Annotated in this window: 51 protein-coding genes, 1 pseudogene and 1 riboswitch (2 of these 53 running past the window's edge); of the genes and pseudogenes, 34 read left to right on the top strand and 18 right to left on the bottom strand. The window is 65.9% G+C overall.

Features of this window, described 5'->3' with window-relative positions; all coding sequences use genetic code 11:
* Positions 1-461 carry the end of a serine hydrolase domain-containing protein gene (locus AC1Q64_RS13115; protein WP_492251616.1) on the top strand. 862 nt of this gene lie to the left of the window's left edge, so 461 of the gene's 1,323 nt are visible here — the last part of the coding sequence; its start codon lies beyond the left edge, outside the window; it ends in the stop codon at positions 459-461.
* 47 nt (positions 462-508) lie between these two features.
* Positions 509-2,148: pseudogene (locus AC1Q64_RS13120) on the top strand (AMP-binding protein).
* A 70-nt stretch (positions 2,149-2,218) separates the two neighbouring features.
* On the opposite strand, the gene AC1Q64_RS13125 reads toward AC1Q64_RS13120, so the two are convergent.
* The 5 genes from AC1Q64_RS13125 to dnaA all read right to left on the bottom strand — a co-directional run bounded on the left by AC1Q64_RS13125 (position 2,219) and on the right by dnaA (position 9,005).
* Entirely contained in the window at positions 2,219-2,632 is a 414-nt protein-coding gene (locus AC1Q64_RS13125) for a YkgJ family cysteine cluster protein (RefSeq protein WP_015011832.1), read from the bottom strand.
* A 36-nt stretch (positions 2,633-2,668) separates the two neighbouring features.
* The gene (locus AC1Q64_RS13130) at positions 2,669-3,502 is read right to left on the bottom strand and encodes a protein NO VEIN domain-containing protein (protein ID WP_492251617.1); all 834 of its coding nucleotides are present in this window, start codon (positions 3,500-3,502) and stop codon (positions 2,669-2,671) included.
* A gap of 29 nt (positions 3,503-3,531) precedes the next feature.
* On the bottom strand, positions 3,532-6,150 hold the full coding sequence (gene gyrB / locus AC1Q64_RS13135) for a DNA topoisomerase (ATP-hydrolyzing) subunit B (RefSeq protein WP_492251618.1): 2,619 nt from the start codon (positions 6,148-6,150) through the stop codon (positions 3,532-3,534).
* A 155-nt stretch (positions 6,151-6,305) separates the two neighbouring features.
* Positions 6,306-7,424, bottom strand: a complete 1,119-nt coding sequence (gene dnaN / locus AC1Q64_RS13140) for a DNA polymerase III subunit beta (RefSeq protein WP_056642086.1) — start codon at positions 7,422-7,424, stop codon at positions 6,306-6,308.
* Positions 7,425-7,580: 156 nt separating this feature from the next.
* On the bottom strand, positions 7,581-9,005 hold the full coding sequence (gene dnaA / locus AC1Q64_RS13145) for a chromosomal replication initiator protein DnaA (RefSeq protein WP_492251619.1): 1,425 nt from the start codon (positions 9,003-9,005) through the stop codon (positions 7,581-7,583).
* Positions 9,006-9,392: 387 nt separating this feature from the next.
* On the opposite strand from dnaA, the gene rpmH reads away from it, so the two are divergent.
* The 7 genes from rpmH to AC1Q64_RS13180 all read left to right on the top strand — a co-directional run bounded on the left by rpmH (position 9,393) and on the right by AC1Q64_RS13180 (position 15,283).
* Positions 9,393-9,527: a 50S ribosomal protein L34 gene (gene rpmH / locus AC1Q64_RS13150; RefSeq protein WP_005798102.1), complete on the top strand. Its 135-nt coding sequence runs from the start codon at positions 9,393-9,395 to the stop codon at positions 9,525-9,527.
* Positions 9,528-9,600: 73 nt separating this feature from the next.
* Complete coding sequence (locus tag AC1Q64_RS13155) at positions 9,601-10,104, top strand: ribonuclease P protein component (protein ID WP_492251620.1); 504 nt, start codon at positions 9,601-9,603, stop codon at positions 10,102-10,104.
* Positions 10,101-10,394 (top strand): membrane protein insertion efficiency factor YidD, encoded by a 294-nt coding sequence (yidD, locus tag AC1Q64_RS13160; protein ID WP_492251621.1) that lies wholly within the window; start codon positions 10,101-10,103, stop codon positions 10,392-10,394. Before AC1Q64_RS13155 ends, yidD begins: the two co-directional genes overlap by 4 nt.
* Positions 10,391-12,118, top strand: a complete 1,728-nt coding sequence (gene yidC / locus AC1Q64_RS13165; protein ID WP_492251622.1) for a membrane protein insertase YidC — start codon at positions 10,391-10,393, stop codon at positions 12,116-12,118. The genes yidD and yidC overlap by 4 nt, the downstream gene beginning before the upstream one ends.
* Before the next feature lie 93 nt (positions 12,119-12,211).
* On the top strand, positions 12,212-13,633 hold the full coding sequence (gene mnmE / locus AC1Q64_RS13170; RefSeq protein ID WP_492251623.1) for a tRNA uridine-5-carboxymethylaminomethyl(34) synthesis GTPase MnmE: 1,422 nt from the start codon (positions 12,212-12,214) through the stop codon (positions 13,631-13,633).
* Positions 13,634-13,714: 81 nt separating this feature from the next.
* On the top strand, positions 13,715-14,206 hold the full coding sequence (locus AC1Q64_RS13175; protein WP_291437309.1) for a Crp/Fnr family transcriptional regulator: 492 nt from the start codon (positions 13,715-13,717) through the stop codon (positions 14,204-14,206).
* Between the two features lie 111 nt (positions 14,207-14,317).
* Positions 14,318-15,283, top strand: a complete 966-nt coding sequence (locus AC1Q64_RS13180) for a hypothetical protein (RefSeq protein WP_492251624.1) — start codon at positions 14,318-14,320, stop codon at positions 15,281-15,283.
* Between the two features lie 63 nt (positions 15,284-15,346).
* On the opposite strand, the gene AC1Q64_RS13185 is transcribed toward AC1Q64_RS13180, so the two are convergent.
* Entirely contained in the window at positions 15,347-15,901 is a 555-nt protein-coding gene (locus tag AC1Q64_RS13185; protein WP_492251625.1) for an adenine phosphoribosyltransferase, read from the bottom strand.
* Positions 15,902-16,125: 224 nt separating this feature from the next.
* Here AC1Q64_RS13185 and AC1Q64_RS13190 point away from each other — a divergent pair, with 224 nt between their 5' ends.
* Positions 16,126-19,179 carry a bifunctional diguanylate cyclase/phosphodiesterase gene (locus tag AC1Q64_RS13190; protein WP_492251626.1) on the top strand — a complete coding sequence of 1,018 codons (3,054 nt, stop codon included), beginning with the start codon at positions 16,126-16,128 and terminating at the stop codon, positions 19,177-19,179.
* 142 nt (positions 19,180-19,321) lie between these two features.
* On the opposite strand, the gene AC1Q64_RS13195 is transcribed toward AC1Q64_RS13190, so the two are convergent.
* Positions 19,322-21,307, bottom strand: coding sequence for a monovalent cation:proton antiporter family protein (locus AC1Q64_RS13195; RefSeq protein ID WP_492251627.1), 1,986 nt, complete (start codon positions 21,305-21,307; stop codon positions 19,322-19,324).
* Positions 21,308-21,432: 125 nt separating this feature from the next.
* On the opposite strand from AC1Q64_RS13195, the gene AC1Q64_RS13200 reads away from it, so the two are divergent.
* From AC1Q64_RS13200 to AC1Q64_RS13215, 4 genes are read left to right on the top strand one after another with little or no spacing between them, the layout of a single operon-like run.
* A complete protein-coding gene (locus tag AC1Q64_RS13200) occupies positions 21,433-22,434 on the top strand; it encodes a KpsF/GutQ family sugar-phosphate isomerase (protein WP_291437300.1) in 1,002 nt (333 codons plus the stop codon).
* A 2-nt stretch (positions 22,435-22,436) separates the two neighbouring features.
* Positions 22,437-23,006, top strand: a complete 570-nt coding sequence (locus AC1Q64_RS13205; protein ID WP_099731688.1) for a KdsC family phosphatase — start codon at positions 22,437-22,439, stop codon at positions 23,004-23,006.
* On the top strand, positions 23,003-23,623 hold the full coding sequence (gene lptC / locus AC1Q64_RS13210) for an LPS export ABC transporter periplasmic protein LptC (protein WP_056056794.1): 621 nt from the start codon (positions 23,003-23,005) through the stop codon (positions 23,621-23,623). The genes AC1Q64_RS13205 and lptC overlap by 4 nt, the downstream gene beginning before the upstream one ends.
* Positions 23,624-23,664: 41 nt before the next feature.
* Positions 23,665-24,447 (top strand): SDR family oxidoreductase, encoded by a 783-nt coding sequence (locus AC1Q64_RS13215; protein ID WP_492251628.1) that lies wholly within the window; start codon positions 23,665-23,667, stop codon positions 24,445-24,447.
* Positions 24,448-24,565: 118 nt separating this feature from the next.
* On the opposite strand, the gene rbp (AC1Q64_RS13220) is transcribed toward AC1Q64_RS13215, so the two are convergent.
* Both rbp (AC1Q64_RS13220) and rbp (AC1Q64_RS13225) read right to left on the bottom strand, forming a co-directional pair.
* A complete protein-coding gene (gene rbp, locus AC1Q64_RS13220) occupies positions 24,566-25,117 on the bottom strand; it encodes an RNA-binding regulator (RefSeq protein ID WP_260665691.1) in 552 nt (183 codons plus the stop codon).
* A gap of 271 nt (positions 25,118-25,388) precedes the next feature.
* Entirely contained in the window at positions 25,389-25,772 is a 384-nt protein-coding gene (rbp, locus tag AC1Q64_RS13225; RefSeq protein ID WP_056056787.1) for an RNA-binding regulator, read from the bottom strand.
* Between the two features lie 245 nt (positions 25,773-26,017).
* Positions 26,018-26,210: riboswitch (yybP-ykoY riboswitch) on the top strand.
* 9 nt (positions 26,211-26,219) lie between these two features.
* Between rbp (AC1Q64_RS13225) and AC1Q64_RS13230 the strand changes: the two genes are divergently transcribed.
* The 4 genes from AC1Q64_RS13230 to AC1Q64_RS13245 all read left to right on the top strand — a co-directional run bounded on the left by AC1Q64_RS13230 (position 26,220) and on the right by AC1Q64_RS13245 (position 29,970).
* Entirely contained in the window at positions 26,220-26,786 is a 567-nt protein-coding gene (locus AC1Q64_RS13230) for a TMEM165/GDT1 family protein (protein WP_492251629.1), read from the top strand.
* 246 nt (positions 26,787-27,032) lie between these two features.
* Positions 27,033-28,163, top strand: coding sequence for a homoserine O-succinyltransferase MetX (gene metX, locus AC1Q64_RS13235; RefSeq protein WP_492251630.1), 1,131 nt, complete (start codon positions 27,033-27,035; stop codon positions 28,161-28,163).
* Positions 28,160-28,744 (top strand): methionine biosynthesis protein MetW, encoded by a 585-nt coding sequence (gene metW / locus AC1Q64_RS13240; RefSeq protein ID WP_108498592.1) that lies wholly within the window; start codon positions 28,160-28,162, stop codon positions 28,742-28,744. Before metX ends, metW begins: the two co-directional genes overlap by 4 nt.
* A gap of 80 nt (positions 28,745-28,824) precedes the next feature.
* On the top strand, positions 28,825-29,970 hold the full coding sequence (locus AC1Q64_RS13245) for a glycerophosphodiester phosphodiesterase (RefSeq protein ID WP_492251631.1): 1,146 nt from the start codon (positions 28,825-28,827) through the stop codon (positions 29,968-29,970).
* Here the strand turns inward: AC1Q64_RS13245 and AC1Q64_RS13250 are convergent.
* On the bottom strand, positions 29,939-30,589 hold the full coding sequence (locus AC1Q64_RS13250) for an NAD(P)H-dependent oxidoreductase (protein ID WP_492251632.1): 651 nt from the start codon (positions 30,587-30,589) through the stop codon (positions 29,939-29,941). The genes AC1Q64_RS13245 and AC1Q64_RS13250 overlap by 32 nt on opposite strands.
* 72 nt (positions 30,590-30,661) lie before the next feature.
* Positions 30,662-31,066: a MerR family transcriptional regulator gene (locus tag AC1Q64_RS13255; RefSeq protein ID WP_492251633.1), complete on the bottom strand. Its 405-nt coding sequence runs from the start codon at positions 31,064-31,066 to the stop codon at positions 30,662-30,664.
* A 169-nt stretch (positions 31,067-31,235) separates the two neighbouring features.
* Between AC1Q64_RS13255 and AC1Q64_RS13260 the strand changes: the two genes are divergently transcribed.
* From AC1Q64_RS13260 to AC1Q64_RS13280, 5 genes are all read left to right on the top strand, one after another.
* The gene (locus tag AC1Q64_RS13260; protein ID WP_492251634.1) at positions 31,236-32,057 is read left to right on the top strand and encodes a hydroxypyruvate isomerase family protein; all 822 of its coding nucleotides are present in this window, start codon (positions 31,236-31,238) and stop codon (positions 32,055-32,057) included.
* 170 nt (positions 32,058-32,227) lie between these two features.
* Positions 32,228-34,291: a methyl-accepting chemotaxis protein gene (locus tag AC1Q64_RS13265; RefSeq protein ID WP_492251635.1), complete on the top strand. Its 2,064-nt coding sequence runs from the start codon at positions 32,228-32,230 to the stop codon at positions 34,289-34,291.
* 98 nt (positions 34,292-34,389) lie between these two features.
* Positions 34,390-35,616 (top strand): GGDEF domain-containing protein, encoded by a 1,227-nt coding sequence (locus AC1Q64_RS13270; protein ID WP_492251636.1) that lies wholly within the window; start codon positions 34,390-34,392, stop codon positions 35,614-35,616.
* Positions 35,617-35,686: 70 nt separating this feature from the next.
* Positions 35,687-37,171, top strand: coding sequence for a M20 family metallopeptidase (locus tag AC1Q64_RS13275; protein ID WP_492251637.1), 1,485 nt, complete (start codon positions 35,687-35,689; stop codon positions 37,169-37,171).
* A 149-nt stretch (positions 37,172-37,320) separates the two neighbouring features.
* The gene (locus AC1Q64_RS13280; protein WP_492251638.1) at positions 37,321-38,193 is read left to right on the top strand and encodes an alpha/beta hydrolase; all 873 of its coding nucleotides are present in this window, start codon (positions 37,321-37,323) and stop codon (positions 38,191-38,193) included.
* A 49-nt stretch (positions 38,194-38,242) separates the two neighbouring features.
* Here AC1Q64_RS13280 and AC1Q64_RS13285 read toward each other — a convergent pair whose 3' ends face one another.
* Together AC1Q64_RS13285 and AC1Q64_RS13290 are read right to left on the bottom strand one after the other, a co-directional pair.
* Positions 38,243-38,725, bottom strand: a complete 483-nt coding sequence (locus AC1Q64_RS13285; RefSeq protein WP_291437873.1) for a YidB family protein — start codon at positions 38,723-38,725, stop codon at positions 38,243-38,245.
* Positions 38,726-38,842: 117 nt separating this feature from the next.
* Positions 38,843-40,036 carry an MFS transporter gene (locus AC1Q64_RS13290; RefSeq protein ID WP_492251659.1) on the bottom strand — a complete coding sequence of 398 codons (1,194 nt, stop codon included), beginning with the start codon at positions 40,034-40,036 and terminating at the stop codon, positions 38,843-38,845.
* Positions 40,037-40,291: 255 nt separating this feature from the next.
* Here AC1Q64_RS13290 and ubiU point away from each other — a divergent pair, with 255 nt between their 5' ends.
* The 7 genes from ubiU (at position 40,292) to ubiD (ending at position 46,055) form a co-directional block, all read left to right on the top strand.
* Positions 40,292-41,335: a ubiquinone anaerobic biosynthesis protein UbiU gene (gene ubiU, locus AC1Q64_RS13295; protein ID WP_291437884.1), complete on the top strand. Its 1,044-nt coding sequence runs from the start codon at positions 40,292-40,294 to the stop codon at positions 41,333-41,335.
* Between the two features lie 37 nt (positions 41,336-41,372).
* Positions 41,373-42,335 (top strand): U32 family peptidase, encoded by a 963-nt coding sequence (locus AC1Q64_RS13300; protein ID WP_291437874.1) that lies wholly within the window; start codon positions 41,373-41,375, stop codon positions 42,333-42,335.
* Positions 42,336-42,353: 18 nt separating this feature from the next.
* Positions 42,354-42,974 carry a PAQR family membrane homeostasis protein TrhA gene (trhA, locus tag AC1Q64_RS13305; RefSeq protein ID WP_291437875.1) on the top strand — a complete coding sequence of 207 codons (621 nt, stop codon included), beginning with the start codon at positions 42,354-42,356 and terminating at the stop codon, positions 42,972-42,974.
* A 15-nt stretch (positions 42,975-42,989) separates the two neighbouring features.
* Entirely contained in the window at positions 42,990-43,484 is a 495-nt protein-coding gene (gene ubiT / locus AC1Q64_RS13310; protein ID WP_492251639.1) for a ubiquinone anaerobic biosynthesis accessory factor UbiT, read from the top strand.
* 2 nt (positions 43,485-43,486) lie between these two features.
* Entirely contained in the window at positions 43,487-43,912 is a 426-nt protein-coding gene (locus tag AC1Q64_RS13315) for a putative zinc-binding protein (RefSeq protein WP_492251640.1), read from the top strand.
* Entirely contained in the window at positions 43,905-44,501 is a 597-nt protein-coding gene (locus AC1Q64_RS13320; protein WP_492251641.1) for a UbiX family flavin prenyltransferase, read from the top strand. The genes AC1Q64_RS13315 and AC1Q64_RS13320 overlap by 8 nt, the downstream gene beginning before the upstream one ends.
* A 66-nt stretch (positions 44,502-44,567) precedes the next feature.
* Positions 44,568-46,055 (top strand): 4-hydroxy-3-polyprenylbenzoate decarboxylase, encoded by a 1,488-nt coding sequence (gene ubiD, locus AC1Q64_RS13325; RefSeq protein WP_492251642.1) that lies wholly within the window; start codon positions 44,568-44,570, stop codon positions 46,053-46,055.
* A 220-nt stretch (positions 46,056-46,275) separates the two neighbouring features.
* Here ubiD and AC1Q64_RS13330 read toward each other — a convergent pair whose 3' ends face one another.
* Positions 46,276-47,115, bottom strand: a complete 840-nt coding sequence (locus tag AC1Q64_RS13330; protein ID WP_492251643.1) for an AbiJ-NTD4 domain-containing protein — start codon at positions 47,113-47,115, stop codon at positions 46,276-46,278.
* Between the two features lie 602 nt (positions 47,116-47,717).
* On the opposite strand from AC1Q64_RS13330, the gene AC1Q64_RS13335 reads away from it, so the two are divergent.
* Together AC1Q64_RS13335 and AC1Q64_RS13340 are read left to right on the top strand one after the other, a co-directional pair.
* Complete coding sequence (locus AC1Q64_RS13335) at positions 47,718-49,358, top strand: long-chain-fatty-acid--CoA ligase (RefSeq protein WP_492251644.1); 1,641 nt, start codon at positions 47,718-47,720, stop codon at positions 49,356-49,358.
* 61 nt (positions 49,359-49,419) lie between these two features.
* On the top strand, positions 49,420-50,679 hold the full coding sequence (locus AC1Q64_RS13340) for a branched-chain amino acid ABC transporter substrate-binding protein (RefSeq protein WP_082564848.1): 1,260 nt from the start codon (positions 49,420-49,422) through the stop codon (positions 50,677-50,679).
* Positions 50,680-50,709: 30 nt separating this feature from the next.
* Here the strand turns inward: AC1Q64_RS13340 and AC1Q64_RS13345 are convergent, their stop codons facing one another.
* A complete protein-coding gene (locus tag AC1Q64_RS13345) occupies positions 50,710-51,477 on the bottom strand; it encodes an SOS response-associated peptidase (protein ID WP_492251645.1) in 768 nt (255 codons plus the stop codon).
* 208 nt (positions 51,478-51,685) lie between these two features.
* Between AC1Q64_RS13345 and AC1Q64_RS13350 the strand changes: the two genes are divergently transcribed.
* A complete protein-coding gene (locus AC1Q64_RS13350) occupies positions 51,686-52,984 on the top strand; it encodes an acyl-CoA dehydrogenase family protein (RefSeq protein WP_492251646.1) in 1,299 nt (432 codons plus the stop codon).
* Between the two features lie 130 nt (positions 52,985-53,114).
* Positions 53,115-53,684: a DUF3617 domain-containing protein gene (locus AC1Q64_RS13355; protein WP_492251647.1), complete on the top strand. Its 570-nt coding sequence runs from the start codon at positions 53,115-53,117 to the stop codon at positions 53,682-53,684.
* Here AC1Q64_RS13355 and AC1Q64_RS13360 read toward each other — a convergent pair.
* The 3 genes from AC1Q64_RS13360 to AC1Q64_RS13370 all read right to left on the bottom strand — a co-directional run.
* On the bottom strand, positions 53,668-54,825 hold the full coding sequence (locus tag AC1Q64_RS13360; RefSeq protein ID WP_291439547.1) for a diguanylate cyclase: 1,158 nt from the start codon (positions 54,823-54,825) through the stop codon (positions 53,668-53,670). The two genes, AC1Q64_RS13355 and AC1Q64_RS13360, sit on opposite strands and share 17 nt — an antisense overlap.
* A 189-nt stretch (positions 54,826-55,014) precedes the next feature.
* A complete protein-coding gene (locus AC1Q64_RS13365) occupies positions 55,015-55,791 on the bottom strand; it encodes a 16S rRNA (uracil(1498)-N(3))-methyltransferase (RefSeq protein WP_492251648.1) in 777 nt (258 codons plus the stop codon).
* Positions 55,792-55,892: 101 nt separating this feature from the next.
* Positions 55,893-56,412: the end of an aminoglycoside phosphotransferase family protein gene (locus AC1Q64_RS13370; RefSeq protein WP_492251649.1), read on the bottom strand. Its footprint extends 635 nt past the window's final position; only the last 520 of its 1,155 coding nucleotides appear in the window; the start codon falls outside the window, past its right edge; it ends in the stop codon at positions 55,893-55,895.

Raw genomic sequence — 56,412 nt, forward strand, 5'->3', positions numbered from 1 at the left:
TGCTGTCCGAGCGCATCTGGTCCAAGCTGGGCACGCAGGAGGACGCGTATGTGTTTGCAGATGCCAACGGCGGCCAGTCCACCAGCGTGGGCGTGAACGCCACTTTGCGTGACCTGGGCCGTCTGGGCGAGATGCTGCGATCCAACGGCCGCTTCAACGGCCAACAGATCGTCTCGCCCGCCACCATTGCCGAGCTGCGCAAAGGGGCCGACCCCGCCCAGTTCAGCAAGGCCCCCGGCACGGCCATGCGCGCGGGCTACTCGTACCACAACCAGTGGTGGATACCCCACGATGCCGATGGCACCTTTGAAGCCAAGGGCCTGATGGGCCAACACATCCACATCAACCCGGCGGCCGAGCTGGTGGTGGTGAAGTTCTCCACGCACCCCGTGCCCAACACCGCCTTCACCCACGCGCTGGACCGGCAAGCCTTTGCCGCACTGGCCAAGGCCGTGCGCTGAGCCTGCCCGCACGTTGCTGCTCCCCCCCCCACGAGGACCGATTCACCATGTCCCCCCAACCCTGGCTGGCCAGCTATGGCGCCATCCCTGCCCACATCGATCCCGACAGCCATCCCAGCATCGTGCACCTGCTGTGTGCCGCCATGCAGCGGTATGCGCACCGGCCCGCATTCACCTGCCTGGGCCAGACGCTGACCTATGCACATGTGGACCAGCAATCCCGCGCGTTTGCGGCCTACCTGCAAAACGTGCTGCGCGTGCGCAAGGGCGACCGCATCGCCGTGATGTGCCCGAACCTGATGGCGTTTCCCATCGCCATGCTCGGCATTGCGCGCGCGGGCTGTGTGCAGGTGAACGTGAATCCGCTGTACACCCCGCGGGAGCTGGAGCACCAGCTACAGGACGCAGGAGCGAGGGTGATGGTGATCTATGCAGGGTCTACTGCGACCCTGGCTGCCATCCAAGACCGGGTGGAACTGCACAGCATCATCACCGTGGCGCCCGGCGACGGCACCGCAGCCGACCTGCCTGGGCCGCCCGTGGATGCCCACCTGCACACCACCACCTCGTTTGCGCGCGCCCTGGCCGAGGGCGCCACCCTGCCTTTTGCGCCACCTGTGCTGGAGGGGGGCGACCTGCTGTTCCTGCAGTACACCGGGGGAACTACCGGCCTGTCGAAGGGCGCCATGCTCACGCACCGCAACCTGGTGGCCAACGTGGAGCAGTTCAAGGCCTTCGTGCCCGATGCCCTGCGCCCCGCACAGGAGGTCGTCGTCACGGCCATTCCGCTGTATCACATCTTCGCGCTCATGGTGAACCTGATCAGCTACTTTGCGGTGGGTGCGCGCAACTGGCTGGTGCCCAACCCGCGTGACCTGGACGGGTTGATCGACGTGCTGAACGCCGCGCGCCCCAGCGTTTTCATGGGGGTCAACACGCTGTACGCCGGGCTGGCGGCGCACCCCGGCACGCAGGGCGTGGACTTCTCCAACCTGCGGCTGGCGGGCGGCGGTGGTGCCGCCATCCTGCCCTCGGTCTCCGCCCGCTGGCAGGCCATCACCGGCCAGTTCATCCGCGAAGGCTACGGCCTGAGCGAGACCAGCCTGTGGTGGCCTTCAACCCCGCATCGGTCACTGCTTTCAGCGGCAGTACTGGCCTGCCCCTGCCTTCCACCGACGTGCTGTTGCTGGACGACCAGGGCCACCCCGCGCCCCTGGGCCAGCCCGGCGAGGTCTGCGTGAAAGGCCCCCAGGTCATGGGCGGCTACTGGCAGCAGCCCGAGGCCAACGCAGCCGCCTTCACCCCCGACGGCTACTTCCGCACCGGCGACATCGGCCAGCTGGACGAGAGCGGCTTCCTCAAGATCGTGGACCGCAAGAAGGACATGGTCATCGTCTCAGGCTTCAACGTCTTTCCCAACGAAGTCGAAGCCGTGGCCACCGCCTGCCCCGGCGTACTGGAATGCGCCTGCATCGGCGTGCCGGACGACAAAACGGGCGAGGCGCTGCGGCTGTATGTGGTGCGCGTGGCGGGCACTGCGCCACCGGTGGATGCAGACCACATCGCAGCCCATTGCCGCGCAGCGCTCACCGCCTACAAGGTGCCCCGGCAGATCGTGTTTGTAGAGGCCCTGCCCAAGTCCAGCGTTGGCAAGATCCTGCGCCGCGAGCTGCGCGACATGGCGTGAGTGTGCGGGGTGGCGGTTTCAGAAGACGGCGGGCTTGCGCAGACATGGCGCGCAGACGCCTCTGCGCTTTTCAGCCCCGTCGCTGCAGATCCCGCGCCCCGTAAGCGCAGTAACCCGGCTTGGGGCTCTTCTTCTGCGGGTGCAGGCGGCAGGTCTCGGGCCGCTTGTCATACACCGTACACAGCCGCGTCTTGGGGTCGAGAAAATTGCAGTCCCCACTCGCCCGCCGCGCCATCGTGAAGATCGCGTTCTTGTGGTTGAAGTGGTCGATCAGCCGCGCCTTTTGCAGCCGCTTGGCAATGTGGCGGATTTCCTCATGCTCGGCCTCGAACGGGTCCACCAGTTCAAGCCGCACCAGGTCCGAGAGCTGCACTTCCAGCGGCATGGTGCAGCAGTTGGCCGCGCAGGTGTCGCACAGGCCTGCGCGGTAGCGGGTCCAGGTGTCCAGGCGGTCTACGTCGACGATGGCGATGGGGGAGCGCATGGGGGTGAAGGCAGAAGGCAACGACTTGCGGTAGAGCTAAGAAAAGCTAGCTCGATATGTGACAGGGGCCAGGTCACAGTGCTGATCCAGTGCGCCACTCAAAGAGAACAACTTGGGAGTCTGTCGAAACTCAAACAGCCGACACAGCGTGAAGTCAGGACCTGCGTCTCTGGAGAAATGCAATTCGTTCTTGGATACGAAAAACGGTGTGTCTTTGCCAAACGCCGTAGTTTTCACTTCGATGAATCGCTCGCGACCATTCGTATCGAAAGACAGGATGTCGTAGCCAAGGCCATCCCCCTTTGTTTGCGAAACATGCTCCACACGTTCAGCCAGATCGAGCTTGCCGATATGAGCCAGTCTCCATTGCTCGTAACGAAAAACGAACTCTTCACCGGCATGACCTAACGAGCGATTGCGAGACTCGATCGCAAGGTAGTCACGCTTGATGGGTAGATTGCCGTAGCCTGGGCTTGATTCGCCGACACGGTGGCGCTTTTGCGGTGCTTCGGTTTCAACTTTCGAGAAATCCACAATTTCATGGGATATCGCAGGCTGGTGCACCGCCGCAAGTGCAAGTGAATCTAGTGCGGAGAAACGGTCAACTTGCAACTCCACTACTTCGCGCAGTAGACGTTGGTAGTTAGCCCGTGGTTGATATCCGCGCAGGTAGGGGCAGCCCAGATGGATGAGCACTGCGCTGATGTTGCAGTGCTTGAATTCGACAGAACCTGCGGATCGACCATTGAGCTTTTCTAGCAAGGCGCGACGGTGTGCCGCCTTGCTATAGGTCTGACCAGCCAGTTCAAGACTGAGCATCCTGAGGTAGTCGGCAACAACTGCTTCTACCTCGGCCTGAGACCAGTCCATGGTCGGTTCAACCGATTCGGCTGACTGTGTCAAACGTCGATATTCCCCGCCCGCAGCGCATTCGTCTCAATGAAGTCTCGGCGCGGCTCGACCTCATCGCCCATCAGCATCGTGAACACGCGGTCCGCCTCAATCGCGTCGTCGATCTGCACGCGCAGCAGGCGGCGCACGTTCGGGTCCATCGTCGTTTCCCAAAGCTGCTCTGGGTTCATTTCGCCCAGGCCCTTGTAGCGCTGGCGACTGGTGGTGCGTTCGGCTTCGGCAATCAGCCACTTCATGGCCTGGCGGAAGTCGCTGACCTTTTCTTCCTTTTGCTTCTCACCCTCGCCGCGCATCGCTTTGGCGCCTTCGGCCAGCAGGCCGCGGAAGGTTTCGGCGGCTTCGGCCAGGGCGGCGTAGTCGGCGCCGTGCACAAAGTCTTGCGTGATGACGCTGCTCTTGATGTTGCCGTGGTGGCGGCGGCTGATGCGCAGCAGGGGCTTGTCGGTGCGGGCGTCGAATTCGCCGGCCACTTCGGCGGGGGCGCCGGTGGTGTTCAGTTCGCGCAGCTTGGCTTGCAGGGCCACGGCGCTGGCTTCGGCTTCGGCCACGGTGTCCAGCTTCAGGCTCACGCCATCGGCAATGGCGCGCAGGGCTTCGGCGTCCATGAAGTTGCCCAGGCGGGCGATCACGCTTTCAGCGATCTGGTGCTTGCGCGCCAGTTCGGCCAGGGTCTCGCCCGTCAGGGTTTGCGGGTTGGCGCCGCCGGTGGTCACGCTGGCGTGGTTCAGCGCAATGCGCAGCAGGAAGCCGTCGAGCGCGGGGGCGTCCTTCAGGTACAGCTCTTCCTTGCCGGCCTTGACCTTGTACAGCGGCGGCTGCGCGATGTAGATGTGGCCGCGCTCCACCAGTTCGGGCATCTGGCGGTAGAAGAAGGTGAGCAGCAGGGTGCGGATGTGGGCGCCGTCCACGTCGGCGTCGGTCATGATGATGATGCGGTGGTAGCGCAGCTTGGCGACATCAAAGTCGTCGCCGCCGGTGGTGCCGCCGGCCTTGCCGATGCCGGTGCCCAGGGCCGTGATCAGCGTGAGGATTTCGTTGCTGGTCAGCAGCTTTTCGTAGCGGGCTTTTTCCACGTTCAGGATCTTGCCGCGCAGGGGCAGGATGGCCTGGAACTTGCGGTCGCGGCCCTGCTTGGCAGAGCCGCCGGCGGAGTCACCCTCCACGATGTAGATCTCGCACAGGGCGGGGTCTTTTTCCTGGCAGTCGGCCAGCTTGCCGGGCAGGCCCATGCCGTCCAGCACGCCCTTGCGGCGGGTCATTTCGCGGGCCTTGCGGGCGGCTTCGCGGGCTCGGGCGGCCTCCACGATCTTGCCGCAGATGATCTTGGCGTCGTTGGGCTTTTCTTGCAGGTAGTCGGTGAGCAGCTTGCCCACGATGTCTTCCACGGGGGCGCGCACTTCGCTCGACACCAGCTTGTCCTTGGTCTGGCTGCTGAACTTGGGCTCGGGCACCTTCACGCTGAGCACGCAGCACAGGCCTTCGCGCATGTCGTCGCCGGTGACTTCGACCTTGGCCTTCTTGGCCAGCTCGTTTTCTTCGATGTACTTGTTGATGACGCGGGTCATCGCGGCGCGCAGGCCGGTCAGGTGGGTGCCGCCGTCACGCTGGGGGATGTTGTTGGTAAAGCACAGCACCTGTTCGGTGTATGCGCTGTTCCACTGCATGGCCACTTCCACGCCGATGTGCGTGCCGGGGATGCCGCCATACGTTTCGGCTGGGCGCTCGCCTGCGGCGTAGAAGGACGTGGGGTGCAGTACCGTCTTGCCCTTGTTGATGAACTCGACGAAGCCGCGCACGCCACCGGCGCCCGAGAAGTCATCTTCCTTGCCGCTGCGCTCGTCCTTGAGCCGAATGCGCACGCCGTTGTTCAGGAAGGAGAGTTCGCGCAGGCGCTTGGCCAGGATCTCGTAGTGGAAGTCGTTGTTTTCTTTGAATATCTCTGTGTCGGGCAAAAAGTGCACTTCGGTGCCGCGCTTTTCGGTCTCGCCGGTCACCTTCATGGGGCTGACCTCAAAGCCGTCCACGGTCGACAGCAGGCGGTCTTGCACAAAGCCGCGTGCAAATTCGATCTGGTGCACCTTGCCTTCGCGGCGCACGGTCAGGCGCAGCCATTTGCTCAATGCGTTCACGCAGCTCACGCCCACGCCGTGCAGGCCGCCCGAGACCTTGTAGCTGTTCTGGTTGAACTTGCCGCCTGCGTGCAGTTCGGTCAGGGCGATTTCGGCAGCACTTCGCTTGGGCTCGTGCTTGTCGTCCATCTTCACGCCGGTGGGAATGCCGCGGCCGTTGTCGGTCACGCTGATGGAGTTGTCGGTGTGGATGGTGACGACGATGTCGTCGCAATGGCCGGCCAGGGCTTCGTCGATGGAGTTGTCGACCACCTCAAATACCAGGTGGTGCAGGCCGGTGCCGTCGCTGGTGTCGCCGATGTACATGCCGGGGCGCTTGCGCACGGCCTCCAGGCCTTCGAGGATGGTGATGGCGCCTTCGCCATAGCTTTCGCTGGCGCCGGCCTGGTTGGTGTCGATCTTGGCAACGGTGGGCTCCACATGGCCGGAGACGCCGGAGGATTCGGGCTCGGAGGGAATGTTGTTGTCAACGGTCATGGTGGGCCTTGGGATCCGTGGAAACCGGGGTTTCCAATATGTTCAATGGTCAAATTTCGCGCTAGCGCATATTGAATATGCGCTATTAGCTATCAATACAGTAGCGTTGGCAATGCGTCGATGCGACTGTGGGGCAGGGCTTGTGCCACGCCGCCTCAAATGCGCATGGGCATCACGACGTACTTGAAGCTGTCGTTCTCGGGGATGGTCAGCAGCGCAGAGCTGTTGCCGTCCGAAAGCTCCACCTTCACCATGTCCTGGCCCATGTTGGCCAGGGCGTCGATGAGGTAGGTCACGTTGAAGCCGATCTCGATGGTGTCGCCACCGTAGTCGATATCGAGCTCGTCCACGGCTTCTTCCTGCTCGGCGTTGTTCGACGCCACGCGCAGGGTGCCGGGCTCCAGGTTCAGGCGCACGCCCTTGAACTTGTCGCTGGTCATGATGGCCGTGCGCTGCAGGCTGGCCAGCAGCGGGGCGCGGCCCAGGGTGATGCTGTTCTTGTGGTTCTTGGGGATCACCCGGTTGTAGTCGGGGAACTTGCCCTCGACCAGCTTGGTGACGAACTCCATGCCGCCAAAGGTGAACTTGGCCTGGTTGTTGGCGAACTGCATCTCGATGTGGGGCTGGTTCTCGCCGCCCGCATCGCTGAGCAAACGCTGCAGCTCGATCACGGTCTTGCGCGGCAGGATGACTTCCTGCTTGGGCACTTCCACATCCAGCGTGGCGCTGGCAAAGGCCAGGCGGTGGCCGTCGGTGGCCACCAGGCTCAGCGTCTTGCCCTCGGCCACGAACAGGATGCCGTTCAGGTAGTAGCGGATGTCCTGCACCGCCATTGCAAATGACACCTGACCGAGCAGGTCCTTCAGCGTCTTTTGCGGCACGGCGAACACGGGGCCGAAGGCGGCGGATTCCTGCACCAGCGGGAAGTCTTCAGCCGGCAGGCTTTGCAGCGTGAAGCGGCTCTTGCCGCCCTTGAGGATGAGCTTGGACTGGGCCGATTCGAGGCTCACCGTCTGGTCACCGGGCATGGTGCGCAGGATGTCGATGAGCTTGCGCGCGCCCACGGTGGTGGTGAAGTCGCCGGTGTCGCCACCCAGCTCGGCGGTGGTGCGTATCTGGATTTCGAGGTCGCTGGTCGTCAGCTGCAGGGCATTGCCCGTCTTGCGGATCAGCACGTTGGCCAGGATGGGCAGCGTGTGGCGGCGCTCCACGATGCCAGCCACGGACTGCAGAACCGCGAGAACCTTGTCTTGTGTTGCCTTCAGGACGATCATGTCATCAACCTCTTGTGGTTTTGGGACGGTGCGTGGACAGCGGCACAGGTCATGCCTCCCCCTGCTATCTATAACCCGCCATTTTGCCCCTTAACGGGGTCGCTTCTTCGTGGGGCTGCCCGACGGGCGTTTCCCGCTGGTTATCTACCCTTCGTGCTACCCTTTGAGCGTCTGCTCCAGCACGTGCAGCTGCTGGTTCAGCTCGGTCAGCTGCTGGCGTTCGCCCGCAATCTTGCGCACGGCATGCAAAACGGTGGTGTGGTCGCGCCCGCCGAACAATTCTCCGATCTCCGGAAGGCTCTTTTGCGTCAGCTCCTTGGCCAGGTACATCGCAATCTGGCGCGGGCGGGCAATGCTGGCCGGGCGCTTCTTGCTGTACATGTCGGCGACCTTGATCTTGTAGTAGTCGGCCACCGTCTTCTGGATGTTTTCCACAGAAATCTGCCGGTTCTGGATAGACAGCAGATCACGCAGCGCCTCGCGGGCCAGCTGGATCGAAATCTCTTTCTGGTTGAAGCGCGAGTACGCCAGGATTTTGCGCAGTGCGCCTTCGAGCTCGCGCACGTTGGAGCGCACGTTCTTGGCCACGAAGAAGGCCACTTCCTCGGGCATCTCGGTGCCTTCAACGCGGGCCTTGTTGATCAGAATGGCCACGCGCATTTCGAGTTCGGGCGGCTCGATGGCCACCGTCAGGCCCGAGTCAAAACGCGAGACCAGCCGCTCGTGGATGTTGGCCAGGCCCTTGGGGTAGGTGTCCGACGTCATCACGATGTGCGACTTCTTGGCAAGCAGGGCCTCGAACGCATTGAAGAATTCTTCCTGCGTGCGGTCTTTGTTGGCGAAAAACTGTACGTCGTCGATGAGCAGCAGGTCGAGCGAGTGGTAGCGCTCCTTGAACTCATCGAAGGTGCGGCGCTGGTAGGCCTTAACCACATCAGACACGAACTGCTCGGCATGGATGTAGAGAACTTTGGCGTCAGGCTTGTCCTGCAGCAGGCGGTTACCCACAGCGTGCACCAGGTGGGTCTTGCCCAGGCCCACGCCCCCATAGATGAACAGCGGGTTGTACAGGTGGCCCGGCATGCCGGCCACATGCATGGCGGCTGAGCGCGCCATGCGGTTGGCCGTGCCTTCCACCAGGGTCTCGAACGTGAGGGCGGCGTTGAGGCGGTTGCGGAACGCGCCCGCCGTGGCCTCATCGTTGCTGCTGGAGGGGGTTTCGGCCGGCGCTGCGGGGCTGGAGGGCTCCTGCGATGTGGGCCGTACATAAGTCCTGGCCACCGACTCACGCTGAGCGAGCGCTAACTCCAGCGTGACCGGTTGGCCATACAGACCTTCGAGCAGCGCGGCAATGCGGCCAGCGTACTGGGCGCGGATCCAGTCGAGTTTGAAGCGGTTGCCAACGAGCAGCGTGACTTTGGAGAAGTCTTCGGCCACTTGGGCAATCAGGGGCTTGATCCAGGTGTTGAACTGTTGTTCTGGCAGGTCTTGTGCCAGTTGCTCAACGCAGGCTTGCCACAGGCCCTGACCGGCATCTGAGCCGGGCGAATTGATGGGGCTGCGGGTGGGTTCCTCGGTCATTTCTGGGGAATTCTTATTGTGGATAGGAGGAACGGGGTAAGGCGGTGGATTGTAGCTTGTCAAGGAGTTATCCACAATTTGAAGGCGGCTGTCATCCGGGGGAATCCGGGGTAGCCATGCGGGGAAGAGGTGGCCTGAAAGGGTCGGGCGCTGCTGCCTCCGCGACCCGTTGGTAAAGGCCTGCCCATCGAAAGGCATTGCCAGTCGGCCACAAGCCTGCGATAATTTTGGGTTTCCCTGAATGTGTTCAGGGTGATTTGACCCGGCGCGCCGTTATTTCTGCCCCGTGGGTCTGCCTCCAGGCGATGTTTTATACATAGTGTGGGTGTGCAGATTGCAGGGGGTTCAAGAGCAGCAGTCCGGAACTGAACCTCAAGGAATAGCACCATGAAACGTACTTACCAGCCCTCCAAGACGCGCCGCGCGCGCACCCACGGTTTTCTCGTCCGCATGAAGACCCGCGGCGGCCGTGCCGTTATCAACGCACGCCGCGCCAAGGGCCGCAAGCGCCTGGCCGTCTAAGGCCGTTACGGTCTACGGCCTGTTCCCCGCCTGTTCCCGGTTTGTACCGCCAGGTTCCAAACGGGGCGCTTGCATGCACAGGCTAAAAACCCGGCCGCAGTTCCAGTCTGCCATGGCGGGGGGCACTGTCTCCCGCACGGCGCATTTTGCGTTGCATCGTCTGGTGCTGGACGCCGATGGCAGCGCTGCTGCCGGCCTAGCTGATGCTGTCGCACCCACAAGGCCCGGCTCCTTGCCGCACACGCAAGGGCCGCAGGCTCTGTTTGTCGTTCAGGGTGTCTGGCTGGGTGCCATGGTGCCCAAGCGCTGGGCGCGCCGCGCCGTGACGCGCAACACCATCAAACGGCAGATCTACACCGTGGGCGCCACGTTTGAGGCGCGTTTGCCGCAGGCCGCCCATGTGGTGCGCCTGCGCTCGGCGTTTGATCGCAAGCAGTTCGTGAGCGCCACGTCCGACCAGCTCAAGCAGGCGGTACGCGCGGAGCTGCTGCAGCTTTTCGGATACGCAACCCGGCATGCAGGCACTGCAGTTGCTGCATCTGTGCCGCCGGCGGCTCAGCCGGTGACTGTCCCATGATGCAGCGCTTGCTGATTGGCGTGGTCAAGGGCTATCGGCTGTTCCTCAGCCCCTGGCTGGGCTCGGCCTGCCGCTTCGAGCCGACCTGCTCGGTCTATTCGCTGCAGGCGCTAGAGCAGCACGGCGCTGTGGCAGGCAGTTATCTCACGGTGCGCAGGCTGGTACGCTGCCACCCCTGGTGTGACGGGGGCCATGATCCGGTCCCGCAAGATCTGCCGCGCAGCCTGCGGCTTTTCTCCAGGCTCACCCCTCCCACCACTCCCCCATCCTCACCAAAGAAGTCTTCATGAACGACATTCGCCGCACCATCCTGTGGGTGATTTTTGGCTTTTCCATGGTTCTGCTGTGGGACAAGTGGCAGCTGCACAATGGCAACAAGGCCACTTTTTTCCCGACCACGCCCGCAGTGACAGCCCCTGCTGCTGCCGCAGGCGCGGCCTCCGGCGCGACCGGGGCTGCCAGCGTGCCAGCCACCAGCGTGCCAGCCACCAGCGTGCCCGCAGCCACAACGGCCGCGCAAGGCGCGGCAGCCGTGCCCGGGCAGCCTGCCGCAGCGGCTGCACCTGCCAAACGCGAACGCATTGAGGTCAAGACCGACCTGTATCGCCTGGTGTTCGACAGCGAAGGCGGCTCGCTCACGCAGGCCGAGCTGCTCAAGCACGCCGACATGACCGACAAGGCCCGCAACTTCCTGTTGCTGGATGAAAGCGCGCAGCGCGTCTACGTGGCGCAGACCGGCCTGGTGGGCGGCACTTTCCCCACGCACAAGACGGTGATGACGGCCGTTCCCGGCCCGCGCGAACTCAAGGACGGTGAAGACTCCATGAGCATCCGCTTCGAGTCGCCCGACCAGGGCGGCGTGAAGCTGGTCAAGACCTGGACCATCCAGCGCGGTGCTTATGACATCGCCGTCAAGCACGACATCGTCAACACCGGCAGCGCCGCCGTGTCGCCCCAGCTGTACCTGCAGCTGGTGCGTGACGGCAACAAGCCGCCTGGAGAGTCGTCGTTCTACTCCACCTTCACTGGCCCAGCGGTCTTCACCGAAGCCAAGAAGTACCAGAAGATTGAGTTCAAGGACATCGACAACGGCAAGATCGACATCCCTAAGGACTCGGCCAATGGCTACGTCGCCATGGTGCAGCACTATTTCGCCACTGCATGGCTGCTGGCCGACGGCGTGCAGCGCGAGCCCTTCACCCGCAAGGTGGACACCAACCTGTACTCCGTGGGCATGCTGACCTCCCTCGGCACCATCGAGCCGGGCGCCACCAAGACCATCGACGCGCGCCTGTTCGCCGGCCCGCAGGTCGAGACCATGATGGAAAAGCTGTACCCCGGCCTGGAACTGGTCAAGGACTACGGCTGGCTGACCATCCTGTCCAAGCCGCTGTACTGGCTGCTTGATCAGCTGCACAAGCTGCTGAACAACTGGGGCTGGTCCATTGTCGCCCTGGTGCTGCTGCTCAAGATCGCGTTCTACTGGCTCAATGCCAAGGCCTACGCCAGCATGGCCAAGATGAAGGCCATCAACCCCAAGATCATGGAGATGCGCGAGCGCCTCAAGGACAAGCCGCAGCAGATGCAGCAGGAGATGATGCGCATCTACCGCGAGGAAAAGGTCAACCCCATGGGTGGCTGCTTCCCCATCATGATCCAGATCCCCGTGTTCATTGCGTTGTACTGGGTGCTGCTGTCCAGCGTGGAAATGCGCAACGCACCTTGGATTGGCTGGATCCACGACCTCTCGGCGCCGGATCCGTTCTTCATCCTGCCCCTGCTGATGACGGCCAGCTCGCTGCTGCAGACCGCCCTGAACCCCGCGCCACCAGACCCGATGCAGGCCAAGATGATGTGGTTCATGCCGTTGATCTTCAGCGTGATGTTCTTCTTCTTCCCGGCCGGCCTGGTGCTGTACTGGCTGACCAACAACATCCTGTCGATCGCGCAGCAGTGGCTCATCAACACCCGCATGGGCGTGCCACCGCAGTTCAATCTGCCCAAGTTCAAGTGATGCGGCAGCGGCAACGCTGACATCCACGAACTGACCCCCAAAGGCCGCGCAAGCGGCCTTTTTCTTGCCCATCTACCTTGTACAGTCGCCACCATGCTTGCCCGCCACCAAGACCCCATCGTCGCCATCGCCACCGCCCCGGGGCGTGGGGCCGTCGGCATCGTGCGCGTGTCAGGGCGTGGGCTGGATGCGCTGGTGCAGGCGGTTTGTGGCCGCGCACTCAAACCCCGCGAGGCCACCTACCTGCCCTTTCGGGATGCGCAGGGCCAGGCCATCGACCAGGGGCTCGCGCTGTATTTCCCCGGCCCACACAGTTACACCGGCGAAGACGTGCTGGAGCTGCAGGCCCATGGTGGCCCGGTGGTGCTGCAACTGCTGTTGGCGCGCTGCCTGGAGGCGGGTGCTGCCACCCACCCTGCTACCAGCCAGCCCAATCTGCGCGGCCTGCGCGTGGCGCAACCTGGTGAATTCACTGAACGTGCCTTCCTGAACGACAAGATCGACCTTGCCCAGGCCGAGGCGATTGCCGACCTGATCGATGCCAGCACGGAAGCCGCAGCCCGCAGCGCCAGTCGCTCGCTGACCGGCGCGTTCTCGGCCGAAATCCACAGCCTGCGCGACGCGCTCATCCACCTGCGCATGCTGGTGGAGGCCACGCTGGACTTTCCTGAGGAAGAAATTGACTTCCTGCGCAAGGCAGATGCGCACGGACAGCTATCGAATCTGCAGCAAACGCTGGCCTCGGTGATGCAGCGAGCACGCCAGGGCGCGCTGCTGCGCGAAGGCATCAAGGTGGTGATTGCGGGCCAGCCCAATGCCGGTAAAAGCTCGCTGCTCAATGCGCTGGCGGGTGCCGAGCTGGCCATCGTCACGCCCATCGCGGGCACCACGCGCGACAAGGTGCAGCAGACCATACAGATCGAAGGCGTGCCCCTGCACATCATCGACACCGCTGGCCTGCGTGACAGCCTGGACGAAGTGGAGCGCATCGGCATCGCCCGCGCCTGGGACGAGATTGCCGGAGCGGACGCTGTGCTGTTCCTGCACGATCTGTCACGACAGAATGCTCCTGAATATGTAGCTGCTGATGCAGATATCGAAAGCGCCTTGGGCCAAAAACTGCCCAAAAATATCCCCGTGATCGATGTCTGGAACAAGCTGGACTGTGCGGCGGGTGCTTCTCCCACTGCGAGCCCTGAGCGCCCTGCGGTGCACCTGTCGGCCCGCACCGGGCAGGGGCTGGATGGCTTGCGGCGGCTGTTGCTGGACGTGGCGGGCTGGCAGTCGGCGCCCGAGGGCATCTACATTGCCCGCGCCCGCCATGTGCAGGCGCTGCAGGCCGTGTCGTCGCATCTGCAGGAAGCCGCTGACCAACTGCAAGCCCAGGGCCCGGCGCTGGACCTGCTGGCTGAAGAGCTGCGGCTGGCGCAGAACGCCCTGAGCGCCATCACCGGCGAGTTCACCTCCGACCACTTGCTGGGCGTGATCTTCTCCAGCTTCTGCATCGGCAAATAGCGACCGTTGGTCGCCCTATCTTGTAAACGGACGTAAACAGCGCTTGTGTCCGATCTGTAACAGGGGTACTTTCGGCAGACCATGAATGTTCCCATGCCCGTAGCCTCCAAGGTGGACCTCAAAGGTCTGATCGACGCCATTGCCCAGACCACGGCGGAGGACAGCATGACCAACCCGCTGACGGCTGCACAGTGGGAGGTGCTGTCGTCCTACCTCCTACCGGTGGTGTTGCCCGCCGGCCAGGTGCTGTTCAGCCAGGGTGCTACGGACCGCACTTTGTACCTGGTCGAAAGCGGCAGCCTGAGCGTGCACTACCAGGACGAAAAAGAACGCCTGCGTCTGGCGATAGTGGGTGCCGGGTCGGTGGTGGGTGAAGGCGCTTTCTTCTCGCACCGCACGCGCAGCGCCACCGTGCAGGCCAGCGCACCCTGCAAGCTGTGGAGCCTCACAGCCATTCGCTTTACCGAGCTGACCAACCGCCAGCCTGCCATTGCCCTGGGCTTGGCTATGGCCGCAGGGGCGGTGCTGGCCAAGCGCCTGGGCAACCGCCGCCGCCGCGTTGCGGCCACCTGACAAGGGGCCCCTGTCGGGGGTTTCCCTCGGGCTTCTTCCGCCTTCTGCGGGGGGATGGCGCGTTACACTCGATTTGGATTTTGTCCAGGCACCATCCGAAGAAAGCAAGCCATGTCCCTGTTCAGTTGGTTCAGCCGCAAACCCGCTCCCGCCAAGCCCCGCGCAGCGGCCGAGCCCTCCGGCCTGTTCAACGCCGACGCCACCGTGCCCCTGCAACCCGGGCGCCAGGGCAAGCCGCTCGTGGAGCCCCAGCCACCAGAGCACGCCGCCAACCGCAAGAACGAGCGCATGGAGCGCCGTGAGCTGCTCTACACCGTGGTGCGCGACGCCATGGTGCGCGCCGGCGTGCTGTCGGCCAGCTACAAGTTCAAGGTGCTGTCGCTCGACCAGCGCGGCCGCCAGTTCCTGGTGATGATGGACCTGGCCCGTGAATACGGTGGCGAGACGGTGCGCCTGAGCGAGATCGAAGCACTCATCGCCCAGACCGCCAAAACCCGTTACGACATCCTGGTGACGGCCGTGTACTGGCGCATCAACGACCATGTGGCGGTAGGGATTCCGCAAAAGGGCGTGGCGCCCCAGGGCGCTGCGCTGCCGCTGCAGGCGGCTTCCACAGCGGTGCGCCGCCCGCCAGCAGCGGCCACCGCCCCTGCGCCCCTGGCTCCATCGCCTGCACCGCTGGCGGGCGCACGCCCCGCTGCAGCTGCGACAACACCTGTTTCTCCGACCCCTTCGGCGCCTCCACCTGCCCCGCTGGCGGCGCGCCGCCCGCTCGGCGCGGTGTCGGCTCCCGCACCCCTGGTGTCCGCACCTGCGCCCCTGGCCGCTGCGCGGCCTGCATCCTCTCCCCGCTTTGAACCCATCGAGGCCGATGAGGTGGCTGCGTTCAAGCGTGCGCTGGCCAATGCCGCAGGGTCATCGGCGGCCACTGCAGCGGCCGCCAAGCCGGGCGTTCCCGTGCGCTCCGGCCCGCTGCTGCCACCGTCCCAGCCTACCGGCTTTGAGGACACGGAGATGCCTGGTGCCGATGGCCCGGCCCCCGACCTGAGTAGCACCCAGTACGGCGAACTTAACTAAGGATTTGTGCGGGGCATGCCGAGCGGCGCAGCGCCGCCGCCCCACGCCCTCCTTACCCCTGGGTCAGTGCCCCGCGAAGTCCACCAGCGTGTACAGCGGCAGGCCCGATTCACGCAGGCGCTGTGAGCCGCCCAGCTCGGGCAGGTCCACGATGGCGGCGCCCTCGGTGACCGTGGCCCCCAGTTTTTCCAGCAGCTTCTTGCCTGCCATCATGGTGCCGCCGGTGGCGATCAGGTCGTCGATCAGCAGCACCCGGTCATCGGCCTTCACGGCGTCGGTGTGCAGCTCCACCGTCGCACTTCCGTATTCGAGTTCATAGGTCTCCTCCACGGTCGTGAAGGGCAGCTTGCCCTTCTTGCGGATGGGTACGAAGCCTACGTTCAGCTCATAGGCCACCACAGCCCCCAGGATGAAGCCCCGTGCATCCAGGCCCGCCACCACGTCCGGGCGCAACGCCTTGTCCATGTAGCGGTGCACAAAGGCATCGATCAGCACACGGAACACCTTGGGGTCCTGCAGAAGCGGGGTGATGTCCCGGAACTGCACACCGGGCGCGGGCCAGTCGGGGACGGTGCGGATGTGCTGGCGAAGGTACTGGTTGACGCTGAGGGGCTGCATGGGCGGGTGCGGGAATGATGACTCTGAGGAAGGCCGGGCGGTGCCGGTGCCTGGGGCTGAGCCGGGGCTGCCAGGTTGCTTTGGGCACGGAAAGTGCGAGAGTGTAAACAGCCCATGTGTTTGGCGCGTGCGACTACCCCAGACGCCATAATGTGTTTCACTGGCGCTACAAACTTTGCGCCGCCTGCGATGGGCGGTGCCCCAACCAACACGCCGATCGGCCCATGCCCATCTCCGTCCTGCTGATCGAAAGTGACCACCCCCACGCACAGGCCGTGGCGGAGGCGCTGGCAGACCCCTGGTCGGGCTGGCGCGTGGACGTGGTGGGGTCGATCGCCCAGGCGCGTGAACACCTGTTGCGCAACCGCCCCGACATCGTGCTGGCTGCCCAGCGCACCGTGGATGGCTCTGCGTTTGACCTGTTGCAGCTGCTTGACGGCGTTCCCGCCATCATCATCGTGCGCATGGGGGCAGAAACCCACGCGGCCCAGGCCATGCGCCACGGATTTGACGATTTCACGGTGCAGGATCCGGCGCTGGACTACCTGCTCACCTTGCCCGCGCAGATCGAGGCCGTGCTGGAACGCAGTTCCAGCGCCCGTGCCCGCCGCGCGGCCGAGGCCATGCTGGCGCGCCAGCACCGGCTGCTGCAGGCCATCTCTCGGGCCCAGGGCATGTTCATTGCCAGTTCTGGCCCCCGTGCCGCGTTCGAGGCGCTGCTGAACGAGCTGATGACCCTGACCCAGAGCGCGTTTGGCCTGGTGGGCCAGGTGCAGCGCGCCGACGATGGGCACCCCTACCTGCGTGTGCATGCGATGACCGACATCAGCTGGGACGAGGCATCGCGCCAGCGTTACGCCAAGCACGCCGAGGACGGCATGGTGTTCGATAACCTGCACTCGCTGGTGGGCGCTGCGCTGGTTTCGGGCGAGCCTGTCATCAGCAATGATGCCAACCATGACCCGCGCAGCGCGGGCACTCCACGCGGGCACCCCACGTTGCGCACTTACCTGGGCATACCCATTCACGCCGCGGGCGAGCTGGTGGCCATGGTGGGTCTGGCCAACCGCAGCGGCGGCTACTCCAGCGCCGATGTGCAGTTTCTGCAGCCCTTGCTGAGCACCATTGGCCAGTTGGAGACCGCCCGCCGCGCGGAGCTGGCCCGCAGCCATGTGGAAGCCGAACTGGCCCGCACCAGCGCTCTGCTGGCCGAAAAGACCCAGGCGCTGGAGGGCACACTGGCCAACATCTCCCAGGGCATCACCAGTGTGGACGCCGAGGGGCGCATCCGCGTCTACAACCAGCGCTACCTGGAGCTGCTGGGCCTGCCCGAGTCACTGCTGGCCACGCAGCCCCTGGTGGAAGAGGTGGTGCGCTTTCAGACTGAGCGGGGGGATTTTGGTCCCGATTTCCAGCTCATCGAACCCATGGCGCGCAAATATGTCGCCTCGGAGTACGCCGCCCACGGCAACCAGATGCCCTTGCCTGACAGCTATGTGCGGCGCACGCCCCAGGGCCGTTATATCGAGGTGCGCACCCGCGCCCTGGAGCCTGGCGGGCGCGTGCGTACGTTCACCGATGTCACCGACTACCTGAGCACGCTGGAGGCACTGCGCCAGAGCGAAGCGCGCTGGCGCAGCCTGACGGACCTGTCGTCCGACTGGTACTGGGAGCAGGACGACCAGTTCCGCTTCGTGCGGCTGGATGGCAATCCGTACCACACGGAGGGCGTGCCGGATGAGATGCACTATGGCCTGACCCGCTGGGAGCTGCCCGACACCTTCGCCACCGAGGGGCAATGGCGCGAGCACCGCGAGCAGCTGGAGGCGCACCAGGTCTTTCATGACTTCGAGATGCAGCGCCTGTCCCGGGATGGCAAACCCGTGTGGGTGTCGATCAGCGGTGAGCCCATCTTTGATGAAGAGGGGCGGTTTACCGGCTACCGGGGCGTGGCGCGCGACATCACCGAACGCAAGCTGGCCGAGGCCGAGATCCAGCGCCTGGCGTTCTACGACGAACTCACCGGCCTGCCCAACCGGCGCCTGCTGATGGACCGGCTGGAGCGCGCGGTAGCCACCACCCACCGCGAGGGCCGCCACGGCGCCCTGCTGTTTCTGGACCTGGACAACTTCAAGGGCATCAACGACACCATGGGCCACGAGTGGGGCGACCGCCTGCTGGTGCAGGTGGCTGCGCGCATCGGGGCCTGCGTGCGGGCCGCCGACACGGTGGCACGCCTGGGTGGCGATGAGTTTGTGGTCGTGCTGCAGGGCCTGCATGGCGAGGAGGTCGAGGCTGCCGCCGAGGCAGAGGCCGTGGCCCACAAGGTGCTGATGACGCTGAACCAGCCCTACGTGGTGGACGGCTGTGACATGCACAGCACCCCCAGCATCGGTATTGCGCTGTTCCAGGACGCGCAGCAGCCCGTGCAGGAGCTGCTCAAGCGCGCCGACCTGGCCATGTACCAGGCCAAGGCGCAGGGGCGCAACACCCTGTGCTTTTTCGACCCCGCCATGCAGGCCGCCGCATCGGCACGTTCTGCGCTGGAGGGGGACATCCGCCAGGGCATCTCGCGCGACGAGTTTCTGCTGCATTACCAGCCGGTGGTGGACGCCACCGGCCATCTGCTGGGTGCCGAGGCGCTGGTGCGTTGGCAGCACCCGCAGCGCGGCATGGTCTCGCCCGCCCACTTCATCCCGCTGGCCGAGCAGACGGGGCTGATCCTGCCTTTGGGTCGCCAGGTGCTGATCATGGCTTGCCGCCAGCTGGCGCAATGGGCCACAGTCCCGGCGACGGCCGCCTGGACGCTGGCCGTCAATGTCAGCGCGCAGGAGTTCCGTCAGCTGGACTTCGTAGAGCAGGTGCTGTCCGTGTTGCGTGAGTCGGGTGCCAACCCGCGCCTGCTCAAGCTCGAGCTCACCGAAAGCCTGCTGTTGCACGACGTGGAGGACAGCATCCTCAAGATGCAGGCGCTGCGCACGCTGGGTGTGGGCTTTTCGCTCGACGACTTCGGCACGGGTTACTCATCGCTGAGCTATCTCAAGCGCTTGCCGCTGGACCAGCTCAAGATCGACCAGAGCTTTGTGCGCGACGTGCTCACCGACCCCAACGACGCCACCATCGCGTGCACCATCATCACGCTGGCCCGCAGCCTGGGCCTGGATGTGGTGGCCGAGGGGGTGGAAACCGAAGGGCAACGCACCTTCCTGCTGCGCAACGGCTGCCGCCAGTTCCAGGGCTATCTGTTCGGGCGCCCCGGGCCTGCAGAGTTGTTGTAGATTGCTGTTAAATATATAGCTGTTGGCGCATATTGCACTCGCGCTACAGGTCGATTTCATCCAAATTTTGGCGCCAATCCGCTGCAACGGGCGCGTCCTGCGCCAGAACCGTCGCGCAAGGGCCGCCCCGCCGCTCAGGGGGTCAGCCCTTCAATAGCTTGTCCTCCGCCAGCGCCAGTGCCGCCGGGTGGCCCGACAGCACCAGCGTGTCGCCTTCGGCCAGCTGCGCGTCGTCCACGGCTGCGCTCACGTGGCCATTGCCGCGCCGCAGGTTGACCACGCGCACACCCATGGCGGGCAGGGCCAGCTGGCCCAGGCTGCGGCCCAGGGCGGTGGAGCCCGGTGGCAGGTTGATGGTGGACAGTCGCTCCTGGTCGCGTTCGTTCACGGTGTCGTCGTCCGCGCCATGGAAGTAGCCGCGCAGCAGGTTGTAGCGCGCATCGCGCTGGTCCTGCACCAGCCGCAGCACCCGGCGCATGGGCACGCCCACCAGGGCAAGGGCGTGGCTGGCCAGCATCAGCGATCCTTCAATGGCCTCGGGCACGACCTCGGTCGCACCGGCCTCTTGCAGCTTGTCGAGGTACAGGTCGTCCTGCGTGCGCACCACCACCGGCACCTGCGGCGCGTGCGATCGGGCATTGGCAAGCACTTTCAGCGCGGCAGGCACGTCGATGTAGGTCACGGCCACGGCGCTCGCGCGCACCAGGCCCGCCGCCATCAGCGCCTGCAGGCGTGTGGCGTCGCCGTACACCACCGAATCGCCGGCCGCTGCGGCCTGGCGTACGCGGTCCGGGTCCAGGTCCAGCGCCATGTACGGGATGCCTTCGTGCTCCAGCATGCGCGCCAGGTTCTGGCCGCAGCGGCCGTAGCCGCAGATGATCACGTGTTTGCTGGTGTTGATGGACTTGCGCGCAATCGACGTCATCTGCAGCGACTGCTGCAGCCAGTCGCTGGCCACCAGCTTCATCACGATGCGGTTGCTGTACATGATGAGGAAGGGCGTGGCCAGCATCGACAGAACCATGGCCGCGAGGATGGGGTTCATCAGCGCCGGCTGCACCAGCCCGTTGCTCTGCGTGAGCGACAGCAGCACAAAGCCGAACTCGCCGGCCTGCGCCAGGTACAGCCCGGTGCGCAGCGCCACACCGGTGGTCGCGCCCATGCCCCGCGCCAGCACCAGGATGATCCCCAGCTTGAGCACCAGGGGCACCGTGAGCAGCATCAGCACCAGCGCCCAGCGGTCCACCAGGATGTGCCAGTCCAGCATCATGCCGATGGTGATGAAGAACAGCCCCAGCAGCACATCGTGAAACGGCCGGATGTCCGTGCCCACCTGGTGGCGGTACTCGGTCTCGGACACCAGCACGCCCGCAATGAAGGCGCCTAGCGCCAGGCTCAGGCCTGCCAGCTCGGTCAGCCAAGCCAGGCCCAGCGTGATCAGCAGCAGGTTCAGCATGAACAGCTCGTCGCTCTTGCGCCGCGCCACCAGCGTGAGCCACCAGCGCATCAGTCGCTGGCCGCCGGTGAGCAGCAGGCCCACCAGCACCGTCGCCTTGATCAGCGCCCAGCCCAGCGAGGTCAGCAGTTGGTCGGGCGACGATCCCAGGGCTGGAATCAGCACCAGCAGCGGCACCACCGCCAGGTCCTGGAACAACAAGATGCCCATCACCCGCCGGCCGTGTTCACTCTCCAGCTCGGCCCGCTCGGCCATGAGCTTGACCACAATCGCCGTGCTGCTCATGGCCATCACGCCCGACAGCGCCAGCGCCGTCTGCCAGCCCATGTCCCACACCCCGCCCGCCCAGTGCGACAGCATCAGTGCCAGGCCGACCACGACGGCCATGGTCAGCACCACCTGCATCAGGCCCAGGCCGAACACCTGCTTGCGCATGGCGCGCAGCTTGGGCAGGCTGAACTCCAGCCCGATGGCAAACATCAGGAACACCACACCAAACTCCCCCAGATGGCGTACGCCCTCGGAGTTTTGCGTCAGCGCCAGGGCATGCGGGCCAATGAGCACCCCGGCAGCCAGATAGCCCAGCATGGGGGGGAGCTTCAGGCTGCGACAGGTCACCACGCCCAGCACTGCGGCCAGCAGGTAAAGCAGGGTGAGGGCAAGAGAAGACATGGGTTCGATGCTATCCGAGCCCGGTGGGCTGGGCACGGCCTTTTCTGCCGGGACGCACAGACCATGCCAGTGGACTTGGCGCACACGATGGTCCGGCAGGCATGCCCGGTCGATAGAATCCCTGCATGACCCCCGCCCCCGCCGCGCTGCCCCCTTTTGATGCTGATCAGGCCCTGCGCCTGGCCCGCGAGACCTTCGATATCGAGGCTGCGGCCGTCCTCGGCCTGAAGGCCCGCGTCGGCGAGCCGTTCACGCAGGCAGTGCAGGCAATCCTCACGGTGCGCGGGCGGGTGGTGGTGATGGGTATCGGAAAAAGCGGGCACGTAGGCCGCAAGATCGCCGCCACGCTCGCCTCCACCGGGACGCCCGCCATGTTCGTGCACCCGGCCGAAGCCAGCCATGGCGACCTGGGCATGATCAAGTCCATCGATATTGTGCTGGCGCTCTCCAACAGCGGGGAGGTGGATGAGGTCACCACCTTGCTGCCGGTGATCAAGCGCCTGGGAGCCACCTTGATCGCCATGACGGGGCGCCCACAATCCACCTTGGCGAAGCATGCAGACATCGTGCTAGACAGTGGCGTGGAGCGCGAGGCGTGCCCCTTGCAACTGGCCCCCACCGCCAGCACCACGGCCCAGCTGGCCATGGGCGACGCGCTGGCCGTGGCCCTGCTGGATGCCCGGGGGTTCCGTCCCGAAGACTTTGCCCGCTCGCACCCTGGCGGTGCGCTGGGCCGCAAGCTGCTCACCCATGTGAGCGACGTGATGCGCTCGGGCACCGAGGTGCCGCGCGTGGCCTCCGATGCATCGTTCAGCGACCTCATGCGCGAGATGAGCGCCAAGGGCCTGGGCGCCTCGGCCATCGTGGATGCCGCCGGGCAGGTGCTGGGCATCTTCACCGACGGTGATTTGCGCCGCCGCATCGAGGCCGGGGCGGACCTGCGGTCTACCACCGCCGCCCAGGTCATGCACGCCAACCCGCGCCGCATTGCCCCCGACGCCCTTGCCGTGGACGCCGCCGAAATGATGGAAGCCCACGCCATCACCAGCGTGCTGGTGGTGGACGCGGCGGGCGTGCTGGTGGGCGTGGTGCACATCGGCGATCTGATGCGGGCGAAGGTGATCTGACGATGGCGCTGGTTCCTCAGACCTCTCCCTCTCCTGCCCTGCAGATTGACCCTGAACTGCTACTGCGCGCCCAGGGCGTGCGCGTGGCCTTTTTCGACGTGGATGGCGTGCTCACCGACGGCGGCCTGTACTTCAGCGAAACGGGCGAGACCCTCAAGCGCTTCAACACCCTGGACGGCCACGGCCTCAAGCTGCTGCAAAAGGCAGGCATCACCCCCGCCGTGATCACCGGCCGCGACTCTGCCCCATTGCGCGTGCGCCTCAAGGCCTTGGGCGTGGAGCACGCCGTGTTCGGCACCGAAGACAAGCGCCCCGCCGCCGAGCAGATGCTGGCCACCCTGGGCCTGACCTGGGCGCAGGCCGCTGCCATGGGCGACGACTGGCCCGACCTGCCCGTGATGCGCCGCAGCGCCTTTGCCTGCGCGCCCGCAAACGCCCAGACCGAGGTGCGCCACGCGGCCCACTTCGTCACCCAGGCGCGCGGGGGCGACGGTGCGGCGCGCGAGCTGTGCGACCTGCTGCTGGTGGCTACGGGCCGCTACGCGGCGCTGCTGGCGGACTACACCGCATGATCCGCGTGATCCGCCAGGGCTGGGACCAGCTCTCGATCTACCTGCCCGTGGTGCTGATGGGCCTGCTGGCCCTGGGCACCTGGTGGCTGGTGCGCAACGCGCCCATGCCCCAGCTGCCAGCGATTGACCGGCCCGTGCAGCACCAGCCGGACTATTTCATGAAGTCCTTTTCGGTGAAGACATTCGATGCCACGGGCCGCCTGCAGAGCGAGGTGCAGGGTGACGAGGCGCGCCATTACCCCGACACCGACACGCTGGAGATCGATCAGGTCCGCATGCGTTCGGTCAGCCTCGATGGCCGGGTCACCGTGGCCACGGCCAACCGGGCCCTGAGCAACGCCGATGGCTCCGAAGTGCAGTTGTTCGGCAACGCCATCGTCAAGCGTGAACCGCTGCCCGCCAAGCCCGGGGCGGCAGCGCAGCCCCCCATGGAGTTCCGTGGTGAGTTTCTGCATGCCTTCACCAACACCGAGCGGGTGCGCTCTGATCAGCCGGTCACGCTCACCCGTGGCAACGACCGCTTCACCGCCGACAGCATGGATTACGACAACCTCGACCAGGTGCTGCAACTGCGCGGGCGCGTGCGCGGCATGATCCTGCCGGGCACAACGCGGTAGCCTCCACCTATCCTGCCTAGCCGCCCACTGTCGGAATGCACATGACCACTCCCCTTGTCTTCATCACCGGCGCATCCAGTGGCATCGGCCAAGCCCTGGCCCAGCGCTATCACCAAGCGGGGTTTCGCCTGGCTCTGGTGGCGCGGCGCACTTCCGAAGTCAAAACATGGGCAAGTGCTCAAGGAATAAGCCCTGAAAGCTATGAAATTTATAGTGCTGATGTGTCGGTGACTGACAGCATCGTGGCTGCAGGGCGCGATTGCATTGCACGCCAGGGTGTGCCGGATGTGGTGATCGCCAATGCCGGCATCAGCGTGGGCATGGACACAGCGGTGCGGGACGATATCGACGTCATGGCCCGCACCTTTGCCACCAACAACATTGGCATGGCGGCCACCTTCCAGCCGTTTGTAGACGCCATGGTGCAGCGCGGCAGCGGCACCCTGGTGGGCATCGGCAGCGTGGCCGGCATCCGGGGGCTGCCCGGCCATGGCGCCTACTGCGCCAGCAAGGCGGCTGTCATCAGCTACTGCGAAAGCCTGCGGGGTGAATTGCGCCCCCACGGCGTGCGCGTGGTGACGGTGTCGCCGGGCTACATCGATACCCCCCTCACGCAACAGAACCGCTACAGCATGCCGTTTTTGATGCAGCCCGCCGATTTTGCCGACCAGGCGTTCCGCACCATTCAGGCGGGCGTGAGCTACCGGGTTATCCCCTGGCAAATGGGCGTTGTCGCCAAGCTGCTGCGCATGCTGCCCAACCCATTGTTTGACAAGGTGCTGGCGGGCCGCCCACGCAAGCGCCGCCAGGGCGAAATGCAGTAGGGGCGGGATTGCACAAGGCGCTCCGAGGCGCCGGGGGCGATGGATATTGCTATCTCGACGTGCAGCTGCCATGAAAAAGGGCCCTGAAGGGCCCTTGTGACAGAAAAACGGGTGTGGTTCAGTAGCCGCCGTTGCCGCCGCCACCGTAGCCACCACCGCCGCCATTGCGGCCGCCGCCACCACCGTTGCGCGAACCCGAGCCGTACGGGCTGCGAAAGCCACCTTCGCTGCGGCCACCGCCGCCATAGCTCCCGCCACCACCTTCGCGGCCGCCGCCGTAGCCACCGCCGCCGCCCTCGCGGCCACCACCATAGCCACCGCCGCCTTCACGGCCGCCGCCATATCCGCCACCACCGCTGCGGCCGCCGCCGTAGCCGCCGCCACCACCACCGCCGAAACCACCGCTACGGGGTGGGCGTGGTTCCATGGGGCGGGCTTCGTTCACCACAATGCTGCGGCCGCCGAGGGGTTGGCCGTTCATGCCGTTGATGGCGGCCTGGGCTTCTGCGTCGCTGCCCATCTCCACAAAGCCAAAGCCTTTGGAGCGACCCGTGTCGCGCTCCATCATGACCTTGGCGCTGGTCACGGCACCGAACTGGCCAAAGGCCTGTTCCAGATCACCGTCGCGCACCGAGTAAGGCAGGTTGCCGACGTACAGTTTGTTGCCCATCGAGGGACTCCTCAAAAACACATGGATAAAGCGATGGAGTCCCCAAAACGCAGCCAGCTAATCTCAATGACGCTCTCAGCGCGAAACTGACGGATCACCGCAAACTTGAAGTGCGGGCCAAACCCGCCAGACCATTATGCGCCACACTTTTGGGGAAAAAGCAAGGGGCTTTGCGCGCTGTGGTGTCCGTGCCGCGCCAAAATGCAAAAAGGAGCCCGAAGGCTCCTTTTTTTGCCGTCGGCAGGCCCTGAGGACTACCGATAAGGACTTTTTAGTAGCTGCTACGGCCACCGCCGTAACCACCACCGCCGCCACCGCCGTAGCCGCCGCCACCGCTACGGCCACCGCCGTAACCGCCGCCGCCGCCATTGCCGCCACCGAAGCCACCGCTACGGGGAGCGCGGGGCTCCATAGGACGGGCTTCGTTGACCACGAGGTCACGGCCACCGAAGTTTTGACCATGCACGCCTTGGATGGCGGCTTGGGCTTCAGCATCGCTGCCCATTTCGACAAAGCCGAAACCCTTGGAGCGGCCGGTGTCACGTTCCATCATGACCTTGGCGCTGCCAACCGAGCCGTACTGGCTGAAGGTCTGTTGCAGATCTTCGTCGCGGAAAGAGTAGGGCAGGTTGCCCACGTAAAGTTTGTTGCCCATGAAGGACTCCTGAAAAAACACAAAAACGCGATGGAGCCCGACGCAATCAACAAACCTGTGACGACTTCAAAGACGCGAAACTGACCATTCACCGCTAAGCTAACTGCCCTTCTGCAAGCAGAAAAGCGAATCCATTATTAATCACTTTATGGTGCTCGTGGGGGTTTATTTCTGGGCAGATGGGCTCAAAACACCGGGTCAGCGTGGTTTTTCGGTGAATTTCAGGGCAAACCATAGGGTAAAATCTACCGGTCTTTGGGGAGTAGCCCGCCCGGCCGCGCAACGCGCCGGGGGCATGCGTCAACACACTTGGGTTCTTTGAGACCTATGGCGTATGCGGCTTTTGAGCTGGGCGAGACCATTGACTGCAAACCGATCCACATGGCCGGAGTCGGGGTGCAGTCAATGCGTTTTCCACCCATCCGGCCGGATAGGACCCCCTCCCCCATGGAAGCCTTCTTCATTTCCACCGCCATCGTCGCGCTCGCCGAGATGGGCGACAAGACGCAGCTGCTCGCTCTGGTGCTCGCGGCACGCTTTCGCAAACCCTGGCCCATCGTGCTGGGTATCCTGGTGGCCACGCTGGTCAACCACGGCCTGGCCGGCGCTGTCGGTGCCTGGGTGACCACCTTCCTGGGCCCCCAGGTGCTGCGCTGGATTTTGGGCGCCTCATTCATCGCCATGGCGGTCTGGATGCTGATCCCCGACAAGCTGGACGAAGGCGAAGCCGACGGATCGCCACGCTGGGGGGTGTTTGGCACCACCGTGGTCGCATTCTTCCTGGCCGAGATGGGCGACAAGACCCAGATCGCCACGGTCATGCTGGCTGCCAAATACAACGCTTACCTCTGGGTGGTGGCGGGCACCACGTTGGGCATGATGCTGGCCAATGCGCCCGTGGTCTGGCTGGGTGAGCGCATCACGCGCAAGGTGCCCATCCGCGCGGTGCATCTGGTGTCTGCCGCCATCTTTCTGGCGTTGGGGCTGCTGGCGATTTTTTCGTCCGCAGGCTGACCTGATCGGTGCGACGGGCTGGGCGACGCGACGCTGCTTTGGTATATTTGCCAGACGCGCCGATTTGCCACAGCTTGCGGGCGCTTTATAAATTCTGCTAAAGACCCGTCCGACACACCTGCCCGGCCTCGTTTTTAGCGACGCCGGGTATTTTTTTGCCGAGGTTTTGCCCTCGGTGACAGCGGCTCCTCAAGGGGCTTGCGGCGTGTGCAAGCGGTGGAACGTGAGGGCTTACCAGTTCCAACTATGTCGTTCATCGCCACACCCCAGTCCATGCATTTCCCGGATGCGCTGCCGCTGCAAAGCGGCGCGTCCATCCGCGACTACCACCTGGCCTTTGAGACCTACGGCACGCTCAATGCCGACCGCTCGAACGCCGTGCTCGTGTGCCACGCCCTCAACGCCTCGCACCATGTGGCGGGCGTGTACGCCGGGCAGGACAAGAGCGAGGGCTGGTGGGACAACATGATCGGCCCCGGCAAGCCCGTGGACACCGACCGCTTCTTCGTCATCGGCGTGAACAACCTGGGCTCGTGTTTTGGCTCCACCGGGCCCATGCACCACCACCCGGACACCGGCGAGGTTTATGGCGCGGACTTCCCCGTGGTCACAGTGGAAGACTGGGTCAACGCCCAGGCGCGGTTGCTGGACCGTCTGGGCATCCAGCAACTGGCGGCTGTGCTGGGTGGCAGCCTGGGCGGCATGCAGGCGCTCAGCTGGACGCTGCAGTACCCCGAGCGCATGCGCCACGCGGTAGTGGTGGCCAGTGCGCCCAACCTCACGGCCGAGAACATCGCCTTCAACGAAGTCGCCCGCCGCGCCATCGTGACCGACCCGGACTTCCACGGCGGCCACTTTTACCGCCATGGCGTGATCCCCAAGCGTGGCCTGCGCATTGCCCGCATGATCGGCCACATCACGTACCTGTCCGACGACGTGATGAACGAGAAGTTCGGCCGGCAGCTGCGCGAAGGCCTGGAGCTGAAATACAGCACCCAGGACATCGAGTTCCAGATCGAAAGCTATCTGCGCTACCAGGGCGACAAGTTCAGCGACTACTTTGACGCCAACACCTACCTTCTGATCACCCGGGCGCTGGACTACTTCGACCCTGCGCGCACCCATGCCGGCAACCTCACGCGGGCCCTGGCCCGGGCGCAGGCCAGGTTCCTGCTGGTGAGCTTCACCACCGACTGGCGGTTTTCGCCCAAGCGCAGCCGCGAAATCGTGAAGGCCCTGCTCGACAACCGCCGCAGCGTGAGCTACGCCGAGATCGACGCGCCCCATGGGCACGATGCCTTTTTGCTCGATGACGCACGATACATGGGCGTGATGCGCTCTTACTTCGATAGCATTGCCAAGGAGTTGCAACCATGACCGAAAAAGCGGCGATGCAAGCCCTGGCGCGCCTGGTGCCCCCCGGCTCGCGCGTGCTCGACCTCGGTTGCGGCAACGGCGCGATGCTCGACTACCTGCAGCGCGAGCGCGGCTGCAGCGGCTATGGCGTGGAGATTGACGACGCCAACGTGCTGGCCTGCGTGCAGCGCGGGGTGGATGTGATCCAGCTCAACCTCGACGAGGGGCTGGCCATGTTCGACGACAACAGCTTTGACGTGGTGCTGCAGATCGACACGTTGCAGCACTTGCGCAACGCCGAAACCATGCTGCGCGAGACGGCGCGTGTGGGGCGCACCGGCGTGGTGGCCTTCCCCAACTTTGCGCACTGGCCCAACCGCTTGTCCATCCTGCGCGGGCGCATGCCCGTCACGCGGCGCCTGCCCTACCAGTGGTACGACACGCCCAACATCCGCGTGGGCACGTACAAGGACTTTGAGGTGCTGGCCACCAAGAACAGCCTGCGCATCCTCGATTCATTCGGGTTGCAGGACGGGCAAGAGGTGCGTTGGCTGCCCAACGCACGCGCGGGCACGGCGGTCTTCCACTTCGAACACGCGTAGCGCTTGTGGGTGCGCGCCCAGCGACACGGCACTGTCAAGCGCATCGGCTAAGGTGCGGGCTCTGTTTGTAGGAGACCCGCATGAAACGCATTGCACTGCGCGCCGTGACCGCTGCCGCGCTGTTGACCACCTGGGCGCTGGGCGCCGTAGCCCAGGCCTGGCCCCCCACCCCCACCGTCATTGCCCACCGCGGCGCATCGGCGCTGCGGCCCGAGCACACGCTGGCGGCCTACCAGCAGGCGATTGACGATGGCGCGGACATCATCGAGCCCGACCTTGTGATCACCAAGGACGGCGTGCTGGTGGCCCGGCACGAGAACGCGATTGCCATCCTGGGCGCCGATGGCTCCGTGAAGGAAGCCACCACCGACGTGGTGGACCGCCCCGAGTTCGCGGGCCGCAAGGCCACCAAGACCATCGACGGCCAGGCCATCACCGGCTGGTTCACCGAAGACTTCACGCTGGCCGAGCTGAAGACCCTGCGCGCCCGCGAACGCATCCCCGCGCAGCGCCCGGCCAACGTGGCCTACAACGGCCGGTTCGAGGTGCCCACCTTGCAGGAGGTGATCGACCTGGCCAAGGCGGCGACAGCCAAAACCGGCCGCGTGATCGGCATCTACCCCGAGACCAAACACCCCACCTACTTCCAGTCCATCGGCCTGCCGCTGGAGGCGCCGCTGCTGGCCGTGCTGGAGAAAAACGGCTGGAACCACAAGGACGCGCCCGTGTTCGTGCAGTCGTTCGAGGTCAGCAACCTGCAGGCGATCCGCAAGCAGAGCAGCGTGCGCCTGGTGCAGCTGGTGGCGCCGTCGGGCCGGCCGTATGACTTTGTGGCGCAGGGCGCGGCCAACACGCGCGCCTATGCCGACCTGATCACTCCCGACGGCCTCAAGCAGGTGGCCACCTACGCCAACGCCATCGGCCCCTTCAAGACATTGGTGGTGCCGGTGAAGGACGGAGTGCCCGGCGATCCCACGCCGCTGGTCGCACAAGCCCATGCCGCCGGGCTGGCCGTGCACATCTGGACGCTGCGGCCTGAAAACGCCTTTCTGCCCGCCGGCCTGAAGAAGGCGCCCACCACCGATGGCACCGTGCGCGGTGACAGCGTGGCCGAGATCACGGCCTACCTGCGCGCAGGCATCGATGGCTTCTTCACCGACGATTCGGCGGTGGGCCGCGCTGCGGTGCAGGCCTTCACCGCGAAGGCGATGACGGCGACGAAGTGACCGGCGTCGGGCGCGGTTGTCCCTGTGCGGCGCGTGCCCCCTGGCGCAGCCCCAGTTGCCGCGCCTTCTCCACCCACAGCGCCAGCTGCTCGGCGCTGGCGCTGCGCACGGGGCCAAAGCTGTGCACCCGCACGGGCCGGATGCCGCAGAACTCCAGGATGGCCTTCTTCATCTGGTGGTGCCCCGGCATGCGCGTGACCCAGCGGAAGTACCAGGGTGGCGAATCCATGGTCACCAGCAGCTCGGCCGATCGGCCGGCCAGCAGCTTGTCCCATAACGACGAGCCCTTGCGGTACTTGAAGGCGTAGCCCGGCAGGAACGTGCGGTCGATAAAACCCTTGAGCAGCGCAGGCATGGCACCCCACCAGATCGGGTAGACCCACACCAGGTGGTGCGCCCAGGTGATGTCGGCCTGCGCGGCCATCAAATCGGGTTCCAGCGGCTGGGCAGCGCCATAGCCCTGAAACAGCGGGTTGAAAACGAGCTGTCCCACGTCCAGAAACCGCACCTGCGCCCCTGCGCGCCTAGCGCCCTCGGCATAGGCACGCGCCATGCCTGCGCACAGGCTCTCGGCGGCGGGGTGGCCCAGGATGACCAGAATGTTGTGTTGCTCTGCCACAGATGCTCCCTCACGGTGTTGTTGATGGCGCCATGGTCACCTTGCCCCATGGGGCAGAGTCAAGCGGTCGGGTCAAGGCGGTACGGATTTCGCGCTGCCCATCGTGCAGGCCTGGGGCGTCACGGGCACTGCCAGCGTGTCGCAGGTGTGCATCTCGGCTTCCAGCCCGGCCAGTTGTGCGTCCAGCGCTGTGAGGCGCGCCAGCTCGTGCGCCACGGCGGCCCGCCGCCCGGCCACCAGCTGGGCCACGCGGTCCCAGCCAGCGGCGGTGTCGATGTGGGGCAGCCCGTCCAGCTCCGACAGCCGAAAGCCCAGCGCCTGGGCCCGGCGTATCAGCAACACGCGGGCCACATCGGCCTCTCCATAGTGGCGGTAGCTGCCTGCGCGCGCCACCGTGCCCAGCAGGCCCCGTGTCTCATACAGCCGGATGGCCTTGGGCGTGGTGCCGGTGCGTTGGGCGAGTTCTCCGATGCGCATGGGTGATCCTGAGATTGCTATAAAATGTATAGCTGTAAAGGCATATGAAACTAGCGCTAGAGGCGAATTTGGCACAAATTCAGGCTCCACGGCGCTCTGGGCGGGCAATGGGCTCGTTGGCTACACGATAAGCTGCGGCGCTTAGAAGTTGCCTCTTCGCACTGCCCCCATGCCCCAGTTTGCCGCCCACCTGAGCCTGATGTACACCGAGCTGCCCTTGCTCGACCGTTTTGCGGCTGCGGCGCACGACGGGTTCCGGGCGGTGGAACTGCACTTCCCCTACGCTTTCGACCCCCGCGAGATCGCTGCCCGGCTGCAGGACAACGGCCTGCAACTGGTGGTGCTCAACGCCCCGGCGGGCGGCGTCGAGCCTGCCGACATGGCCCATGCCTGGGAGCTCGGCGCACGCGGCCTGGCCGCGCAGCCGGGTCGGGAGGCGGAGTTTCGGGCCGGTGTGCTGGAGGCCTTGCGATATGCCGAGCAACTGCGCTGCCCGTTTATCAACCTGCTGTGCGGCACTGTGCCGCCGGGGGTGGAGCGCGAATCGCTCAAGGCCCTGTGCGTGGGCAACCTGCGCTGGGCGGCAGACCAGGCCGGGCGCGCAGGATGTGACATCCTCATCGAGCCCACCAACCTGCGCGATGTACCGCGCTATTTCCTGAACCGGCAGGACCACGCGCACGAGTTGCTCGACGCGGCCCAGGTGCCACACCTGAAGGTGCTGATGGACCTTTACCACTGCCAGCTGGTGGAGGGTGACCTGCACGGCAAGCTGCAGCGCTACCTGCCCACGGGCCGCGTGGCCCACATCCAGGTGGCGGGCGTGCCCGCACGCAATGAGCCCGACCGTGGCGAGCTGCACTACCCTTTTCTGCTCGACACCATCGACGCCCTGGGCTACACGGGCTGGGTGGGTTGCGAATACAGCCCAGCGGCGGGGACATCGCAGGGGCTCGGCTGGCGGGACGTGGCCCTGCGCAGCCGCGCGTAAAACCGGCATAAATCGTTTTACCAGGCAGTTCCAGTACGCGCGAATGCGTAAGGGAATGCGTGAATAAATGTAACAAGGCGCTGCGCTTAGAGTGAAAGCAGACCGGCCCAGTCGGCTTTTGCATTCCTTTGTGCATTGCTTTGCGCATTCAATTCCAGGAGACACCCCGCATGCCCGCATCCCTTGCCAACAACCGATCCGTCGCGCGCCAGGTCACGTTGACCGCCATTGCGCTGGTGGCCTTGGTGCTGGTGCTGGTGGGGCTGGCGATTGCCGTGCTGACCGAGCGCAGCACCCGCGCCCAGGTGGTGGCCAGCGTGGGCGACACGGCGCAGAGCGTGGCGCAGTCGCTGGACGCGGCCGACAACACCAACCGCGAGCTGGTGCAGCTGACCATGAAGGGCTTTCAGCGCTACTTCGAGGCCACGATGCAGCTCGACGAGGCCTCGGGCGAGCTGCGCAGCTACGGCGCGCTGGTCAACGAGGACTACGGCTCGGTCGACAAATTCGCCAGCGAGACGGGCGGCATTGCCACCGTGTTCGCCAAGAAGGGCGATGATTTCATCCGCATCACCACTTCTGTCAAGAATGACAAGGGCGAGCGCCAGCAGGGCACGCCGCTGGGCAAAGACGACCCGGCGTATGCCACCGTGTCCAAGGGCGAGCCCTTTACTGGCGTCACGGTGGTGAACGGCAAGCCCTTCATGGGCCATTACCTGCCCGCCAAGGACGCCTCGGGCAAGGTCATTGCGCTGCTGTTCATCGGCAATGACATCAGCGTGTTCCACGCCATGCTGCAAAAACAGGTGGCGCAGACGAAGTTCTTCGAACACGGCGGCACCTATGTGATCAACCCTGGCACCTCGCTGGACCAGGCCGTGTTTGTGTACCACCCCACCGCGCGCGGCAAGCGCGTGCTGGAGGCCTACCCGCAAGCGCGCCCCTTCTTTGAAGCGCTGGCTGCATCGCAGGACGGCTTTGTGCGCGAGGCCGCAGACGTGCTGGGCACCGGCGCCGAGAACCCCTGGGCGCTGGTGCGCAAGACCGGTGGCGGCTGGTGGGTGGTGGCCGAGGTGGCCGACGGCGAGGCCATGGCCAGCCAGCGGCGCGTCACGCTGGCCGTGTGGGGCCTGATGGCCGTGGCCGTGGTGCTGCTGGCCATCGGCCTGTTTGTCATGCTGCGCCGGGGCGTGAGCCGCCCGCTGCAGGACCTGACCCAGGCCATCACGCTGGTGGCGCAGGGCGACCTGACCGAGGCCTTTCACACCACGCGGCGCGACGAGATCGGCGCGCTGGTGCAGGAGGTGGAGGGCATGCGCCAGCGCTACACGCAGATGCTGCAGCAGGTGCGCAATGCCGTGGACAGCATCACCACCGCCAGCGCCGAGATTGCCAGCGGCAACCAGGACCTGTCGGCCCGCACCGAGGCCACGGCCAGCAGCCTGGCGCAGACCGCACAAAGCATGGAGCACCTGACCTCCACCGTGCGCCAGTCGGCCGACGCCGCGCGCCAGGCCAACCAGCTGGCCAGCACCGCCGCTGCCGTGGCCGCGCGCGGCGGCCAGGTGGTGGGCGAGGTGGTCACCACCATGGGCGACATCAACCAGAGCTCGCGCAAGATCGCCGACATCATCGGCGTGATTGATTCGATCGCGTTCCAGACCAACATCCTCGCGCTCAACGCTGCGGTGGAAGCCGCCCGCGCGGGTGAACAGGGCCGGGGTTTTGCCGTGGTGGCCAGCGAAGTGCGCAACCTGGCCGGGCGCAGCGCAGAGGCGGCGCGCGAGATCAAGGCGCTGATTGGCGCCTCGGTGGAGCGTGTGGAATCGGGCGCGCGCCTGGTGCAGAACGCGGGCAGCACCATGGACGAGATCGTGGGTTCGGTCAAACGGGTGGGCGACATCATTGGCGAGATCACCGCAGCCTCGACCGAACAGTCCGACGGCATCGGCCAGGTCAACACCGCCGTCAACCAGCTCGACCAGATGACGCAGCAGAACGCCGCGCTGGTGGAGCAATCGGCCGCCGCTGCGCAAAGCCTGCGCGAGCAGGCCACGCGGCTGGCCGGGGCGGTACAGGTGTTCAAACTCTCGCGGGGCGACGGCACGGCGGCCAGCGGTGGCCTGGGCTACTCCCAGCGCGCGGCTCTGGCTGCGCCCCTGGCGCAGACCGGCGAAGGTGAAGGGCAACACGCCCCCGGCAGTGGCGCCCGGGCCCCCGCCCAGCTGCAATAGGGCTCGCCACCGGTGGGGGCGGTCATCCGACGGTTTGCGGTCTTTGGCCCTTGGTTTATGCTGGTCTGACTCGCTTCATACCCTGCCCACCTGCACCCATGGCCGCCCACGTCCCCACCATGCTGGCAATGATCATTGCCAGCTCCCTCATGATGGCGGCCTCCATGGCCGTGGTGGGGTGGGGGCGAAGGCGCGATGGCCTGGGCCGCTGGGCTGCGGCCTTGCTGGTCAACGCCATTGGCCACTTGCTGATCATGCTGCGGGGCCTGATCCCCGACGTGTTGTCCATCGTGCTCGGCAATCTGATGCTGTCCAGCGTGTTCGTGGGCATGATTGCAGCGGTCTACCAGTTTCAGGGGCGGCCGGTGCGCTGGTCGCTGCTGCTGGCCCCGCCGCTGCTGGTGCTGGGTTTTGTCACGGTGTTCATCGACAACTTTCCGGCGCGGGTGAGTTTTGTGGGCCTGGTCATCGGGCTGCAGGCCGTGTGGGCGCTGCTGGCGGCGCTGTCGCACCGGCACGCTACCGTGGGGCGCGGGCAGTGGCTGCTGGTGGCGGGGCTGTCGCTGGAGGCCTTGGTACTGGGTGGCCGTGCGCTGGTGGCTATCAGCACGCACTCCGAGGCCACCAACATTCTGCAAAGCAGCGCGCTGCAGACCCTGACCTTTCTGGCCACGTTCTCGGTGGTGCTCGTCAGCTCGGTGGGTTTTGTGTTCATGTCGCGCGACCGTGCCGACGAAAACAACCGCGTGCTGGCCGCGCTGGACCCGCTCACCGGTGTGGCCAACCGCCGCTCGCTGATCGCGGCGCTGGACCGAGACGTGGCCCGCGCACAGCGCATGCGCGAGCCCATGGCGCTGATGATGGTGGACATTGACCACTTCAAGGATGTGAACGACCAGTACGGCCACCCGGCGGGTGACCGCGTGCTGTGCAGTGTGGTGAATGTGCTGCGCCAGCGCGTGCGTGCGCAGGACCTGGTGGGCCGCTACGGGGGCGAGGAGTTCATGGTGCTGCTGCCCGACACCGGCCTGGTGGGGGCCGAGCAGCTGGCGCGCGAGCTGTGCAAGGCGGTCGAGGAGTCGCGTTGCCCTGTTGAAAGCGTGCCGGGCCCTGGCATCGCCGTCACGGTGAGCATTGGGGTGTTTGGTGGACGGCTGGATTCCGGCGACAGCTGGGACATGCTGATCGCAGCCGCCGACCGCGCGCTGTACCAGGCCAAGAACAACGGCCGCAACCGCGTCGAGGTGGCCACGGGTCTGCGCCGCCCCAATGCCCAGCTGGCGGCCCAGGCCAATCCCGAGACCCTGCCCGAGTCTCTGTATTGATCCATGGCGCACGGCGGGGCGTTGTGTTGGAATGGTGGATTGATCACCTTCCGCCTTCAGGAGCCCCACCATGAACGCCCGCGTGCCCTCCCAAGTCCTTCAGCCTGAGCTTGCCCTGCAGCGTGTCAGCCAGGCCTGGGACAGCGACATTGTTCGCCAGCTCACCGACTACATCGCCATCCCTGCCAAGTCCCCCACGTTCGCTGCCGACTGGGCCGAGCTGGGCCTGCTCGACACCGTGGTGCGCAACGCTGCGGCCTGGGTGGAGTCGCAGAAGGTCGAGGGCCTCACGCTCGAAATCGTGCGCCTCGAAGGCCGCACCCCCGTGCTGTTCTTCGAGATCGCCGCCACCCAGCCCGGCGCTACCGACACCGTGCTCATGTACGGCCACCTGGACAAGCAGCCCGAGTTCTCGGGCTGGCGCAGCGACCTCGGCCCCTGGACGCCCAAGTACGAAGACGGCAAGCTCTACGGCCGGGGCGGCGCCGATGACGGCTACGCGGTGTACGCCAGCATCGCCGCCGTGCAGGAACTGAAACGCCAGAATGTGCCCCACCCGCGCATCGTGGGCCTCATCGAAACGTGCGAAGAAAGCGGCTCGCGCGACCTGCTGCCCTACATCGATGCATTGAAGCCCCGCATGGGCAACGTGGCGCTGGTCGTGTGCCTGGACTCGGGCGCCGGCAACTACGACCAGCTGTGGCTCACCACCAGCCTGCGCGGCATGGCCAGCGGCACGCTCAAGGTCGAGATCCTGACCGAGGGCATCCACTCGGGCGACGCCTCGGGCCTGGTGCCCTCGTCCTTCCGCATCATGCGGCAGGTGCTCGACCGGCTCGAAGACAGCGCCACCGGCCGCTTGCTGCCCCAGAGCTTCCATTGCGAAGTGCCCGCTGACCGCCTGGCCCAGGCCCGCGCCACGGCAGCCATCCTGGGCGAAGAGGTGTACCGCCGCTTCCCGTGGGCGCACTACGACTGCGGCGGCTCCACCACGTTTGCACTGCCCACCACCACCGACCCGGTGCAGGCCCTGCTCAAGCGCACCTGGGAACCCACGCTCAGCGTCACCGGTGCGGAGGGCTTCCCGGCCCTGCAGGACGCGGGCAACGTGCTGCGCCCCTACACCGCCTTCAAGCTCAGCCTGCGCTTGCCCCCACTGGTGGACGCCGCGCAAGCCGTGCAGGACCTGAAGGCGCTGCTGGAAGACAACGCGCCCTACCAGGCCAAGGTCACCTTCCAGAGCGGCGGCGGTGCCACAGGCTGGAACGCCCCGGCCACCACGCCCTGGTTCGAGCAGGCGCTCAACGAGGCCTCGCAGGCGCACTTTGGTGCGCCCTGCGGCTACATCGGCCAGGGCGGCACCATTCCGCTGATGAACATGCTGAGCGAAGGCTTCCCCACCGCGCAGATGATGGTGTGCGGCGTGCTCGGCCCCAAGAGCAATGCGCACGGCCCCAACGAGTTTTTGCACGTTCCCTACGCCAAGCGCCTCACCGCCTCGGTGGCCCATGTGATGGCGGCCATGGCCCAGCAGCAGGCTGCTGCCTCTGCCTGAGGCCCCCCCGCAACGCAGACCTGGCGACTAGGGCGGTGATGGGCCTCGGAGCGGCCCATCATCGCCCAGCGCGTGTTGTCCATTTTTTGCGCTGGGTTTTCAGCCCTGCCGGGTATGCTGCCCACCATGCCCTGATGGTCCCGCCCGACATGAACCCTGATGAACTGATCCCCTCGACCCTGACCACTTTCACCGCCAGCGATGGCGAGAACCTGGCCGTGCAGGACTGGCCCTTGCCGCAGGGCGAACCCTGCCGGGGGACCGTGCTGCTGGTGCACGGCCTGGGCGAGCATGTAGGCCGCTATGACGCGCTGGCCCGCCGCCTCAACGACTGGGGGTTTGCGGTGCGGGGCTACGACCAGTACGGCCATGGCGAATCAGCCGGGCCACGCGGCGGGCTCACGTCGGACATGCGCCTGCTGGACGACCTGGCGGACCTGGTGGACGCCACGCGCGCACGCATGCCTGCTGGCCAGCCGCTGGTGTTGCTGGGCCACAGCATGGGCGGGCTGGTGGCCTCGCGGTTTGTGTCCCTGCACCTGCGGGCGGTCGATGCGTTGGTGCTGTCATCCCCCGCGCTCGATGCAGGCCTGGGCGCTGTGCAAAAGCTGCTGCTGGCCACGCTGCCGCGCATCGCGCCCAACCTGCGTGTGGGCAATGGGCTGGATGCGCAGTACCTATCGCACGACCAGGCCGTGGTGGCGGCCTACCTGGCCGACCCCCTGTGCCATGACCGCATCAGCGCGCGCCTGGCACGCTTTATCGCCGATGGTGGCCCTGCCACCGTGGCCCGCGCTGCGCACTGGAGCGTGCCCACGCTGCTGATGTGGGCGGGCAGCGACAAGCTGGTGCACCCCGCTGGCAGCCGCGCGTTCGCTGTGGCCGCGCCCAAGGCCGTTGTGCATTCGCATTGCTTTGAGCCCCTGTTCCACGAGCTGTTCAACGAAAGCACCGAGCTGGCCGCTCCGGTGTTTGATCTGTTGCGCCAATGGCTGGTGCGGCGCTGCCCTTTGGCGGGCTGATTTCAAGGAAAACAGCCGGTAGCGCTAGTGCAGAAAGCACCAGTAGCTATCATTTTTGAAGCAAACCGCCGAGCATCCCCAGCAGGTCGTTGGTATTGCCAAACCCGCCGTGGGGCGCCTGGCCCTGCGGGCTGAGCTGGTCTACCAAGCCCGGCAACACCTGGGCCAGCTGCCCGGCCGCTGCGCTGGGGCCCACGCCCAGCTGCGCAGCGATCTGCGACAGCGGGCCGCTGCCCAGCACGTTGGACAACTGTTCGCCCGAGATTGCGTGGTTGGGTCCCGCACTCAGCCACGACGCAATCACATTGCCCAGCCCCGCCTGCTGAAACTTGGCCATCAAGCCTGGCAGGCCACCCACCGGGCCGTCGTTGCTGATCAGTGACATCACGGCCTGCACCAGCTGCGGGTTTTGTGCGGCCATGCTGATCAGCCCCCCAAGGCCACCTCCGGCCCCACCGGATGCAGCGGCGCCGCTGCCGCCTTGCGACGCGTTGTTGATGACGGCACCCAGAACGGAATCGAGCAAACCCATGGTGTTCTCCTGCAGAGGGAATAAAAAATGGCAGCGCCGGGGAATGGCGCCATGGCCATGGCTGATGGTACGCACACCGCTCGATGCTGCAATGTCAACGATCGTGAATTTCTCAGCTCACGGGCCGGGGGCCACGCGTGCAGCCTGCTTGTGCTGCAGGCCCAGCCAGGCCAGCGCCAGCCCCGTCACCACAATCGGCACCAGCGACCCGGCGTTGAGCAGTGTCCAGCCCTGTGTGGTGACCAGCACGCCGGATGAAAACGCACTCAGCGCCAGGGTGGAGTACACGCAGAAGTTGATGGCTGCCTGGGCGCGGTCCTTCTCTTCGGGCCGGTAGGCCGTCATGGCCAGTGTGGTGGAGCCGGTGAACAGGAAGTTCCAGCCCACGCCCAGGAAGAACAATGCAATGCCGAAGTGGTGCAGTTCCACGCCCATCAGCGCCACGGCCACGCAGGCCAGGTTGAGCAACACCCCCGTGCCCATGATGGGCAACACGCCAAAGCGCTTGATGAGGTGGCCGGTGACAAAGCCGGGCGCGAACATGCCGATCACATGCCACTCCAGCACCAGCGCCGAGGCGTCGAAGTCAAAGCCACACACCTGCATGGCCAGCGGCGTGGCCGCCATCAGCAGGTTCATCACGCCATAGCCCAGCGCGGCGCCCACAATGGCCACGATGAAGGCGGGCTGGCGCATCAGCACAGTCAGGGGGCGCCCCTGCTCGCGTTGCCCCGCAGCGTTGAGCACCACAGGCTGCGCCTCGAACCGGATCGCCGACATGCACAGCATGGACAACAGTGCCACGCCGATCAGCGCGATGTAGGCGCCCGCAAACGGCACCGGGAACAGCGTGCGCGTGGCGCTGGCCAGGTTGGGGCCCGCCACCGCGCCCAGCAGGCCACCGGCCAGCACCAGCGAAACAGCCTTCTCGCGGTAATCCGGGGCCGCCAGCTCGGCCGCTGCAAAGCGGTACAGGCCGCCATTGGCGCTGTAGTAGCCCGCCACCAGCGTAGCGGTGCACAGCAGCCAGAAGCTGGCGCTGAACGCGGCCCAGGCACACAGAGCGGCCGACACCACGGCCACGGCCAGCCCGATCTGGAACGACACCTTGCGGCCCCAGCGCATCTGCGTGCGCGCCACCAGCGGGGTGGACAGCGCCCCGCCCACCACGTAGCCCATCACCGGCAGCGTGGCCATCCAGCCAAAGGGCGCCAGCTGCAGTCCCACCAGGCCGTTGATGGCAATGAAGACAACGTTGTTGGTGAGGAAAAGGCCTTGGCACAGGGCCAGCAACCACAGGTTCTTGTTCACGGCAGGGCAGCGCTCGGGGCGGGCAGAAGGGCAGTAAGGGGTGGCGGCATAGATGCAAGTCAAGGCCGGACGGCAGTGTGGCGGGCCGCGAAGGTAAGAGGCACGTCAAAACCCGACTGCTTTGCTCCAGCATTGTGCACCGCCGTTGATGAAGATCAGCGGATGCGTCGGGTGACCCCCGTATGGTGGCGCCCAGTGCTGTGGCTCCCCACCGGGGCCAGCGTTTGAATGTTTGTGATGGAACCCCTGAAATCGATGGAGGCCGCGCTGCCTGCGGCCCTGGAGCCTGCCTCGCCCGCCATGGAACTCGTCTGCCCCGCAGGCAGCCTGCCCGCCCTGAAGGCGGCCGTGGACCACGGTGCCAACTGCGTCTATCTGGGCCTGCGCGACGCCACCAACGCGCGCAACTTCGCGGGCCTCAACTTTGACGAGGCGGCCATCGCCCAGGGTATTGGCCATGCGCATGGTCGCGGCTGCAAGGTTTTCATGGCGCTCAACACCTACCCGCAGGCAACCAACCCAGGGCCGTGGCGCAGTGCGCTGGACAAGGCGGTGGACCTGGGCGTGGACGCCGTCATCCTGGCCGACCCGGGACTCATGTTGTACGCGGTGCAGCACCACCCCCGGCTGCGGTTGCATCTGTCGGTGCAGGGTTCGGCCACCCACTACGAGGCCATCAACTTCTACCGCGAGCAGTTCGGCATCGTGCGCGCCGTGCTGCCGCGTGTGCTGTCGATGGAGCAGGTGCGCCAGGTCATCGACCGCACGCCGGTCGAGATCGAAGTCTTCGGCTTTGGCAGCCTGTGTGTGATGGTCGAGGGGCGCTGCGCGCTGTCGTCGTATGTGACCGGCGAATCGCCCAACACGCACGGCGTGTGTTCGCCCCCGAAGGCCGTGCGCTGGGTAGAGACGCCGCAGGGCCGCGAGTCGCGCTTGAACGGTGTGCTCATCGACCGCTATGCGCCCGGCGAGAACGCGGGCTACCCCACGCTGTGCAAGGGCCGCTTCGACGTGGGCGATGACGAGAACTACTACGCCATCGAAGAGCCCACCAGCCTCAACACGCTGGAGCTGCTGCCCCAGCTGCTCAAGATGGGCGTGCGCGCCATCAAGATCGAAGGCCGCCAGCGCAGCCCCGCCTATGTAGCGCAGGTCACCCAGGTCTGGCGCGAGGCCATGGACCAGTGCCTGGCCTACCCGCACCGCTACGCACCCAAGACGCGCTGGATGGCCAGCCTGGACCAGGTGGCCGAGGGGCAACAGCACACGCTGGGCGCTTATCACCGTCCCTGGAAGTAGTGCTTCTCCACAACGACAACCTCCCAGAAACCGCCCCATGAAACTCTCTCTCGGCCCGCTGCTGTACTACTGGCCCCGCGACACCGTGTTCGCGTTCTACGAGGCCATGGCCGCCACGCCCGTGGACGTGGTGTACCTGGGCGAGACGGTGTGCTCGCGCCGCCATGAGCTGCGCCTGGCCGACTGGCTGGCGCTGGCGCGCATGTTGCAGGACGCGGGCAAGGAGGCGGTGTTGTCCAGCCAGGTGCTCATCGAGTCCAGCGCCGATGTGGGGGTGATGCACAAGGTCACGGGCAACGGCGAGTTTCGGGTCGAGGCCAATGACATGGGCGCCGTGGGTTGCCTTGCACGCGCGCCGGGCGGGCCACAGGCCTTTGTGGCCGGGCCGCACCTGAACCTGTACAACGCGCCCTCGTTGCAATGGATGGCGCAGCTGGGCGCCACGCGCTGGGTGATGCCGCTTGAAATGTCGCAGCACGCGCTCGCTGCTGTGCTGACGCAGCGGCCCGCAGGCATCGAGACCGAGGTGTTTGCCTACGGCCGCATGCCCCTGGCCTATTCGGCGCGCTGCTTCACCGCCCGCCACCGCAACCTGCCCAAGGACGACTGCCAGTTCAGCTGCCTGCAACACGCCGACGGCCTTCCGCTGCACACGCGCGAGAGCGAGGGTTTTCTGGTGCTCAACGGCACGCAGACCCAGTCGGCCCGCGTCTACAACCTGGCCAACGAACTGGCCGCGATGCGCGCCCAAGGCGTGGACGTGGTGCGCCTGAGCCCGCAGGCCCAGCACATGCCGCAGGTGATTGCCGCGTTTGACGAAGCCCGCCGCGCCGTGGCTGCGGAGGATGCTGCCGAAAAGGCACCTGACTATGTGGAGCGCATGCAGCCCTTCATGCCCGATCTGCCCTGCAACGGCTACTGGTTCGGGCGCCCGGGGCTGGAGCAGGGGCTGCATGGCGCGGCGGGCGGTGCAGCCGCTCGGCCCGCCATGCACCCGTAACGACAAGGCAGATCACCCATGTACCCCGGAGAACGTTTCAACAGCATCAGCCACCTGGTGGGTGCCCTGCTCGCCACGGCGGGCACTGCCGTGCTCATCACCCTCGCGGCGCGCATGGGCGACCCGTGGAAGGTGGTGGCGTTCAGCATCTACGGCGCCATGCTGGTGGCGCTGTACGCCGCCTCCACCGCGTACCACAGCGTGCGCCGACGCACCATCAAGGCCGTGCTGCAAAAGCTCGACCACTGCAGTATCTACCTGCTAATCGCTGGCAGCTACACGCCGTTTGCGCTGGTGTCGCTGCGCGGGCCCTGGGGCTGGTCGCTGCTGGGCGTGGTGTGGGGCCTGGCCCTGCTGGGCATTGCGCAGGAGATCTGGTGGGCGCGTGGTGCGCGGGTGTTGTCGCTGGTCATCTACGTGCTCATGGGCTGGCTGGCGTTGGTGGCCGTGGTGCCGTTGTGGAATGCGCTCACGCCTGCCGGGTTTGCCTGGCTGCTGGCGGGCGGCGCCTGCTACACGCTGGGCATCGTCTTTTATGCGCTGGACCACCGCGTGCGCCATGGCCACGGCCTGTGGCACCTGTTTGTGCTGGGCGGCAGCGTGTGCCACTTTTTCACCGTGTTTTTTTACGTGGCCTGAGGGCCCTTCTGTCTCATGGCGGCTTCTCCTCTCCCTTTCCCCCTGGTCGTTCCTGCTCCCGTGGGTGCCGTGCTGGCGCGCCTGCCCGCCTACCCCGGCTCGCTGCTGCTGGTGACCGCGCTCAACCTGGCGCTGGCGCGGCACCTGCCTGCGGACGTGGGCCAGCTGCTGCTGCACAAGAAGATGCGGGTGCAGGTGCGCGATGCGCGCGTGGCGTTCGACTTTGCCTGGACGGGCCAACGCTTTGCCCCCCACGCCCCGCTGGTGCTGCCGCAGGTGGCCGACGTGACGCTGAGCGCCACAGCCCATGACTTTTTGCTGCTGGCCCAGCGCCAGCAAGACCCGGACACGCTGTTTTTCAGTCGCCGCCTGTCGATGGAGGGCGACACCGAGCTGGGCCTGGTGGTGAAGAACGCGCTCGATGCGATCGAGCTGCCCGTGCTGGACCCGCGCCAGGTGCTGGGCCACCTGCGCCGCCGCCTGGACCCAACACCACGCAACGGAGGATGAGCATGGCCACCAACACCGATCCCCAGAACCACCCCTTGGTCTATTCCTGCTCTGGCTGCTCCAGCGCCGCGCAGCTGGCAAACCACATGGCGCTGCAGCTCGACCGGCGCGGCGTGGCCGAGATGTCGTGCATCGCCGGGGTGGGCGGCGATGTGCCGCACCTCATGAAAACCGTGCGCTCGGGCCGGCCCATCATCGCGCTCGACGGCTGCCCGCTGGTCTGCGTCAAAAGCACGCTGGCGCGCCACGGCATTGCTGCCGACCGGCACTACCAGCTGCAGCAATACGGCGTGAAAAAGCGCGTGCATGAAGACTTTGACCCGCTGCAGGCCGCGCTGGTGTTGGAGCAGGTGGAGGCCGACCAACTGGCCGAGCCACTGCAACGCCCTGCACTGCGGCCCGCCGCCGTGGAGCCCTCACATGGCTGATGCCGCCAACCTGCGCCGCATCATCGTGGCCATCTCTGGCGCCAGCGGCGCCGTCTATGGCGCGCGCTTGCTGCAGGTGCTGCAGGGCCAGAGCGGCATCGAGACCCACCTGGTCGTCTCCGACGCTGGCTGGCGCAACCTGCAGCACGAGCTGGACATGGACCGCCCCGCCGTCGAGGCCCTGGCCCACCGCGTGCACGACGTGGTCAACGTGGGCGCCGCCATTGCGAGTGGCTCGTTCCAGTGCCATGCCATGGTGGTCGCGCCCTGCTCCATGCGCACGCTCGCCGCCATTGCGCACGGTCTGGCCGACAACCTGCTCACGCGCGCGGCCGACGTTGCCCTCAAGGAGCGCCGCCGCCTGGTGCTGATGGTGCGCGAGTCGCCCCTGCATCTCACCCACCTGCGCAACATGGTGGCCGTCACCGAGATGGGCGGCATCGTCTGCCCGCCGCTGCCCGCCTTCTACCTGCGCCCGCAGACCGTGGGCGAGGTGGTGGACTTCAGCGTGGCGCGCGTGCTCGACCTCATGGATGTGCCGCACGCCCTCGCGCCTCGGTGGCAGGGCCTGGAGCTGAATGCTCCTTAATTTATAGCTGCTAGCGCAATCAATACCTGCGCTATCGGCCGATTTCATTCAAATTCTGGACCCGATATGGCCTACCGCGACCTGCGCGACTTCATGGCCCAGCTCGAAGCCACGGGCGACCTGCGTCGCGTGGCGGAGCCCGTCTCGCCCCACCTGGAGATGACTGCGCTCAGCGACCGCGTGCTGCGCGCAGGCGGCCCGGCGCTGCTCTTCTCCCAGCCCACGGGCCACCGCATGCCGGTGCTCACCAACCTGTTTGGCACCACAGACCGCGTGGCCCGCGCCATGGGTGTGGCCGACCTGCACGGCGTGCGCGCCCTGGGCGAACTGCTGGCCACCCTCAAGGAGCCCGAGGCGCCCAAGGGCTTCAAGGACATGCTGGGCATGGGCCAGCTGCTCAAGACTTTGTGGAACATGGCGCCCCACACCGTGGTGCGCGGCGCACCCTGCCAGCAGGAGGTGTGGGAAGGGCCCGATGTCGACCTGGCCCGCCTGCCCGTGCAGCACTGCTGGCCCGGCGACGTGGCCCCGCTCATCACCTGGGGCCTCACCATCACGCGCGGCCCGCGCAAGGCACGGCAGAACCTGGGCATCTACCGCCAGCAGGTGCTCTCGCGCAACCAGGTCATCGTGCGCTGGCTGGCCCACCGCGGCGGCGCGCTGGACTTTGCCGACCACTGCGCCGCCCACCCCGGCCAGCCCTACCCCGTGGCCGTGGCGCTGGGGGCCGACCCAGCCACGCTGCTTGGCGCGGTGACGCCCGTGCCCGATTCTTTAAGCGAATACCAGTTTGCCGGCCTGCTGCGCGGTGCGCGCACCGAGGTCACGCCCGCATTGGGTTTGCCGCTGCAGGTGCCCGCCACCGCCGAGATCGTGCTCGAAGGCCACATCCAGCCCGATGCCAACCACGCGAGCGGCTGGCAGCACGCGCTGGAAGGGCCGTATGGCGACCACACCGGCTACTACAACGAATGCGCCGAGTTCCCCGTGCTCACGGTGGACCGCATCACCCTGCGCAAGGATGCGATCTACCACAGCACCTACACCGGCAAACCGCCCGACGAGCCCGCTGTGCTGGGCCTGGCGATGAACGAGCTGTTCATTCCGCTCTTGCAAAAGCAGTTCCCCGAGATCGTGGACTTTTACCTGCCGCCTGAGGGTTGCAGTTACCGCATGGCCGTCGTCAGCATCCGCAAGGCCTACGCCGGCCACGCACGGCGCGTGATGATGGGCGTGTGGAGCCACCTGCGCCAGTTCATGTACACCAAGTTCATCGTGGTGGTGGATGCGGATGTGGACGTGCGCGACTGGAAGGATGTGATCTGGGCCATCACCACCCGCATGGACCCGGCGCGCGACACCCTGCTGGTGGAGCACACGCCCATCGACTACCTGGACTTCGCCTCGCCCGTGAGCGGCCTGGGCAGCAAGATGGGCATGGACGCGACGAACAAGTGGCCGGGGGAGACGCAGCGGGAGTGGGGGAGGCCGATGCGGATGGAGGAGGCGGTCGTGAAGCGGGCGGATGCGCTGTTTGCAGGGCTGGGGTTGTAAGGTGCAACATGCGTCCCTGCAACCGCTCAGGCAAACCCTGTCCGAAAGGCTTCGAAACGGCGGATTCTCCTACGCTTGTGCTATCGCCTATGGATGCCCCTGCGCGGCACGAGTCAGCTCCAAAGCTCACCCCGCAGCCACTACACAAAGCCTGGCGCCGACCAGGCATACAGTCCCTGCCGTAGCGAGTCTGGGGTTAAGCGAGGGTTTAGGCGTTGACTTACGACTTGCGGCGTAGAAGGCTCTTGATCCAGGACATCGCATTCTCTACCACCCAAGTCGTTTGCTCTGTGGTCAGTGCCAACGGTTGCGCGTTACCGGAACCATGACCGAGCGGGTTGCGGATATCTCTGAACAGAGACTTGAGGGCATCAGCTTCCCAGGTTTCGATGTATCGACCAAGCTTCATCGAAACAAGGTTGTCCACAAAGTCGGCTGCTCCCCTCTCCGTACCTCTCGTTCGGCCCAAGTCATCGGAGAGAATCTTGAGCACGCTTTCCAGGCCCTTTAGTGCATGGAAGGCTGCATCAGGCTTTCCAGAGTCACGGCGATCAAGCGCTTCCTTTACGTCTGAGTCAACGTGGGCGTACTTTGGATCCGAAACCAGCGTCCAGAACGGTCTTTCAATCTCGTTCGTAGTTAGTTCGTCGTCGATGCGTTGAATAAGGCCGTTGTGATACTCAAACGGCAACCCGGCATCTTTGAATCTGTCATTCAGTTCATCAATTCCGGCCATGGTTGCCTGAAGGGCATCTTCAACAGCGTTCTTTGGCGGAGAAGTGCGTTTCTGTAGCAGCGCCCACCAGGAAGCTACGTCATTCTTGGGCGCGCACTCGCGCAGCATCGCTTCTGCCTCGCGGAAAAGCAGCTCCAACAGACTCAATCTGAGTTTGATGAAGCTGTCGGGGTCGCCATGGGCGTCGTTCCAGAGGTCGTACGGCTCTCCAAGGAATTCCATCGCCCGCTGCTCTGGCGTAGGCCGATGGCCAAGCGCCATTGCGCCGAGTTCCCTGGCAAGGCGCTTCTCGGGGACCTCGAAAAGCCTTGCACGGTTTGGCATCTTCGATGCAATGTCATCGAACAGGACCAGTGCCGCCTGTCTCACGAGCAGCGCAAGCGCGTGCGGTACCCGATCATGAACCCAGCGCTCGGGATACCGCTTGAGTAGAAGGTCGGTGATCAGAGGTGCTCCCTTCGACGCCTAACGTGGGTATCTCGCAAACTTTGCAAAATAGACATGAGCCGTGTGGATATTCTGGACACCGATTTTTTCTGAAAGGGGGGCTCGCAGCCTGAGTTGGGAGCGCTGAGCTGTTGGAACGTCTATGTATAAATTCCGCAAACCCGGCAAGCTGCCGATGCGCAGACTATACCGAGCGCGCATGCCGCAGCACCAGCGGCCGGTTTTTTAATCTTTGCGGTGCAGCAGGGCTGCGGTGGTTCGCGTTCACCATGAGCCGTCGGCATTCACAACCACGTCGCCGTCCGCGCCCTCCCAGCGCGGCGTGCCCTGCTCGTGTACTAGCTGGTTGAGTCACCCAGACGACAAGCATGCCCCGCGTTGTTTGCGACCATGTGCCAGCCCCAGCACAGAGGTGCTCTGCACCGGCACCGACGAATGCCGCGATGCAGGACAGCGCACATCCCTAGGAGACAACGGCAATGCAGCAGCAACAGCCCGGCAGCATGATGGACCGGCCACTACTTGTTTCGGCCATCCTCGAGCACGGTGAGAACCAGTACGGCGATCAGCAGGTCGTCTCGCGCGACACCGATGGCAGCCTGCACCGCTACCGTTTCGCCGACATGGCCCGGCGCGCCCGGCAGCTGGCCAACGCGTTGCAAGCGATAGGCCTGCGCCCCGGCAGCGTGGTGGGGTCGCTGGCCTGGAACAACCACCGCCACCTGGAGGCGTATTACGCCGTGTCCGGCAGCGGCATGGTCATGCACACCTGCAACCCGCGCCTGCACCCTGAGCAGCTGGCCTACATCGTCAACCATGCCGACGACGAGGTGGTGCTGTTCGACACCACGTTCGCGCCGCTGGTGCGCGCCATTGCGGCGTCGTGCCCCCGCGTGCGGCACTGGGTGGCGCTGTGTGATTCCGACACGCTGGGCACCATCGACCTGCAAGGGGTGCCCGGGGTCGACGCCTATGAGGCACTGGTGGCCGGCCAGCATGACCGCTTTGTGTGGCCCGAATGTGATGAAAAGACCGGCGCAGCGCTGTGCTACACGTCGGGCACCACCGGCAACCCCAAGGGCGTGCTGTATTCGCACCGGGCGCTCGTGCTCAGTGCCCTGTCGGCCTGCATGCCGGGCGTGCTCAGCATCAGCGCGCGGGAGACCATCCTGCCCGTGGTGCCCATGTTCCACATCAACGCTTGGTGCCTGCCTTATGCGGCCCTGATCGGCGGCGCCAAGCTGGTGCTACCGGGCCCGCGCTTGGACGCCGCCAGCCTGTACGAGCTGATGGAGACCGAGCGCGTCACCGTCAGCGCGGGCGTGCCCACGATCTGGATGGGCCTGATTCAGCATGTGGAGCAGCACCAGCTGCGCTTTACCACCATGCGGCGCACGGGTGTGGGCGGATCGGCCATGCCCAAGGCGCTGATCGCCAAGTTCAACGACCTGTACGACGTGGAGGTGCGCCACGGCTGGGGCATGACCGAGACCACCGCCATTGCCACCATGAGCGTGCTGGGCGCTGCCGACGCCGAACTGCCGCCCGAGGACCGCCACGCGCTGGTCGCCAAGCAGGGCAAGTCGGTGTTCGGCATCGAGCTCAAGCTGGTGGATGAAAACGGCATCACCTTGCCGCGCGATGGCGTTGCGCAGGGCGAGCTGATGGTGCGCGGCCAGTGGATCGTGTCGCGCTATCACAAGGCCGAGCGCTCGGCGCTGGCCGATGGCTGGTTCCCCACCGGCGACATTGCCACCATCAACCCGCAGGGCGTGGTGCAGATCCGAGACCGCACCAAGGACGTGATCAAGTCGGGCGGCGAGTGGATCAGCTCCATCGACCTGGAGAACGTCGCCGTGGCCCACCCGGCCGTGGCCATGGCGGCCGTCATCGGCGTCAAGCACCCCAAGTGGGACGAACGCCCCCTGCTCTTCATCGTGCGCAAGCCCGGCCAGTCGCTCGACAAGGCGCAGATCCTGGACTTCCTCGCAGAGCGTGTTGCCAAGTGGTGGCTGCCCGACGAAGTGCTATTTGTCGAAAGCCTGCCGCTGGGCGGCACCGGCAAGGTCCAGAAAAACGAGCTGCGGCAACGCCATGGCTCGGTGTTCAGCGGTGAATGAAGCCGCCCCGCATTGACGCTGCTCCCATCTACATCTATCTACCCACCCCACGGAGACACCCATGAACATGGTTCCCAGGAAATGGCCTCATCAATGGCTCAAGGCTGGCGCCTGCGCTGCAGCGCTGGTGATGGCGGCGCACGCCGGCGCGGCCGAGACGGTGAAGATCGGCTTCATCGACCTGCTGTCCGGCCCCTTTGCGCTCACGGGCCAAAGCTCGCTCAACCAGCTGCGCGAGGTGGTGGCGCAGGTCAACGCCAAGGCCGGGCCCAACGAGCCCAAGTTCGAGGTGATGGACTTTGACAACAAGGGCACACCGCAGGAGAGCCTGAATGCGCTCAAGGCTGCCACCGACCGGGGCGTGCGCTACATCACCCAGGGCGGTGGTTCGGGCGTGGCGCTGGCGCTGGTGGATGCGCTCAACAAGCTCGCCGAGCGCGACCCGGAGCGCGCGACCGTGTACCTCAACTACGCTGCCATGGACCCGCAGCTCACCAACGAGCGCTGCAGCTTCTGGCACTTCCGCTTCTATCCGTCGAGCGAGATGAAGATGGAGGCGCTGACCACCTACCTGCAAGGCCGCAAGGACGTGAAGCGCGTGTACCTGCTCAACCAGGACTACACCCACGGCCGCCAGGTCTCCAAGGCCGCCAAGGAATACCTGGCCCGCAAGCGGCCCGACATCGAGGTTGTGGGCGATGACTTCATCCCCATCGCCCAGACGCGTGACTTCGCCTCGTACGTGGCCAAGATTGCCGCCACCAAGGCCGACACCGTCATCACCTCCAACTGGGGCAGCGACCTGACACTGCTGTTCAAGTCGTCCCGCGACTACGGCCTGAACATCAACTACTTCACGCTCAATGCCAACAACCCCGGCACGCCCGCGCAGATCGGGCCCTGGGGCGAAGGCAAGGTCGGGGTCATCTGGAACTGGGTGCACAACGCCCCCACCCCCGAGCTCGAAAAGATCTACGTGGACTACAAGAAAAAGACCGGTGAAGACTTTGTGTTTGCCGCCCACTGGAACAGCGTGCACATGCTGCGCGAGGCCATGCGCAAGGCCCAGTCCACCGACGCCAAGAAGGTGGCCCTGGCGCTGGAAGGCATGACCTACAAGAGCCCCATGGGCGAGGTGCGCATGCGCAAGACCGACCACCAGCTTGAAGCGCCGCTGTACCTGGGCATCTGGGCCAAGCAGGGCAGCAAGGGCGTGAAGTACGACGCGGAGAAAACCGGCTACGGCTTCCGCTCCGAAGTGGCGTGGGACAACTACATCAGCGCCCAGCCGACGTCCTGCCAGATGAAGCGGCCGTCCTGAGCGCCGCCGCGCCGCCCTTGCGGCGCGGGGTCAGCCCAGGAAACCCTTGGGCACCTTGTCTGCCTTTTTCTCCACCGGGTTGGCCAGCAGCCACTGCGGGGCGTATTGCCGCATGAACTCCTTGGCCTTCTCCGGCCGCGCCGTGAGCCACGCGTCGTAAGCGCCTTCGTTCAGGATGGCGGGCATGCTTTTTTCGCTGCCGGGCTGGCCGTAGCGGTGCAGTAGCGCGTGGTTGTTGGCGTTCACCGTGAGCAGGCAGTAGCTGATGATCACCTCGCCGTCAGCGCCCTGCCAGCGCGCCCACAGGCCCGCCACGCCCATGGGTTTGCCGTCCACGCGCGCCACGCGGGTGGGCACGGCCTTGCCGCTGCGCAGGTCGTCTTCGTAGAACGCCACCATGGGCACGATGCAGCGCTGGCCATTCAGCCACGCGTCGCGAAAGGGCGTGCCGGTGGAGGCGGTGTCGGACTTGGCGTTGACCAGCTTGGGCGCGCGCAGCTTGGCGTCGGATGCCGACTTGACCCAGTGCGGCACCAGGCCCCATTGCGCGGGCACCAGCACCCGCGTGGGGGCGGCGTCGCTGGGGTTGTCTGAAGCCGCCGCTGGAGCTGCCTCTTCGAGCGTATTGACCGTGCTGGCTGGCCCTTGTGCCAGGGCGGCCGCCGTTGCTGCATGCACGATGAAAAAGCCTGGCTTGCGGGGCCACAGGTGGCGTTCACCCAGCGCCGCAGGGGGCTCGACTGCAAACGCCTCGCGGTAGGTGTCGGCGTGTTGCAGGGTTTCGTAGTGGGTACTCATGGGGGCATGGTACCTGTGTGGAGGGGGGCGATAGGGCAGTTATCAGGCAAAAATGGCTGGTGGCGCTAGTGCAATATGTCTTGGTTGCTATCAATAGCATAGCTTTTGCGGCGCCATCACCGCAGGCGCCCGGGCAGGCCGTGATGTGCGTCAAGCCCGTTGTCGCCTGCGTTGTGACGCGCGCTGGCGCTGTTTTCACAATGTCCGCATGGACTTCGCACCTTCCCCTTTGGCCCTTCAATGGCGTGAGCGCCTGCTGGCGTTCATGGACCGTTATTTGCTGCCCTACAACGCTGCCTGGCATGCGGCCGTGTTGGCGGGCGACTACCCGCCGCCCTTTGTGGAGGACCTGAAGGCGCTCGCCCGCGAGGAAGGTCTGTGGAACCTGTTTCTGCCCACGCTGCAGGACGACGAGCCCGGCACGCGCCTGTGCAACCTCGACTACGCGCCGCTGGCCGAGGCCATGGGCCGCCTGCCCTGGGCGGCCGAGGTGTTCAACTGCCACGCGCCAGACACCGGCAACATCGAGCTGCTGCACCGCTTTGCCACACCCGCCCAGCGCGTCCGCTGGCTGGTGCCGCTGCTGCACGGCCAGATGCGGTCGGCCTTTGCGATGAGCGAGCCCGACGTGGCCTCGTCCGACCCGACCAACCTGCAGACCACGGTGCGGCGCGAGCGGGATGGCCTAGTGCTCAGCGGCCGCAAGTGGTTCATCACCGGCGCGGCGCATCCGCACTGCCAGCTGCTCATCGTGCTGTGCCGCAATGCGGATGACGACCAGACCGACAGCCACCATCGCCACAGCATGGTGCTGGTGCCCGTGGACACGCCGGGTGTGCAGATCGTGCGCAACATCAGTGTGCTGCACCACCATGCGCCCGAGGGGCATTGTGAGATCCTGCTGCAGGGCGTGCGGGTGCCGCACGACCACCTGCTGGGCGACTGGGGGGCGGGGTTTGCGATGGCGCAGGCGCGCCTGGGGCCCGGCCGTGTGCACCACTGCATGCGCACCATCGGCCAGTGCGAGCTGGCGCTGCGCCTGGCCACCGAGCGAGCGCTGGAGCGCACGGCGTTTGGCAAGCCGCTGGCAGAGCAGGCCAACGTGCAGGAATGGCTGGCCGAGTCGCGCATCGAGATCGACCAGGCGCGCCTGCTGGTGCTGCACGCTGCGTGGCTGCTGGACCAGGGCGAATCAGCCGATGGGGCGGACGCGCGCACCGTGCGTGCCCAGGTTGCCGCCATCAAGGTGGTGGCCGCGCGCCTGCAGCAGCGCGTGGTGGACCGGGCCATGCAGATCTTTGGCGCCATGGGCCTGTCGCCCGACACGCCGCTCGCGGCGTTCTGGACCTGGGGGCGTGCGCTGCGGCTGATGGACGGGCCCGACGAGGTGCATTTGCGCACCGTGGCGCGCCACGAGCTGGCCCAGGCGCGCGCGGGTCTTGGGGCGTCGGCGGCTTACTTCACCACCCCGGAGCAGCTGCGTGCGCCGCCGCACCTGAGCGCCTGAAAAGCAACGGCAGGGACCACCCGTCTGGGGTGGCGCGTGATGGCACCTTCGGACAGGCCACGGCACTTGGCAGCAGGCCGCCGGTTGCGGATACTGAGACCCCCGCAGTTCACCTCCCCGAGGTCCCGCCATGCACCACACCAGTCCCCGCACCCTGGCAGTTGCCCTCACCGCCGCCGTGTTTTTGCCGGGCATGGGGGGCGCTGCCCATGCCCAGGCCCAAAAGTTGCGGCCGGGCTTGTGGGAGAACAGCGTGACCATGAAAAGCCAGAGCGGCCAGCTGGAGGCCGCCATGGCGCAGATGCAAAAGTCCATGGCCAGCCTGACGCCCGCGCAGCGCAAGCAGATGGAGCAGGCCATGGCCCAGCAGGGCGTGAGCATGGGCCCCAGCGGCAACACGGTGAAGGTCTGCATCAGCCCCGAACAGGCCGATCTGGACCGCATTCCGGCCCAGGAAGGCTGCACGCAGAACGTGCAACGTACCGGCCCCAACGCGGTGGCCATGACGTTCAGCTGCAAGGGCACCCAGGGCCAGCCACCTACCACGGGCGAGGGGACGATGACCTTTCAGGGCCCCACCGCCTATGCGGGCAACTTCAAGGTCAAGACCACTTCCAACGGCAAGCCTGAGCAGATCGACATGGTGCAAAACGGCAAGTGGCTCGCGGCCGACTGCGGCACGCTCAAGCCCGTGCGTTAACCCCTGCCGCCGCCGCGCGGTGGGCCGCGGGCGCCATCACCACGCGGTTGCGGCCCAGGGCCTTGGCGTGGTACAGCGCCTGGTCGGCGCGCTCCAGGGTGTGCTCCAACGTGTCTCCGGACAGGTGCTGCGCGATGCCGATGGACACCGTGAGCTGCAGCGAGCCTGCGCTGTGGGCAATCTCCAGCGCCTGCACCGCCTGGCGGATGCGCTCGAGCAGGTCGCGCGCATGTTCTGCCGAGGTATCGGAGAGCATCAGCACAAACTCCTCGCCGCCCCAGCGGGCCAGCACATCAGTGTCGCGTACGCTGGCGCGCACCGTGCCCGCAAACGCCTGAAGCGCGCGGTCGCCAGTGGCGTGGCCATACCGGTCGTTGATGGGTTTGAAGTGGTCGATGTCCAGCTGTGCCAGCAGCATCGGGCGGCCGCTGCGCAGGCTGCGGCGGTGCTCCAGTGCCATCAGGTCCAGCATGGCGCGGCGGTTGATGAGGCCCGTCAGCTCGTCGCGGGTGGCCAGTTCGCGGTTGACTTCGAGCGCCTGCGCCAGTGCCTCGCGCTGCTGCTGCAGCTTGGCGCGGATGCGCTGGATGCGCAGGTTCAGCGCAATGCAGCCACTGAGCACGATGAGCACCATCAGCGCGTAAGCGGTGTCGAGGTAACCCGATGCGTTGGCATTGAAGCGTGAGCTGACGCCGATGGCGCTGGCAAACGCCAGCAGCGCGTACACCCCGATGCCAATCACCTCGGCCACCGTGAGGCCGAAGGTACCGAAGAACAGGATCATCGCCAGCACGCTGGGCACCAGCCCGCGCGCATCGCCCGCCAGCACATACGCTACGGCGCCGCTGGTGATGGTCCAGACCATCTGCGGGATGGTGAGCGAAGGGTCGCGCAGTCGGGCGGTTTCGCCGGAGCGGATGAAGGCCGTCATGACCACCAGGCCGCCCACCGACAGGGCGGCCCACCATTGCACGGCGGTCTGGTCCACGGTGGTGCTGGAATGCGCCACCAGCAGCATCACCCCGGCGCTGCCGGCCATCAGCGTGAGCGCCAGCAAGGCCATGCCCACCAGCGTGCGCCGCCGAGGGTCGGTGGAGAGGATCACATCCTTGAGGCGCTGCCAGCGGGCGGGTGGGCGCAAGGTGGGGGGCTCCGGCCAGGAGGGAGGGCCGCGCTGCGCGCGGGCGGATTGGCACGAAAACCCTGCTGTCCTGGGTTACCGACCAGTCGGCGATTTTACGGTGAGGTAGTGCTGTGCGTACAGTCCCCCGACCCTGGCTGGGCATGCGGCCCACGCGGCGAGCGCGGGCTACCGCGCAGGGTGGCCGCGCTACAGGGTGAGCGCTGCCAGGGCGGCCAGCGGGGCTGTCTCGGCGCGCAGCACGCGGGGGCCCAGCGTGACCGGGGCAAAGCCGTGTTGCAGCGCCAGGTCTTCTTCCGCAGGGCTCAGGCCACCCTCAGGGCCCGAAAGGAACAGCACCGTGCGCTGGGCACTTTCGCCGCCAGTGGCTTCACGCAGCGGCACAGTGCCGGGCCGCAGCGACAACAGCAAGCGTTGGGGAGTGTCCCGCGTCTCTGGGGAGGTCAGGCCGTGCCCCTGCCCTTGCCCTGGTGTACGCAGCCAGCCAGCCAGATCGATGGCCGGGTGCACCAGGGGCACGCGGTTGCGGCCACATTGCTCGCAGGCGGCCACGGCTACGGCCTGCCAGTGGGCGATCTTCTTGTCGGCCCGTTCGCCCTTGAGCTTGAGCACGCTGCGCTCGGCCACCAGCGGGGTGATGCTGGCCACGCCCAGCTCGGTGGCTTTTTCGACCAGCCAGTCCATGCGCTCGTTGGCGGTGATGCCCGCCAGCAGGTGCACTGCGCGGGGCGCCTCGCGGTCGATGGCGTGGTGCGCCCCCACCAGCACGCGCACATCGCTGCGGCCCATCTTGAGCACGGTGGCGTCAAACTCGCCGCCCGGGTCGCCCGCGTTCTGTCCGCCGTGGAACAGGGTGATGCTGTCGCCGGGCTGCAGGCGCAGCACCTGCACATGGCGTGCAGCGCCCGGGGGAAGGTCCAGCTCGGCGCTGGTGGCCAGTGGGGCCGGGCAATGGAAACGGGGCATTTGCTATCTTTGTAATAGCTACTGACGCATGATTTGTCTGCGCTTGAGCCGGGTTTTGCTTGGTTTCTCGGGTGTGCCGCGTGTGCATGCGACGGCTGCGGCTACATGCGGCCGTACGCAAAGCCCACCACGGGCTCGGTGCCTTCGATCTGGTCCAGCATCTTGAGCAGCGGCCCCAGCTGGCGGTAGCGGTTGGCCGTGGCGCGGATGTAGGCCATGAACCGGGGCGCATCGGCCAGGTATTTGGGCTTGCCGTCGCGCAAGGTCAGGCGCGCAAAAATGCCGGCGACCTTGAGGTGCCGCTGCAGGCCCATCCACTCCACCGCGCGGTAGAACTCACCAAAGTCATCGCCCCAGCCGCTGGCGCTGCGCGCGCCCAGCAGCCCGGCCTTGCGCGCCTTCTCCCAGTAACGCACTGTAATGTCGATGACGAATTCCTCTTCCCAGCTGATGAATGCATCGCGCAGCAGGCTGGCGATGTCATAGGTGATGGGGCCGTACACGGCGTCCTGAAAGTCCAGTACACCCAGCGGCGCGCCTGCTTCGACGGGCGCCATCAGGTTCCGGGTCATGAAGTCGCGGTGTACATACACCTGCGGGGCCGCCAGGTTGTGCGCCACG

The sequence above is a fragment of the Acidovorax sp. GW835-FHT14G06 genome (assembly GCF_058793595.1).

Coding starts and splice junctions, on each gene's coding strand:
- gyrB (WP_492251618.1), bottom strand. CDS start 6,150: ATGACCGTTGACAACAACATTCCCTCCGAGCCCGAATCCTCCGGCGTC.
- AC1Q64_RS13260 (WP_492251634.1), top strand. CDS start 31,236: ATGCCCCAGTTTGCCGCCCACCTGAGCCTGATGTACACCGAGCTGCCC.
- AC1Q64_RS13215 (WP_492251628.1), top strand. CDS start 23,665: ATGACCACTCCCCTTGTCTTCATCACCGGCGCATCCAGTGGCATCGGC.
- yidC (WP_492251622.1), top strand. CDS start 10,391: ATGAACGACATTCGCCGCACCATCCTGTGGGTGATTTTTGGCTTTTCC.
- AC1Q64_RS13350 (WP_492251646.1), top strand. CDS start 51,686: ATGGACTTCGCACCTTCCCCTTTGGCCCTTCAATGGCGTGAGCGCCTG.
- AC1Q64_RS13265 (WP_492251635.1), top strand. CDS start 32,228: ATGCCCGCATCCCTTGCCAACAACCGATCCGTCGCGCGCCAGGTCACG.
- AC1Q64_RS13280 (WP_492251638.1), top strand. CDS start 37,321: ATGAACCCTGATGAACTGATCCCCTCGACCCTGACCACTTTCACCGCC.
- AC1Q64_RS13330 (WP_492251643.1), bottom strand. CDS start 47,115: ATGCCAAACCGTGCAAGGCTTTTCGAGGTCCCCGAGAAGCGCCTTGCC.
- yidD (WP_492251621.1), top strand. CDS start 10,101: ATGATGCAGCGCTTGCTGATTGGCGTGGTCAAGGGCTATCGGCTGTTC.
- AC1Q64_RS13320 (WP_492251641.1), top strand. CDS start 43,905: ATGGCTGATGCCGCCAACCTGCGCCGCATCATCGTGGCCATCTCTGGC.
- AC1Q64_RS13255 (WP_492251633.1), bottom strand. CDS start 31,066: ATGCGCATCGGAGAACTCGCCCAACGCACCGGCACCACGCCCAAGGCC.
- AC1Q64_RS13180 (WP_492251624.1), top strand. CDS start 14,318: ATGTCCCTGTTCAGTTGGTTCAGCCGCAAACCCGCTCCCGCCAAGCCC.
- AC1Q64_RS13245 (WP_492251631.1), top strand. CDS start 28,825: ATGAAACGCATTGCACTGCGCGCCGTGACCGCTGCCGCGCTGTTGACC.
- lptC (WP_056056794.1), top strand. CDS start 23,003: ATGATCCGCGTGATCCGCCAGGGCTGGGACCAGCTCTCGATCTACCTG.
- trhA (WP_291437875.1), top strand. CDS start 42,354: ATGTACCCCGGAGAACGTTTCAACAGCATCAGCCACCTGGTGGGTGCC.
- AC1Q64_RS13130 (WP_492251617.1), bottom strand. CDS start 3,502: ATGGACTGGTCTCAGGCCGAGGTAGAAGCAGTTGTTGCCGACTACCTC.
- dnaA (WP_492251619.1), bottom strand. CDS start 9,005: ATGACCGAGGAACCCACCCGCAGCCCCATCAATTCGCCCGGCTCAGAT.
- AC1Q64_RS13345 (WP_492251645.1), bottom strand. CDS start 51,477: ATGAGTACCCACTACGAAACCCTGCAACACGCCGACACCTACCGCGAG.
- rbp (WP_056056787.1), bottom strand. CDS start 25,772: ATGGGCAACAAACTTTACGTGGGCAACCTGCCCTACTCTTTCCGCGAC.
- AC1Q64_RS13300 (WP_291437874.1), top strand. CDS start 41,373: ATGAAACTCTCTCTCGGCCCGCTGCTGTACTACTGGCCCCGCGACACC.
- AC1Q64_RS13340 (WP_082564848.1), top strand. CDS start 49,420: ATGAACATGGTTCCCAGGAAATGGCCTCATCAATGGCTCAAGGCTGGC.
- AC1Q64_RS13355 (WP_492251647.1), top strand. CDS start 53,115: ATGCACCACACCAGTCCCCGCACCCTGGCAGTTGCCCTCACCGCCGCC.
- AC1Q64_RS13190 (WP_492251626.1), top strand. CDS start 16,126: ATGCCCATCTCCGTCCTGCTGATCGAAAGTGACCACCCCCACGCACAG.
- AC1Q64_RS13275 (WP_492251637.1), top strand. CDS start 35,687: ATGAACGCCCGCGTGCCCTCCCAAGTCCTTCAGCCTGAGCTTGCCCTG.
- AC1Q64_RS13335 (WP_492251644.1), top strand. CDS start 47,718: ATGCAGCAGCAACAGCCCGGCAGCATGATGGACCGGCCACTACTTGTT.
- ubiD (WP_492251642.1), top strand. CDS start 44,568: ATGGCCTACCGCGACCTGCGCGACTTCATGGCCCAGCTCGAAGCCACG.
- AC1Q64_RS13155 (WP_492251620.1), top strand. CDS start 9,601: ATGCACAGGCTAAAAACCCGGCCGCAGTTCCAGTCTGCCATGGCGGGG.
- AC1Q64_RS13195 (WP_492251627.1), bottom strand. CDS start 21,307: ATGTCTTCTCTTGCCCTCACCCTGCTTTACCTGCTGGCCGCAGTGCTG.
- AC1Q64_RS13270 (WP_492251636.1), top strand. CDS start 34,390: ATGGCCGCCCACGTCCCCACCATGCTGGCAATGATCATTGCCAGCTCC.
- AC1Q64_RS13315 (WP_492251640.1), top strand. CDS start 43,487: ATGGCCACCAACACCGATCCCCAGAACCACCCCTTGGTCTATTCCTGC.
- dnaN (WP_056642086.1), bottom strand. CDS start 7,424: ATGATCGTCCTGAAGGCAACACAAGACAAGGTTCTCGCGGTTCTGCAG.
- AC1Q64_RS13185 (WP_492251625.1), bottom strand. CDS start 15,901: ATGCAGCCCCTCAGCGTCAACCAGTACCTTCGCCAGCACATCCGCACC.
- ubiT (WP_492251639.1), top strand. CDS start 42,990: ATGGCGGCTTCTCCTCTCCCTTTCCCCCTGGTCGTTCCTGCTCCCGTG.
- AC1Q64_RS13200 (WP_291437300.1), top strand. CDS start 21,433: ATGACCCCCGCCCCCGCCGCGCTGCCCCCTTTTGATGCTGATCAGGCC.
- AC1Q64_RS13205 (WP_099731688.1), top strand. CDS start 22,437: ATGGCGCTGGTTCCTCAGACCTCTCCCTCTCCTGCCCTGCAGATTGAC.
- rbp (WP_260665691.1), bottom strand. CDS start 25,117: ATGGGCAACAAACTGTACGTCGGCAACCTGCCTTACTCGGTGCGCGAC.
- AC1Q64_RS13365 (WP_492251648.1), bottom strand. CDS start 55,791: ATGCCCCGTTTCCATTGCCCGGCCCCACTGGCCACCAGCGCCGAGCTG.
- mnmE (WP_492251623.1), top strand. CDS start 12,212: ATGCTTGCCCGCCACCAAGACCCCATCGTCGCCATCGCCACCGCCCCG.
- AC1Q64_RS13285 (WP_291437873.1), bottom strand. CDS start 38,725: ATGGGTTTGCTCGATTCCGTTCTGGGTGCCGTCATCAACAACGCGTCG.
- metW (WP_108498592.1), top strand. CDS start 28,160: ATGACCGAAAAAGCGGCGATGCAAGCCCTGGCGCGCCTGGTGCCCCCC.
- metX (WP_492251630.1), top strand. CDS start 27,033: ATGTCGTTCATCGCCACACCCCAGTCCATGCATTTCCCGGATGCGCTG.
- AC1Q64_RS13125 (WP_015011832.1), bottom strand. CDS start 2,632: ATGCGCTCCCCCATCGCCATCGTCGACGTAGACCGCCTGGACACCTGG.
- ubiU (WP_291437884.1), top strand. CDS start 40,292: ATGGAGGCCGCGCTGCCTGCGGCCCTGGAGCCTGCCTCGCCCGCCATG.
- AC1Q64_RS13230 (WP_492251629.1), top strand. CDS start 26,220: ATGGAAGCCTTCTTCATTTCCACCGCCATCGTCGCGCTCGCCGAGATG.
- rpmH (WP_005798102.1), top strand. CDS start 9,393: ATGAAACGTACTTACCAGCCCTCCAAGACGCGCCGCGCGCGCACCCAC.
- AC1Q64_RS13175 (WP_291437309.1), top strand. CDS start 13,715: ATGAATGTTCCCATGCCCGTAGCCTCCAAGGTGGACCTCAAAGGTCTG.